Here is a 57671-nt window from a genome sequence, read left to right on the forward strand (position 1 = left end):
ACCAACCTAATTTGCAACACCTCCAAGGGATCTCCCGCGGAGGCTTTTTGCGTTTCCGCTCCAGCACATAGCGACAGCATCGAGGCCAGCTCGCCGCGCAGGTCGATGGTGAGATCACCGTCTGCCGGCGTCAGCACCACCGCCTCGATAAGGGCGCGCAACCGTTCAAACGCCTGCGCCTTCAGCGCTTCGTCCTCGAAGGCCGCGGTGAGGTATTCGACCTTCTCGCGGTACACGCGGCCCAGGTCCGGGGTAAGCAGCCCGGGCTCCGGGCAAACCGTCTCTATGGTCTCCTGTTCGGCGAGTTCCAGTTCGGCGAGCAGGACCTTGCGCCGCTCGGTCCATATCTTCATCTCGTCGACGAACACCGTCGCATCCACGCCTTTGAGGATGGCCGCCTTGGCGCGCGCAAGCTGGTGATCGAGATTGGCCAGCTCGGCTTCCCGCTCAGGGCGGGCGCTGACCGTTTCAGCCGTCAGGCGACCGGTCTCTGCCTCGTATTCGCTGAGGAACGCTGCAACGACATCGTCACGCAACATCTCGCTCGCCAAGCCTGCCAGTACGCGTGCGTCGAGTTCGTCCTGGCGGATCGTCAGCCGGTTGTCGCACCAGGTGGGGCCCTTTTTGGCGGCGCCCTGGCAGCCGAACCGGGTCTTGCCCGACTTGGCATAGCTCGCGCCACAGCTGCCGCAGGTCATCTTGCCGGTCAGCAGATACCGCGGGCGCTGCTGCGCGAAGAACGGCAGGCTGGTCATCTCGGTACGCGGTTTCGCTGTGCGCGCGAGCATAGCCTGGCGGGATTTGACTCGGTCCCACAGTTCGACGGCGACGATGCCGAGCGCCGGGGCCTGGACGTCATCGGATCGCTTGTCTTCGGGATTGATGAAGGCATGACGTTTGCCCGTTTCCGGGTTCTTGCGATACGTCTGCTTGCCGTATGGCCGTCGCCCCACATACAGCGGGTTGTTGAGGATGCCGGTGCCACGTGCGGCATTGCCGGTCAGCGTGTTCGGCGTCCAGGCCGCGGCCTTGACGAGCGGATGTCTGCTGGCTTTGCCGCTACGCGGCGAGGGCACGCCGTCGGCATTAAGGCGCCGTGTGATGGCGATGGGCGACAGGCCGGCCGCATAGTCCTCGAAGATCCGGACCACCACTGCGGCCTCGGTGGGCACGATCTGCTGCAGGCCGCGGATGCGTTCGCCGTTGCCGTCGTGCTCGATGCGCTTTTCATAGCCGTACGCAGAGCCGCCTGGATTCTTTCCCATCGCGTGACGACGCACCAGCGCATCGCGGGTCTTGTCGCTGGTGGCGCGCAACTGCTCGGCGTTGATCGTACCGATCATGCCAATGTGCAGCGGCGTGACCACGCCTTCCTTGCGCGTCGCCAGGACGATGCCGCGAAACTTGAGAAGGTCGAACAATGTCGCGATATCTGCCTGACTGCGCGACAGCCGATCCATTGCGTCTGCGTAGACGATGTCGACGCGACCTGCGGCAACCGCCGCCAGCAGCGCCTTCATACCGGGGCGGTGCATCGTAGCCGCCGACTCCGCGGCGTCTGTGAAGCAGAGAACCTCCTGCCAACCCTGGCGCATCACCTCGCGCCGGCACATCATCAACTGCGTCTCGATCGACTGCACGTCCTGTTTGTCCGTCGAATACCGCGCATATATCGCACACCGCTTCATCTTTCCTCCATTCGTGCTTCCCGCATTCGCAACGAAGGTCGTCATGATGTTCGCCTTCCCGTTTTCGGGGCGACTGGATTCTTCTGGGACCTCTGCCGCCGCGCCAGGTCGCGCGCCAGCAGACGCGCGAGGTCCAGTGCGAGATCGTGGAGCGGGGAGGGGGGCTGCGACGGCATCTACGCGATCTGGGCCACGTGGCGTCGCCCCGACTCCAACCTTCCCACATAGTTGCCGGGGCGGCTTGGGAAGCTGGCATTGGCCGGTCTGCCGCTGTTTTTTATGGTGGATAGCGGCCCGTCCGGTTTCGAGCCACGCCAAGTTGTAAATGGATGTTTATTCAGGTGGCGCTCGAGGCTAGCCGCGACGGCAGTCTAGCGACCACGAATGGATAACTAATAGGGGGAAATCGTTCTTAGAATGCGGAACAACGGCGTTGGTCAGCGAGGTGCGGCACTCCCGATTATGGCCTCCTCGAGTGACCAGCGACGTAGTCGAAGCCTGGGACCCACGTCGTTAAACGCTGCTCGGATGGGACACGCGCAACTACTGTCGCTGGGGCCAGTAAGGGCGCGCTAAACAGCCCATGCAATCATCTGATCGAACCGCGATGCTCAAGGAAAAAAAGGCAGCGTCTCGCTACTCTCAATACCGCTTACTCGTCGATACAACCATAAGATTCGATTCTATCTTCGATACGGTGGCAATCACCGAAAGCACGGCTGTACTTGAGAATTAGTAATGCAGGGAGAGGCCAATAACCAATGACGCCCGACAGCGCCGGGCGGCCGCATCCTGACTATTTCCCGCTTGGGTACGGTGATGTCATTCTCGAGGCTGGCAGCCGTACATAGTATGCTAAAACATCCAAGATTGATCGTTTTCAGAACGACGTTCCTAGGAGCCATTCGCCGCAGGCGCCTAGCCGGATATCCGTGTTCCAGAGCGCGCCGTAGTTCAACGCGTCGACCTTCGCATACCGCCAGCTGTGGACGCTGGTCGCGATGACCGCAGGCTACCCGACGCCGACATGATCCGCGAACGCCGCGAGAAGCGCGCGTTGGACCGTGTCCAGAGCGTCTTCGATATGCGCGCGCGACCAATCGGCACTGGCCTGAAGGACCCAGGCCTCCGGTCCGGTCCGCGCTGGCTTGGCCGAGTTGCGGACGGCGGATCCGATGATTCCGAAATCGGTAAGCCGATCGCGATCGATCGGTGCGGGGCCATCGAATGCTGCCATGACGGTCCAGCACGGATCGGAGACCGCGGAACGGGCTGCATCGGCTAGCGCTACATCGTGGGCGTCAACCAAGGGCGCGACCTGTTCGGCGGGCACCGCGACGATCGCCGCGTCGAACCGTTCGTTACCGATCCGCCATTGGCCGTCATGGGACCCGTCATAAGTCAGGGTGTCGATGACCGTGTTCCAGCGGACGTCGCCGTCGCTCGCCATCGCGCGGATCGGCGCGTTCATCGCCGGCGTCCCAACCCACGCATCCGCGCCGGCGGGCGACCAGCGTGCGACGTGGCCGTCTTGCGCCCAGTGCTCGACCTGCGCGACGAACGCGGGGTCGCGTGCCGTCAGATCTTGCGCGCCGTGATCGAACGCGGCTTCACCCAGCGGGGTGTCGATGCGGCGGGTCGACATGCGGCCACCCGGTCCGCGCCCCTTGTCGAACACGATGACATCGTGACCCTGATGGCGAAGCGCCTGCGCGCAGGACAGGCCCGCCATTCCCGCCCCGATGGTTCCGATCCGCATGACTACCCCCGTGCCGGCGTGCAGCAAACGAACTTGCTGCCGACCGCACAGCTTCAAACGCGGAGTTTGTCGATTGGAGCCGACCACGCGTAGATTTCGTCTCGGGCAGGCGGCTCCAGGATGACGCGTCAGCTACGAACATCTCGGCCGCCGAAGACGACCTGGTTGCGCACGGCAGGGGCGAACAGGCCGTAGAGAAACGGCAGGTTGCCACCGCTCACCGCATCGAGTGCAGCACGGTGCTCGGATGGCAGGGTGAGGCCGAGCGCGGCGACATTGTCGGTTACCTGCTCCGCCCGGCTCACGCCCATCAGCGTCGATGCGACGCCGGGCTGCCCGACCACCCAGGACAGCGCGACGCGCGCGGGCGTCTCGTTAATCTCCGCTGCGACGCGCTTCAGTTCGTCGAGGATCAGCCAGTTGTGCTCGGTGAACAGCGTGTCGCCGAACGGATTGTCGCCATCGAGACGCTTGTCGTTGGCGGGCCGCGCCGCGTCGTCCTGCCCGGCCTGGTTGGGGACGCCGCCCGCGCGCTTCGGACCCGCCTCGACGGTCGCGCGGTCGTATTTTCCGGTGAGAAGACCATAGGCGAGGGGGCTCCACGGCACGAGCCCCATGCCCGCCGATCGCGCGAGCGGCAGATGCTCGGCTTCGACCCCGCGTTCGACGAGCGAATAGAAATATTGCAGGCCGATCGGCGCCGGATCGCCTTGGACACGCGCTAGCGTCGCGAGTTCGGCGACGTACCAGGCCGGGGTATTGGATATGCCCCAGTAGCGGATCTTGCCCGCTGCGACGAGCGCGGTCATCGTCCGTAGCAGTTCCTCGGCGGGAGTGACGCCGTCCCAGACATGCACCCAGTACAGGTCGATGAAGTCCGTCCGGAGACGGCGGAGCGATCCTTCGACGGACGCCAGGATGTGGCGCGCGCCATTGCCGCCCGCGTGATAGCCGCGGCCGGTCGCAAACCCCGATTTCGTCGCGATCACCAGCCGATCGCGCGACGATTGTGCGGCAACGAAACTGCCGACCATCTCTTCCGATCGCCCGCCTGCATAGACGTCGGCGGTGTCGATGAAATTGCCGCCAAGATTGGTGTAGCGATCGAACACGGCGCGACTGCCGCTCTCGTCCAGTCCCCATCGCGGCGTACCGAAGGTCATCGTGCCCAGTGCCAGCGGGCTGACGAGAAGGCCGGAGCGGCCGAGTGGGCGATAGGTGTCGAGGGTCATGGTGGCGTCCTGCGTTGTGTCGTCTGCAGATGGACGCCGGACGGCGCGGGGATTAGATCATCTGCGGCGCATGGGCTGCTGAAGGATGTTCAGGAATGGATCGTGATCTCTGGTCCGGTCTCGCGGTGTTCGAGACGATCGTCGAGGCTGGCAGCTTCGCACGAGCGGCGACGCGGCTTGGATTGTCCGCCTCCGCCTTGAGCCATGCGATGCGGTCGCTGGAGACGAAACTGGGCGTTCGACTGCTCGATCGTACCACCAGGTCGCTGGCGCCGACGCCTGCTGGCGAGGAGCTGCTGGCGCGGCTGAGACCGGCGATCGCTTCGGTCGCGGGCGCGCTGGCCGATCTCGACAATGCCCGCGAACGGCCGGCGGGGCGGATCCGGGTCAGCGCGCACCGGGTTGCGGCGATCTACGCCATCCTGCCGCGGCTGGCCGACTTTGCGCGCGCCTATCCCGACATCGCCGTCGAACTGGTGGTCGACGACGGGTTCGTCGACATCGTCGCGGACCGCTTTGATTGCGGGGTCCGGCATGCTCAGACCCTGCAGGCCGACATGATATCGGTCCGTATCAGCGCGCCGGTGCCGCTCGTCTTCGTCGCCGCACCGGCCTACCTCGCCGATCATCCCGCTCCCGTCGATCCCGACGATATCGCCGCTCATCGTTGTCTGTGTTACCGATACACGTCCTCTGGCGTCGTACACCGCTGGGAATTTAAGCGGGATGGCCGGACGGTGGAACGGTCAGTCCGCGGGGACTTCATCACTAACGATATCGACGTGATGCGCGACGCTGCAGCGGCAGGGCTGGGGGTGACTTGCTTGCCGCTGCCACATGCCGCGCTGCAACTGGCCGACGGGACGCTTGTCGAAGTGCTGGCCGGCTGGGCACCCACGCTGGCCCCGAATCACCTCTACTATCCCAGCCGACGTCAACCGACTGCCGCCTTTCAGGCCTTCGTGACGGCAATGCGCGCGTGATCGCACGCGTGCTTTGACAAGATTGAGGGCGGTGGATGTTCAAGATGAACACTGGGCGCTTCGAGGGGGACGTTGGCATCAACCTTGGAAGGTGCCGGCGCTAATGAATGAGTGTCTGAAGTTAGGAAGCGTGGAAGGGCGCGCATGACCGGTTATGGGTCTGGCCGGACGCCATAGGGAGGGGCGCGTTCGGCCACGCCCGGATGTTCGAGCTGGCAACCCGGATTCCCGATAACGGCCATTCGTTAAGCGCGATCTTTCCCGTTTCTCCCGGCATGCCGTTTCTGAAATGAGGAGTGGGGAACAGATTTCGAGAAAGGGACTTACCCGGGCGGCTCCCGGTGCTGTCGCCCTGAGCGGCCGTTTTGCTATGGGTTCCTAATCGGGAAGGACGACCGAAGCTAAATCGCTATCAATCCGACCTTCGTCAGGTATTTGCCCAACGCAGCATCTTCACTGCCGGAGACAATTGCTCCGACATAGCCGTCCGGACGTACCAGCACTCGATCACCAGTCATGACGCCATAGGCGGCCTGGAAATGTCCGAAATCGTCAGCGAGATCGCCGTGCACGCCGATGGCGTGGACGTGCAATCCCGGCCGCGATGCCGCGGACGCATCGCCGTAGGTGAGCAGCGTCCAGTGCGGGCCCTTGAACAGATCGAACAATCGATGAGGCTGGCCTGCGGCGCCTTGGACCTGCGCATCGGGCGCTCGGTCACCGGCGAGGAGAACGCCATGTCGTTCCGGTGACTCCATCGCCAGGGAGGAGTTGGGATAGCCGATATCAAGTTGATGCGTGTCGCGCCCTCGCCGCATCTCACCACGCTTCATCGCATCGAGCAGGTCGGTCGCGAGACCGAGCATAGCTTGTGCCACGGGGCGGCGCTCCGCCTCGTAGGTGTCGAGCAATGCGTCCGCCGCGCCGCGCGTCACCGCTCCAAGCTTCCAGGCGAGATTGTACGCATCCTGCACGCTGGTGTTGAGGCCCTGCCCACCGGTCGGCGGATGGGTGTGCGCTGCATCGCCGACGAGGAACACGCGGCCGACGCGGTAACGGTCGGCGAGCCGCGCGTTCATGTGGAAGGCGGATGCCTAGGAGACGCTATGGACAAGGAGATCATCGCGACCGGTCCGCTCGCGCAATAACGCGGTCAGTCCCTCGGCCGAGAGGTCGATGTCGCTTTCTAGTGGAATGGGCCCCTGAAGCTGGAACAGGTCGGTCCCGGCCAGCGGACAGGCGGAAATCTGGCGCTGCATGTCGCCTTCGCCGAAGCGATGCCACACGTCGCGTGTGGAAAGGGCGTCGTGAATGACCGCTTGTGGGTCCCTATTTTTTCTACTGCGCTGTTCAGGTCGAGTTATCGAGCGACGCGGCGAGGTGATCCACGATCGCACGCACCTTGGTCGACGGTTTGGGACCTGCCGGGAAAACTGCATATACCTCAGCCGGATCGAGCCGATAAGGTTCGAGCAGCTGAGTAAGCTGGCCGGTGCGTAGTTCCTCACCTGCCATGACCTGAGTGGCCAGCGCGATGCCCATCCCGGCCACCGCCGCGGCCAGAACACCGGGAGCGGAGTTAATCCAAAGCTTCGCGGTGACGTCGACGCAAGTTACGGTCTGATGGCGCGTAAAGCGCCAACTCTCGCGACCGAACAAACCATGCTGGATTATGCAATCGTGCCGCGTGAGTTCAGCCGGGTCGGCGGGTATGCCACGTGTTGAGAGGTAGGACGGTGCCGCGACCACCAGTCGCCCGACATCGCCAAGTCTGCGTGCCCCAAAGGTGGTATCATCTAGTAGCCCGACGCCAAGGCGAATGGCGACATCGACGCCGTCTGTAACAAGGTTCTGGCGCGCGTCGCTCATGACCATCTCTATCCGAAGATCCGGATGCCGGGCCAAGAACGGCGCAAGCGCCGGGATGACAACGCGGGTGCCATAGAACACCGGCATAGCAAGGCGGATCACGCCATGCAGTGTATCCATCCCTCGGGCTGCCTGCTCGGCTTCTTCCATCTCCGCTAGAAGATATCTCGCACGACCGAGATAGAGGCTACCGGCGTCCGTCAGCGAAAGGCTGCGCGTGGTACGTAGTAAGAGCGTCGTGCCCAACCGCGCTTCCAGCGTGCCAATGATGCGCGATACCGAGGGCTGTGAGAGCCTCAACTCACGCGCTGCTCGCGAAAGGCTGCCGCTCTCTGCCACACGGACAAAAACAGTCATCTCCTGCCAGCGATCACTCATTCGATATCCGGATATCTGTTGTTCGAATTCGACGGATACACCGCCCTCAAAGCATAGGCTAATTCTCAGTCGACAGGTCAAGCCGGCCTGTTCCGGACTTGGAGGATCATTTCGAGATGCCGATCAAAATCTACGGCGACCCCGGCTCGGGAAGCCTGCGGCGTGTCACGTCCGCAGCAGCGATCATGAGAATTCCTATCGAGCGCAAGCCGATCGACCTCTTCAAGGGCGAAAGCCATACGCCCGGATTCCTCGCGTTGAACCCACACGGGCTGACCCCGGTGATGGTGGACGGCGATGTCGTCCTTTATGAGGCTTCAGCCATCAACATCTACCTCGCCGAGAAAGCCGGTTCCAAGCTGCTGGGCACTACCCCGGCCGAACGCTATCAGATACTGCAATGGATGTTCTGGTCGGGCGAACAGTGGCGCGTTTTTGCGACCATCATGTTCAACCAGCGCGTCGGCAACAGGCTGATGGGCAAAGCCGAGGAGGCGAGCATAGTCGAACTGGCGATCTCGAATATCCGCGCCGGCGCTTCTGTATTGGATGCACATTTGGCGGAGCGGCAGTTCATCGTCGGCGATCGTCTGACGCTGGCAGACATCGACGTCGCGGCGCCCTTTTCGCAATCAACGCGCACCAAAATACCGTTCGGCGAGTATCCGAATTTCGTCGCGTGGCAGCAGCGGCTGCTGGACACGGTGCCATCTTGGGCAGAGACGAAGCGCGAAGTGGACGAGCGCATCGACGGCGTGCTGGCTGGTGCGAACATCAAATTGTAAGCGTACGACATGGGTTATCGCCACGCCAATCTACCGGCATGAATGGACCGCCGAAGAATGGTGAAAACACGCCCAAAATGACGGGATGTCGATCCTGTCGGAGTCAACCGGGATCGCGAGCGCAATCCCGAGTTGGGAGGGCTTGTGCGAGAGCGAGACCCGCAAGGCGCGCAGTCGCGAGAAGTTGATCCAGCCCGTGCCCGTTGCGGGCCTTGGCGGAGAGGCCTGACATGGTCGTGCTGACGAAGTCCGTTAGACGCCTGGCATCTTGTGGATAGCGGGCCCCGATATAGTCGTGGATCACGGCTTCGGCAGCCAAGCCGAGAGTGCAGGCTGCCTCGCGTGCGTCGCGATCGTTAGAGCGGGTGCCTTCAACCACCATGCATCCGCTGGCTATCGGGTCCGCGGCGTAATGGCGGGCAGCCTCCTCGAGCACCGCTGCGAGACAGGCGTCAACGGGACGGTCGTCCCGCAGCAACTCGGCAAGAGGAATGGCGCTCGTCGCGTTATAGCGATCAAGCACGCGGGCGTAGAGACCGGCCTTGCTGCCGAAGGCGGCGTAAAAGCTGGGCGGATTGATCCCAAGCGCAGTGGTGACGTCCGAGACGCTGACCGCATCATAGCCATGCGCATGGAAGAGCTGCTGCGCGGTACCAATCGCCTTTTCAGGATCGAAGCGCCTAGGCCGACCCCGTACGCGGAGTTTATCTGTAGTCATTGTTACAAAATGCCTTGACGTCGCGGATCAGGATTTTATGTAATAGGTCCTACATTAAACCTCAAGGATGCACGTCATGGCTTCGTTCCAAGGAAAATCCGTTCTCATACTGGGCGGTAGTCGCGGGATCGGCGCAGCCATCGTCCGGCGCTTCGCAGCGGAAGGCGCATCCGTAATCTTTACCTATGCGGGCTCGCGAGAGGCCGCCGAACAACTAGCGGTTGAGACCGGCAGCACTGCGATTCACACCGACAGCGCCGACCGTGACGCGGTGATCGCACGCGTGCGCGACAGTGGGCCGCTCGACGTACTGGTCGTGAACTCCGGGTTCGCCATCTTCGGCGATGCGCTGGAGCAGGACCCGGATGCGATCGACCGGCTGTTCCGGGTGAACGTTCACGCGCCGTATCATGCCTCGGTCGAAGCGGCGCGGCAGATGCCCGATGGTGGGCGGATAATCGTGATTGGCTCGGTGAACGGTGATCGGATGCCGGTGCCCGGCATGGCGTCCTACGCGCTGAGCAAGTCGGCGCTGCAGGGGATGGCGCGTGGGCTTGCACGCGATTTCGGGCCGCGAGGCATCACGATCAACATCGTGCAACCAGGGCCTATCAACACTGATGCCAGCCCCGAAGATGGTCCGATGAAGGATCTTTTGCACAGCTTCATGGCGATCAAGCGTCATGGACGGCCTGAGGAGGTAGCGGGGATGGTTATCTGGCTAGCCGGGCCGGAGGCGGGCTTCGTAACCGGTGCGATGCATACGATCGACGGGGCATTCGGCGCTTGAAGTCAATGACGGCAGTGTCGCGGGCGAGATGGTAGCACTATCGCTCGCGGCGCTACTGTTAGCGAGATCGGCGGATGCTACCAGCGAACGTCCTGTTTAAGATTGCGACGAGAACGGCCTGGACGACCAGCATTGAATCAGCCCGTCGTGCGGCCTCAATGTTGCGTAACAAACGATCCCATTCTAGATGGCGAGTGCTGCGAAAAACGACGGCGTGGTTACACCATCCTCGCGCACACGCCGGCCGATAGCTGGCGAGCGGCTCCATCAATGGCAACGCAGGCTTACCTGCGCAGGGTCGGAGCGCGGACAAATGCGAGAAGACGCTACCATCATTGGCGCGGGCCTTGGCGGCTTGATGCTTGCCGGCGCCCTGCATCGCCGCGGCATCGGGGTCGTAGTCTATGAAGGCGAGCCGTCGTCGGCCGCGCGGGCGCAGGGCGGCCTGCTCGACCCCTTATCAATCCCTCTCCCTCTCCGATGCCATGGAGTAAACTCTACTGGATCGCCGCGGATTGGGCTCCGAACGCCCATTTGAAGACTTCGGAACCCCGCCGCTCGCGTCCCAACGCCGAACATCGGTTCACCTCTATTCTCCTGCAGTGCGATCAGCGCAGCGGAAGCAGCGCCCGCAGGCGGGGGTCACGCAGCCACAGCCCGCCCCAAGCGCCGACGCCCAGCGCCACATTGATGATTTCGGGCAAGATCACCACCTGCGTAACCCGCAGATGCGCGGATAGCGCGCCGCCAACGAACCCCGTGATCATGATAGCGCCAAGAACTCCAGTTCGCGGGACCGCGTAGAATACGCCGCTGACCAAGGCGAGCACGGCGATAGGAAATAGCGTAGCAAAGCCCCAGCCATCTGATGACATGTCAGACGCGAACACCTGCGGTTGTAGCAACCCCACGAGCCCGTCGGCGATCATAATCAGAGCCACTAGCGTGCTCATTACGACACCGGCACGATGCGTAATCGTTCCCTTCTTCATCTTCCGCCCCCTCGCTGCAATAGCGTGGAACATGCGGGCAACCGACAGATGAGGCTAGTCCTACCTGCGACCATAGCGGATGCCGCCAACTTCGATTTCGTCAGCGCGGAGATGAATGAGTGTCTGATGTTGGGAGGCGGGGAAGGGCGCGCGAATGTCCGCTTCTGGGTCTTTGGTTCGATCTCGGACGTGCCACCCGTGTGGGGTCTGCCTTGCCAAGGACCGGGTACGAGACCAACGGTGCGCGCATGACGGAGAAGCTGGCGATGTCCGAAGATTACGCACGCGGGCGGCGAGATGGACTGCGCTTGGCGCTGTCGATCCTGGAGGCAGAGGAGGCTAAGTGGGAGGGGCTGCTTGGTGAGAGCCCATCGTGGCGGACGAATGCGACGCGTGCGATCCGACACAAGGCGTATCAGGTCGCACGCAAGCGAGTGCAGACTGCGTTTAACCGGTTCCTGCCAAAGTCAGAGTCCGCATTGCCGGTCGAGGTTGCATCCATGATTGACCAAGCTGGATTGTAGGATGGTCGCCTTCGCGGGCTCTACCGTTCAACCCAGACTTGAGTTCGAGCAGGGCGTTCAAACGTGACGAACGAACGGCAGGTTTCGTGGACCGGCAAAATGGCCCCGACCGTCCACAGGTGGGTCATCGCTTCGCGTCCCACGCGTATTCAATAGCTGTGCCGCCGCGTTCTTTCCCGCTCGTCCGTGTGACGCGCAAACGGCGACCAAACATATCTGGTCTTGGCCTGATTAGCTGTCCTTCCAACACGGTCTGGCGGAACACGCTAACTCCTCGCAACCCTTGCTCGTGCTTTAGCCACGCCTCCCAGCGCTTCACCGTGATGGGTTTGCCCTCGCGCCGCTCTTCGAAAAGGGGACGCAAAGCCGTTAGCAGGGTTCGACGTCCCTTCGAGCAGCTTCGAATTTCTGCATCGAGGTTGGCGAAATACATCATGCCGCGGCCGTAGGGCACCCGTCGCACGTCCTCTTCGCTAAACGGGGACTCCTCGATCCGATCGTTCGGCCAGACGGCGGCCTTGCTGCCGTAATATGCTTTCGCCCATCGGTTGATCTCGGCAGCACAGTCTGTCCAAGGACGCAGCGCTGTCTCGCAAGGCAGTGTCGCGGAAACGTAGACGGTGAGCCCCTCGCTGAACCAGGGAGCCGCTTGATCGCCGAAGTAACCGACCCAATTGTGGGTCATCTCGTGCGCGATCGTGCCTTTCACCTTCTCCTCACCCTGTCCTGGAAGATAGGTCGGCGAGCCGACGGTGATGAGGCTGGATGCACTTGCGACCGATGCGGTGCCAGTCGCATATGATGGCGCATCGAGGGCCCGGACTAGCAGGAGGTAGTCTGGCTCTCCGAGATATCCGAACGCTTTGGACAATGACGCATAAACACGACGCGACCAGGCCATCATCTCGATCTTGTCGAAAGGCGGCGACCCCAGCGTGTAGGCGTTGAACCCGGCCCCGTGCCGTTGCTGGCCAGCCGCGAGCGGCCCCGCCATCAACCAGCGGTCTAGCAGTGCTTCGGGCGGACCACCGACCGTCACCGCGTCGGAACCGCCGGCTATCACGCCCTGTGAGCCAGATGCCATCTTCGAAACATCCCAGCGCAAGATCGATCGTCGAAGATCGGGAAGGTCGGGCAGCACCAGCAGACTGCCGCTGTTGCCAGCGATACCATGCCCTGCCGCTTTGACGCCGAACGGCGGTCCGCTCTGCGCAAACGGTGCCAGCGGTAGTTGGTAACGGACGAGCACGTCGCCGTTCACGTCGTGAGTACTTGTCCAATGACGCACCAGACTGCCGCCTGGCGGGGCCACGTCGCTCGTCGTGATGTCGACGCGTCCGTGCGCGTCTGTGACTTCCAATTCGGAGATTGCCGAGCCGACAGGCACCAAGCCAGCAAAACGTAGCGGTGCGGAAAGCGTCAATCGCCGGGACGGGCCAGGCAGTAGGATATGTTGCTCGACGGTTATACCGGTTACAGTGCGCGCATCAGCCGTTTCCGGGCGTAGCGTGATCGTCAGAGATGGATGATCTTCTACAAGTGCGGTTTGTCGAGCCATCGACGACGCCGAAACGCACGCCGTCGCTAGAAGCACGCCGATTAACCCACTTTTGAGCTTTCGTGGCAGAACATTCATGCCGTCAGACCTTATCTTCCAACGCCATCGGACAGGCGCCTTCGAAATGCGTAAACGGAACGCTGAATGCCTAGAATGGATCATGCCGGGTATTAATTTGCGTGCTTGGGGTGAGTATAATCACGTTGGCCGGCGCCCGCCCGCCGCAAGCGATATGAACAGACGTCTCCGATCAGGTAGCGGCGAATCGAAGCTGAGCGAACACAATTGGGTCACTAGGCCGAGGCGTCGATCGCGCAAACATGTCCCCGGTATTGGGCCATTCCAGCTACCGTGAAGCGCTGTCTGCCGGTTCTGCATGCCTGAGTGGCAACTTATGAAACGGACAATCCGGAAACGCTTATTGGGAAAGCGGAACCCCGGACGGCCGCTAGCGGGACCAACTCGACCTGCTACCGGCACACTCACCACCCGGATGCTCGCCGATCGCTTGGTAATAGGTAGCGCAGCATAACCGCAAACACCGCCGGCCCGCTATGCCAGGTCCCACCCAACAAGAACGGAAATGGATCGAAAGTCGCTTGCCGATTATCGATATGCAAAATATCGTTTACCGATAGAGTACAGGGTAAGGCGGTGGATGAGGGGCGTCGATCAATAATGCAGAAGGATCGCGTTCTGACAGGCGCAACAATCCTGCTGAGGCTGATGTTTGTCATGAACATCGTCCTGCTGGTAATGTTCACGGTAGCACTCGCGCTCTCCTGGCCATTGGGACACGCCCTTGCGCTCCGCCTCGGTGCGAAATACGGGCCGTCGCTCGATATCGCGGACGCGGTGATGGCGATGCGGCTGATGGTGGTGCTGGGGATCGCCTCCGCGCTTGCGATCCATCCGATCTTCGCCAGCCTGCTCCGGATCGTTGCGACTGTACAGGCAGGCGATCCGTTCGTTGATGCGAACGCCACGTTGCTCGGCCGGATTGGCTGGGCACTGTTGGTCCTCCAATGCCTCGATCTGGTGCTGGGCGCGCTGATGCGCTGGATCTCCGCGCTCAAGCTCGACGCGACTGGCTGGAGCCCATCGCTCGGCGGGTGGATCGCGGTCGTCATGATCTTCGTGCTCGCGCGTGTTTTCCGGATCGGCGCACGGATGCGCGACGATCTGGCGACGACGGTCTGATGCCGGTCGCGGTCAGCCTGGACGACATGCTTTACAAGCGCCGCATGACGCTGACCGAATTGTCCGAGGCGGTCGATATCACGCTCGCCAACTTGTCGATCCTGAAGACGGGCAAGGCCAAGGCAATCCGCTTCACGACGCTGGAAGCGATCTGCCGCGTGCTCGAATGTCAGCCCGGCGACCTGCTGAGGGTGACCGACGAACCGTCGGACGAAACGTTCGCGACGACAGAAACGGGGAAATAGCGAATGGACGCACTGGTTCTCGACGACGTAACGAAGCGGTTCGGGGAGCGGACGGCGGTCGACGCACTGAGCTTCACAGTGAAGCCGGGCGAGATTTTCGGATTCCTGGGCGGCAACGGTGCGGGCAAGACCACGTCGCTGCGGATGGTGCTCGACATCCTGCGGCCGACATCGGGGCGGATCGCGGTGCTGGGCTGTCCGCCGGGGCGCGAGAATGCGGCCGATCTCGGCTTCATGCCCGAGGAGCGCGGACTCTACCGCGGGATGTCGGCGATCGACACCGTCATCTATTTCGGCCGGTTGAAGGGCATGACGACCGCCGCGGCGCGCGCCAAGGGGCACGACCTGCTCGAGCGGTTCGGACTGGCAGGCTCGGCCAAGATGCAGATCGACAAATTGTCGAAGGGCATGGCGCAGAAGGTCCAGCTTGCCGCCACCCTGGTAAACAGCCCGAAACTGCTGCTGCTGGACGAGCCGTTTTCGGGGCTGGACCCGGTCAACCAAGGGCTGCTCGAGGACGAGATACGGGGGGCCGCGCGCGGTGGCGCGACGGTGATCTTCTCGACGCACGTTATGCAGCATGCCGAGCGGCTTTGCGATCGTCTGCTGCTGCTGTCGCAGGGGCGCAAGGTGTTCGAGGGGACGCAGCCCGAAGCGCGCGGGCGGTTGCCCGCACGGCTCGGGATCGTCTCGCGCGATACGCCGATGCGGTGCCCCGGCGTGGATCGCGCGGAGGAGGTCGCAACGGATCCGGACGGTTGGCGGACGTACGACGTGACGCTCGGCGACGGCATCGATCCGGCCGACGTCCTGCAATGCCTGACCGAACAGGGCATCACGCTGCGCCGGTTCGACCAGCACCGGGTTAGTCTGCACGAGGTTTTCCTCCACCTCGTCGGTACCAGTTCAGCCGATACGCAGGGGCAGCCGTCATGATCCACAACATCCTGCTCGTCGCGATGCGCGAGTTCCGGCAGATCACCGGCATGCGCAGTTTCTGGCTGACGCTGCTTATCCTGCCCATCGCGCTCGCGATCGGACCGATCGCCACCAAGCTGATGGGTTCCGACAAGGTTCAACGCGTGATGCTGATCGATCCCGAAGGCCGCGAGGCGATCGCAATCCGCGCGCGGCTCGACAGCGATCGGCAGCGGCGCATCCTCACCGCGCTCTCACGCTATGCGCAACGCTACGATCTCGACCGGGCGGATCCCGCGGCGCTCTGGGCGCAGCACGACCGGCTTTACGACGATGCGGAGGTCACGACGTTCGTGAAGGCGGGTGGCATGCCGGTCGCGCTGGCGACGATGAAGCGTGCGACGACACCTGAAACGCCTGCTTTCGATCCGCCGGAGCCCGACTTCACGATCGTCCCGACCCCGCCGGCGATCGCCAAGGCCGATCCCGCGGCGCTCGACCGGTTGCTCAAGCCGCTGATTCAACCCGGCGAGTTCGGTGACAAGAAGGCCAAGCCGCTCGACTACGCAGTGTACATCCCGCGCGGGTTCGGGGCGAGCACGACCGCCGCGCGCCTCTGGTCGAGCGAACAGCCGGCCGCGAACTTCGTCCAGCCGTTGCAGTCGGTGCTGACGTTGCGGTTGCGCGCCGCCTATCTCCGATCGACCGGGCTCTCCCCCGACCAAGCCGGCGCTGCGACCACGCTGGTACCGGCGATCGCCATCTCGACGCCGGCACCGGGCGGCGGCCGCGAACGGATGCTGGTGCGCTCGATCGTGCCGTTGCTCAGCGCCTACATTCTGCTGATGTCGCTGCTGCTGTCTGGCAACTGGATCCTCCAGGGGCTGGTCGAGGAGCGGTCGAACAAGTTGATCGAGACGGTGCTGGCCTGCATCAGCCCGGACGAACTCCTGTACGGCAAGCTTGCGGGGACGGTCGCGGTGGGGTTGACGATGGTCCTGGTCTGGGTGCTGTGCGCGGCAGGGGCTGCGTTCGTCACGCAGGGCGCGGTCGGCACGTTCCTGCGAATGGCGCTCGCTCCCCTAGCCTCGCCGTGGATCATCCTGGTGATGCTCTACTTCTTCCTGGCAGGCTATCTGATGGTCTCGATGATCCTGCTCGCGATCGGCGCGATGAGCGATTCGATGCGGGATGCACAGAGCTATCTGACGCCGGTGCTTATGATCATCGCGATGCCGTTCACGATCGTCGCGCAGGGGATCCTGTCGAACACGGGCGCTACCGCACTCAAGGTGCTGACCTGGATCCCGCTCTACACGCCGTTCACGATGCTGGCGCGGCTGGGCGGCGGCGTGTCGGTGTGGGAGATCGGCGGCAGCGCGCTGACGCTCGCGCTTTTCATCGCGATAGAGTTCGTCCTGCTCGCGCGCGTGTTTCGCGCCAGCCTGTTGAATGCGGGACAGAAGCCAAATCTTGCCGCGCTCGCTCGGCTGATGCGGCGGGACCCCGCCTAAATGACTTCCACATCCTATAAAATCTTCCATACCGAAGGAGTTGTGATGCCGTTCAACCATTTCTCCCGCCTGTCGCTAGGCGTTGCCACGCTAGCGCTGTCCGCGTCGGCACTGGCCCAGACCGCGCCACCGACGGCGACCAGGTCCACGGCGCCGACCGGCACCCGCTACGGCACGTTCGGGATCGACTTGACCGCCGCTGACAAGGCCGTGAAGCCGGGCGACGATTTCTGGACCTACGCGAACGGCAGCTGGAACAAGCGTACCGAGATCGCTGCGGACCGCACGTCCGCCGGCGGCAGCGTGATCCTCGCCGACCAGGCCGAGCAGCAGGTTCGCACGATCCTCGACGATGCCGCGCGCGATCCCGCTGCGGTCGGTCCCGGTGCGAAGCAATTCGGCGATCTCTACGCCAGCTTCATGGACGAGGCCGCGATCGAGCGCGCCGGTGCCACGCCGCTTAAACCGTATTTTGCCAAGATCGACGCCGCGAACGACAAGCACAAGCTCCAGACCTTGTTCTCGACGGTCGGCTATGCCGCACCGGTCGAGGTCGGCCAGCTTCCAGATCCGGCGGATCCCAAGCGTTATGCGGTCGCCGCGGGGCAGGGCTCTCTGGGCATGGGCGGGCGCGATTATTACCTCGAACAGGGCCCCAAGTACGACACCTTCCGAACCGCCTACCGCGCGTATGTCGAGAAGATGCTGACGCTATCGGGTATAGCCGACGCGTCGGCCAAGGCGGACCGGATCGTTGCGCTGGAGACCGCGATGGCCAAGGTCCAGTGGTCGCCGGTGCAGTCGCGCGACCTGAAGGCGATGCTCAAGCCGATGGATGCGGCTGGCCGCAAGGCGCTGGCGCCCGAGTTCGACTGGCCGCTGCTGATGTCGACCGCGGGATATGGCAATTTCCCGATCGTCTATATGACCAATTCAACCGCGCTGACTGAGCTCGGCAAGCTGTTCGCCGCCACCCCGGTCGCGACGTGGCAGGACTGGATGAAATTCCGTCTCGCATCCGCCAGCGCGGGCATGCTGCCCAAGGCGTTCGACCAGGCGACGTTCGATTTCTATGGCAAGACGCTCGCGGATCAGCCGCAACAGCGTGCACGCTGGAAGCGTGGCATCGCGCTGGTCAACGGCACGATGGGTGAGGCCGTCGGCGAGGTCTATGTGAAGCGCCATTACCCACCGGAGAGCGAGGCGAAGATGGGCGAGCTGATCGCCAACCTGCGCGCCGCATACAAGGAGCGGATCGGCGCGAACGGCTGGATGGACCAGGCGACCAAGACTCAGGCGCTTGCCAAGCTTGCCGCGTTCGATCCGCGGATCGGCCACCCGGTCAAGTATATCGACTATGCCTCGCTCCAGGTCGTGCGCGGCGATCCGCTCGGCAACGGGATGCGGTCGGGCGAGTTCCAGCACCAGCTCGATCTCTCGCGCCTCGGCAAGCCGGTCGATCGCACCTTGTGGGGCATGACGCCGCAGACCGTGAACGCCTATTACGATCCGCTCAACAACCAGATCACCTTCCCCGCCGCGATCCTGCAGCCGCCCTATTTCGATCCGAAGGCCGATGCCGCGGTGAACTACGGCGCGATCGGCGCGATCATCGGTCACGAAATGGGCCACGGCTTCGACGATCAAGGGAGCCAGTTCAGCGCGTCGGGCAAGTTCGAGAATTGGTGGACGCCCGAAGCGCGTGCTGCTTTCACGCAGCGCACGGCTGCGCTGTCGAAACAGTATGACGCCTACGAACCGATCCCCGGCGTGCACGTGAAGGGTGCGCTCACGCTCGGCGAGAATATCGGCGATCTCGGCGGTGTCGAGACGGCGTATTCCGCCTATCAAAAATATCAGGCGGTGCACGGGAAGGCACCGGTGATTGGCGGGCTTACCGGCGACCAGCGGTTCTTCCTCGCCTATGCGCAGGCGTGGCAGGCGAAGTTGCGCGAGGGTGCGGCCCGCGCGCGCCTGCTCACCGATCCGCACTCGCCGCCGTTCTACCGGGTCAACGGCATCGTCCGGAACGTCGACGCTTGGTACACGGCGTTCGGCGTGAAGCCCGGCGATGCGCTGTATCTTACCCCCGCCCACCGGGTCCACATCTGGTGAATCGGAAGGGCGCGCAGCAACCCTGCGTGCCCTTTTTAAGGTCGTTGGCAAGCTTGGAGATCAAAGACGCGGGCGCGGCGTCCTTGTGTTAGTTCACCACAGCATCTTCATGGTTGGTAACCGTCGACTAACGAAATGAACGAATGGTGGAAAGTGTGAGGCGAGCGGTCCCGCCCAACCAAGACTGCAATCCGGATCCCCGACGATAGCCCTTGGTTCAGCGTGACCGGTCGGTCGACCGTCCCACGATGTATGCGTCCGCGGGCAAGGAAAGGATTGTGACTAAGGGCCGATGTCGATCGCCTGCGCTTCCGCCCGGCGTGCCGACGACTTGGCAAAACCCAGTTGCTCGGCGATTGGATCGTTCCATCCGTACGGGTCGGTGCGGAAGGCTATCGCCCCGTCGGCACCGACATAGACATTGTGATAGAGCAGCCGCACAGGAATACGACGCGGCAACGGCACGAAGGTCATCTCGCCCGTCGCCTGCGCAGCCTGCCAGGCGTCAGCGACGCCCTCGTCCTCGGCGAGCATCTGCGCGAAGCCGAGCGCGTCCTCGACGCGGACGCAGCCATGGCTGAGATGGCGCTGGCTGCGCTCGAACAGGGCCGGTGCCGAGGTGTCGTGCAGGTAGATCGCCTGGTTGTTGGCCATGTCGAACTTGACGAGGCCGAGCGCATTGTCGGGCCCCGGCTGCTGGACGATCCAGCCGTCACGCAGCACCATGTTGTGCGCCTGCAGATACGCGTCGTCGACATTCGCCATTTCGCCGTTCTGGATCGATTTCGGCACGGTCCAGGTCGGATTGGCGACCAGCCTGAAGATCGGCGATGCGAGCGCCGGGGTCTCGTGCCCGGGTTCTCCGACTACGACCTTTCGTTCGTCCGACACTGTGCCGTCGCGGTAATAGCGCAACTGTGACGCCGCGGTGTTGACGTCGATCCGCGTGGCCGGTGGCGTGCGTTCGAGCCAGCGCCGGCGCTCCAGCGCAACGCCCAACGCCCGGGCGCGATCGCTGGCGCCCAGGTTGAGCACCTTCAGCGTCTCGGGACCGACGACGCCGTCGGCGGCAATCCCGTAATCGGTTTGCAATCCCTTCAGCGCGTCCGCCAGCGCCTGCGTGTAGAGCGCCGACATTTGGGAAGGCGCGAGCTGCGACGGCTCGGTCTCTAAACCGGAGGGCGCCAGATAGCCGCTTTGCGTCAGCTGATCGGCAATGGCCGCCACCCGCGGGTCTCGATCGCCGACGCGGATCAGGCCACCGGCGATCGGCTGGGCCGGCCCGGCCGCGGCTGCTGCCTGGCTGAAGCGGAGATAGGCGTCGGACAAAGCCCGGTATTCTGCGTCCTGCGGGGCCAGCGACGCCAGCCACTCGGTGAGTTTACCGGTAGCAAGGGCGACGCCGAGGCTGGCTGTAACGTCGATTTTCGGGCGGGGCAGGGTATAGACTTCGTGCAGGGAGGCAGGATCGATGTGTCCTCCTGCCAACGCTTCAGCATAGGAGAGGGCGGCGCGCGACCGCGCTACGTCGGCGACGGCGGAGCTTGAATCCGTTGTTTCCGCGGCGGCGAAGGCCAGGTGATCGAGACCGTGCCGGCCGCGGTCGGCGAGCGCGGACTGGAATGCCGCGATACTCTGCTTGGACCACAAAGCTCGCCATTTCGACTGGGCGTACAACGTCCGAAGCTTGAGGTCCGTCACTTCGGCCTTGTCGATCGCCATCGCTATGGAGTCCGGACGGGCTACGGCGTCGATCGGAACGACCTGAGCGTGAGCCGCTCCGTGGGTAACCAGGATCAGCAGCGGGACCGTGGATCTGTACAATGTCTTCAAGAGCATGCTGGTCTAACGAGCCAGTCGGCAATGTGGACCAGTACGACGGCCGGTCGCAGCAGAAATGTGCCGTTCGGCGTGCTGTCGCTGGTCTGAAATCGATCGCCGTCGCTACTTTTGGAGGCGTCGGCCCGGCCTGTCTCACTCGCAGATCGCGCCGTGGCGCGAGCCATGCGCAACGCCGACAATCACTTTCGAAAGTCAGCGCCTCATCGGCGCGCGCCGCGGCGTCTTCCATCTGACGGTGCACAATCGCGCCGAATATAGCGGGGGTACGCATCGCCAGGCTTTCGAGGGTCGCCCCAATCCTCGCCATCAATGCGGCCCCGTCGGCAACGGTTTGCCTACATGAACAAAGGGCCGAAGCTGGGGAACGAGAAGCCGACCTACAGTGTCCGACGATGGGTCCTCAGGACACCCCCGCTCGCTCTCGCAAATGTGCATCGAAACTGCTTCTTTTCGGAACGGACATTTGCGACAGCCCGATGATCGCTTTTCAGTCAGCCGTCGGCGTGGTCACAGCTGTCGCGAAATTCAGGAGATTCGCGACAGGAGCGGGGGCCTTCATCGGGTCAACCGCAGAGCGGCAGCTCGTTTTGCCTGATCGCCTAACTGCGCCGGTCTGCAAACAGCCAATCCGAGAAACCTCCAAACATGAACGAGTGTCTGAAGTTGGGAAGCGGTGCAGGGGACACGAATGGCCGACTATGGGTCGTTGTCGATATCGCCGGGCCCCCATCATATATAGATGTAAAACGGCAGTAACTCAGGAGAAGCTACACGCCGTTAGATCATTTCCGTCATATTAAAGGGTCTCTCGGCCGTAATGTCGAGTTGCTAAGCTTAGGAGTTAAACGACATTCTTGCGTGCTAATCTATTGTTGGCCAACGCTACACAGAAGTAAATCGCAGCATCTGCGCAACCTTTGTAGAGAGCGCTTCAAGAGTAAAGGGTTTGGTCAGCAATTCCATACCTGGCTCCATATGGCCGTTACCAACTGCGGCATTCTCAGCGAACCCTGTAATGAACAGCACCTTCAGACCAGGCCGCAAAGCGCGGGCGGCGTCGGCGACCTGTCGGCCGTTCATACCATTGGGCAATCCAACATCCGTTATGAGAAGTTCAATCCTGGCCCCGGACTGAAGCACCTTAATTCCCGCCGCGCCATCGGCTGCGCCGATGACGGTGTATCCCAGATCGTCGAGTACCTCGTCGATGAGATGGCGGATCGTCGCCTCGTCATCGACGACAAGCACTGTCTGGGCATTGCCACTCGCAGGCAAACCGATTGTGCTTTCCTCGTGCGTTTCAGCAGCGTCGCCATGATGACGCTGCAGGTAAATGCACACCGTCGTGCCTTGTCCCACTTCAGAGTAAATCCGAACCTGCCCACCCGACTGCCTGGCGAAGCCATAGATCATCGAAAGCCCTAGTCCGGTGCCCTGTCCAATCGGCTTGGTCGTGTAGAAGGGCTCGAACGCGCGATCGATAGTCTCGGGCGTCATGCCAGTGCCGGTGTCCGTCACGCAAATCGAGATGTATTGGCCAGGCGGCAGATCGCGCTCTCGTCCTATACGATCATCAACCCACTTGTTCGCGGTTTCAATCGTCAGTTTCCCCCCTTGCGGCATCGCGTCCCGACCATTGATGCAGAGATTGAGGACAGCGTTTTCGAGCAGCGGCGCGTCTATGTCGGCAGTCCACAATCCGGCAGCGCCAACGATTTCGATGCCGACGGTCGCACCGACTGTCCGGTGCAGCATCTCTTCGAGACCAAGGATCAGCCGGTTGACATCAGTAGGTTTGGGATCAAGCGTCTGACGGCGGGAAAAAGCCAGCAATCGTTGCGTGAGAGACGCCGCACGCCGACCAGCGCCCTGCGCCGCATTGATGAAGCGGTCGAGATCGTCGAGGCGCCCTCGCGCGACACGGAGCTGGAGCAGTTCCAGATTGCCCATCATGCCGGTCAGCAAATTGTTGAAGTCATGAGCCAGCCCGCCGGTCAGTTGACCGACCGCTTCCATCTTCTGCGCCTGACGCAGCTGCTCCTCGGTCTTCCGCAGTGCCTCCGCCTGCTCCTTCTCAGCGGTAATATCGCGACCTGTCGCATAGGTCATGTCACCAGCCGGCACAGCGACCCACGATAGCCAGCGCGTCGAGCCATCTTTATGACGGTAGCGATTGACGATGGCCGGACGACCGCCGTCCGCGGCGAGCTCATAGGCATCGGTTGTCTGGTTGTGATCGTCAGGCACCACGAACTCGTTGACATGATGGCCGACAAGGTCGCCTGAGGTATAGCCTAGCATCGCAGTCCAGGCGGGGTTTACGCGTATCAGAACGCCGGCGAAATCGATCACGAGCATGAGATCAGGAGACGTCTTCCAGATCCGGTCACGCTCCGCTGTCCGTTCGGCTACTTCGTCCTCAAGCGTCTCGTTGAGCCGCTGCAGTTCGAGCTCGGCGCGCTTGCGTTCAGTGATGTCGATCGATGAGCCGACCAAGCCGTTCACGGCGCCGTTGGCGTCCCGAAACGGCGATTTCGTCGAAAGCCAGGTTGCACGGGTGCCGTCGGCAAAGCTGACCTCTTCCTCTACGACTTCCGTCGTCTGCTCGGTCATGACCCGCTCGTCGTTCGCCATGACGATGTCGGCTTGGGCAGCATCGTCGAGAAATTCACGATCGGTGCGCCCGATGATCTGGTCGAGGGGCTTGCCGACCAGATCAGCGGTGCCGCGGTTGGCGGCCAACATCCGCCCCGCACGGTCCTTGGCGTAGACCACGCCTGGTACGGCTTCCATAACGGCCTTCAGAAGGACATTTGCTCCGCGAAGGGCGTCTTCCGCCTCGCGACGATCTGCGATGTCGATGACGGAACCGATATAGCCCAAAAACCTGCCCTGAGGTCCGAACCTTGGAGATGCTGCATCGATCGCCCAACGGTATATGCCATCTGCACGACGCAACCGGTACTCGAGACGGAAAGGCTCCTGCCGGGTATTCGCGTTCAGAAATATCTGGCCTGCCGCAGCCTTGTCGTCCGGATGGGTGACATCAAGCCAGCCAAGGCCAGCAGCCTCCTCAGGTGTCTGCCCTGTAAAGTCGTACCATTGCTGGTTGAGATACGTGCAGTTGCCATCCGGGTCGGTGACCCACATCATGACGGGCGCATGGTCGGCCATATTGCGAAAGCGGGCTTCGCTGTCGACAAGCTCGATGCGTGTGAGGGCAAGCGCCTCCTCGCTGGCGAGAGCGGTCCGCGCGCGCTGATTACGCTCCTGCACGGTACGACGCAGGTCAAGCAGCGACATGACCTGCCGCGCGAGCACCCGCAAGGTATCCTGCTGAAGCGTCGTAAATGGCCTCGGGCGGTAGTCCAGCACGCACAGCGTCCCGATCGGCAACCCGTCTTCGGTCTTCAGCAGCGCGCCAGCGTAGGAGCGGATATGGGGATCGCCGGTCACCAGCGGATTGCACTCGAACCGGGTATCCAGCGTTAGGTCCGGTACGAAGAGGAGATCATCCTCGAGCAGTGCTTTGACGCAGAACGAGCTTTCCAACGGCGTCTCGCGTACGCCGAGACCGACCTCCGCCTTGAAGAATTGATGCCCATCGCCGATCAGATTCACCACTGCGATAGGGGCATCACAAAGGCGCGCTGTCAGCGCCGCCAGTTCATCGAAAGATTGCTCCCGAGGTGTATCCAGCACCTCGTATCGCGCCAACGCCGCAAGCCGTTCCTGTTCGCGCTCGGTGATGGCCTCAACCACGATGCGGCTCTCCGCGCAGGCGAGCTTCGTCGCGGGCGATCATCAGCCGCAGGGCTGAGCGTACGACCTCGCTCGAATTACTGTACAGCCCAGTGGCAACCTGCGCCCTGATGTACGATTCGAGTTCGGTCGTCAGTGCGACGTTGCGGGTGGGGGTAGAGGACATGCCGTTCTGTTCGCCACCATACGGGGGCTGTCAACGTTTGCCAGCTGCCACATCGCCGGCGAACATCATCCTTGTTGGACGTGGCGGCGTCAGCACCGCACAAAGGCAGTTATCACGGCTCGCAGTCCCGCAAGCAGCCGCCTCGGTTCCCAGCGATAACAACGGTCATCTCGGAAAATCAGCCATTGAAAGCCGTTATGGCGCGGGGATGAATGAGCTGCCGAAGTCGGGGGACGGGAAAGGGCACCTGGATGACCGTTTGTGGGTCTGGTCGAAAGCCGTAAGGCAAGGCGCGTTCCGCCCACCACCCGGTCACTCGAGGTAGCAATGCCGCTTCCGGAAGCCGACACTCGTTCATGTTGTTCGATCAACGCTCTAGTCGTTTGACCGGCTGTTGCGCCTTTTCAAAGTCGATCTATCGCTTAGATGCTCGGCGCTGCTATTTCGTATCGAACACTTCCTTTAGGGAAACTATAGCGGAAACAGGCGGCTTTAGGGGGTCGATTTGGACGACCGAGACAACACGGCCAAATAACGCCTTTGAGGCGGCCATTCTTTCTTTTCAGCGATACGCCCGCTTCGCGGGGTGATCGTCGCGGTTGGAATTCTGGTCCTACACCGTCGCCGTGAACGTCCTTCAGATCGTTCTCACGATCATCGCGGCTTCGGTGGCATGGCCGGTGTCGCTAGCCTTGCAGGCTCCCTCATGGGCGGTCCTGGTCAGGCGACTGCATGACGTGGATAGATCTGGCTGGTGGGCGCTACCATTGCCTATCCTTAGCTTCTCGCTCTTACTTCTCTACGCCTTAACCAGCGTTCGTCTCGGAGACGAAGCCGGCACGCAAATCTCCATCGCGGGAGGCCTGAACATCCTCGCGATCGTGATCCTTGGAATCGCACTGCTCATTTGGACTTGCTGTCGTGGCAAACCGGAAGCAAACCGATATGGCCCACCTGTATAAAGGTGCCACTACGGAAGGCATTCGATGCGCCGATGGTCCACAACCGCCACAAGAAACTTCGATGAGTGGTAAGAGGCCGGGACTGTTGAAAGTTGTAGTTTAGATTATTACAGCGAAGAACCAGGTTTGGCAGCGGAACCGTCTTCTCATGCCTGCTAGATTTGAAGCGGCGACCAAGCGTCTGCCGATCTCTTCGACGACCAGGCGAACTCGAGCGGCAACCGGTTCACCTCGCAGCGCTTTCTCGGTCGCGTAGACATTTTACGATAATCGCCATCCAAAAGCGGTCAGGCCGCCTTTAACCATTGCCAAGTGTCTGAGGCCTGTCCGACCGCATGAACGAACGGTTGGGTACGGGCGACTGCCGCCCGAAAGTGGCCAGGCCGCCTGCTTTTCCCATCACGACTTCGCGACCGGATAGCCGGGCTTGAAAATCGGTTATTCGCAAAGATGAACTAGCGTCCGAAGTTGAGAAGAGAGGGAAGGGGCGTAAACGTCCGGTTCTGGGTCTAAGGCGTAAGATATTTTTATAACTCATGAATTTAAAGCCGGAGTTCGCTCCTTTATTTCGATAAAAGAGCGAACCTTCCTGATCAGATGTTAAATTCGGGCACGCAAACCGAAGAAAAATACACGACCGGTGTATGCGTAAAAAGCAGGAACATTGCTGTAGGTTGAAAAGCGCTTAGTGGCCGAGTCCAGTAGGTTCGATCCCTGTGCATAAACGGTAACCTGCGGAAGTATGTCGTATGATACGCTTACTGCCAGCTCGTGGTAGGGCGTCTGTTTGATCGTGAGGCTGTCGATATAGCTGTATTGTGAGGATACGAACTGAGACTGGTATTGGTACGAGACTGAGGCATTGATGCCGTGCTTTTCATAAAAGAGTTTTGCGTTCGCTGAAACGGCACCGCGTCTTCCAGATTGACCGTCGGGCGCCCTTCGCGTTCTGCGCGCGAGCGATTATACGTCGCGTTGGCCTGCACGCCGAGACCATTGTCGAGGAAATACTGCCCGCCGACTTCGATCCCGTAGACCTTGGCGCTGTCACCGTTAACGTAGGTCAGTTCGGTGAACGGGAAGCTCGCGGGGGCACCTGCGACCTGATCGGTCGGCACCAATGTGAATGGCACGGCCTGCGTCGTGACGAAATTGGTCAGGTGCTTGTAGAAAGCGGCGACGCTTAGCGCGAGGCGGTTGCTGGGATAATATTCCAGCGATACGTCCGCTTGGTCCGCCGAAACCGGCTTGAGGTCGGGATTGCCCGCGTCGGTGACGACGGGAGTGTTCGACTGGGCAGCCGAATAATCCTTGGCCGACGAGAGCTGCCCGAAGGTCGGTCGCGATATCGCCTGTGATGCGGCGAGGCGAATCCTCAAACCGTCCGCAAGATCGTACGCGAAGTTGGCGGAGGGCAGGAGCGCGAATAGTCGCCGCCGCCGACGATCGGCTGGATCGGGTTGAAGACGACGTTCGCCGTGCCGACGCCGATGACCTGGTAGCTGCGCACCGATGCGCCATAGCCGAGCGAGTCGACGCTGGAGTTGACGTAACGCAGGCCGAAGTCGCCCCGCCAGCGGGATCCTTCCACGTTGAATTGGAAGTAGGCGTTCCAGGTCCGCTCCTTGATGGCGTAGGACGCGAGCAGATCGGGGACGACTTGCTGGTTCGAATAGCCGGTCGGATAGGGCAGGCCACCGCGATCGTAGAGACGTTCAACGTCGACAAGAAGGGCAAACCGATCAATTGATCGGTTATGCTGACTGGGTCGTCGGAGCTTCATGCTTTGGCGGCGTTTTTGTGTCTCAATCGCGTGGGCCGTCCATCGGAGGCAAAAGCTCCAAACACACTCACCCAAAACGGCTGATCTCCGCCATTGGTGACCCCTACGGGAGGTGTCAGTTAAAAAACAGCATCAATCAAAACAAAGACTTAGTGACGCGCCAATTAGCATTTTGTGAAGCTTTTGTAGCACCGGTCCGTGACGGATAGAAGCGATTTATCGACCGGTTCACCTACGTGTTGAGAGGCACTCGCAATTGCGAGATCGACGATTGAATCGACATGCGGTTCGGACGGTTAGACTGCTCGAAGGTCATTTTTTGGTCGAGACTCGCTTGTCTGGTTTGGAGCTGCTGCCTCATCTTAAATGGACGCCCGTTCAGGAAGCGGGGCAAGGAGAATATCTGGCCATGACTGGCGCAGAGAGCGGGCTCATCGCGATGATGACAGCGGGCCAGACGATCGATGTCGCGCCGGCGCCGACGACGGTGGCGGCATAGGGGCGCACTGGAGACCACTTTTGCGAGGTTATGAAAGGCTTCTCTGTCTTCACGTCTCAGGGACCAAGAGCCGTCTTTGGCTTCCCTACCAGGCTCGGTTGCACAGCATCGTCTTGATGAGCAGCCCGTGGTGAGATGTAACACCCGGGCATGAATGTCGCCTAATAAGTCGCGCGCTAAGTATGGGGCTACTCCAGTACGCAGCCGAGTGACGCGCTTGCTAGGAGGGGGCCTACTTGTGCGGCTCGGCTTCAGTGCGGTCGCGAAGCTTGCAGCCGCCGATATCGAGCGTAAGTTCGCACCCATGTGGCCGATCACCTTGCTCGACGAGATATCCGACATTCAGGTAGCTAACCGCTCGAGGCGCATTGAAAGCGCAAGCCGGACAGCACCGAACTTTACGCCGCTTGAATTCCTCGACGTCCGGGAAAGGGGATTGTCACGAATTCTGGCATGGCTTCTCAACCCGCGTGGGTCGCACGAGCAGGGGGCCGCTTTCCTTGAGGAGTTCACACGGTGGCTCGAGCTCGACGATGAATGGCGCCGCGACCTCGACAATGCGCGGGTGATCCTCGAGGCGCCAACTATCGCGATTACGAGGGTCGGTTACCTCGACGTTCTCGTGCGGCTTAAGGGCCGCATGCTCGCGATCGAGAATAAACCGACGGCGACCGATCAGCCCGAGCAGGTCCGCCGCTATCTCGCGGACCTCTCCTCGCGGCGTCTCGACGCGCACTGTCTCGTCTACCTCTCCGGTACGGGCAGTGCGCCTTCGGATGAAAGCATCGGCGCCGACGAGTTCGGGGCGGCGGTGGCCGTCGGAACGCTGCGCGTGCGCGGCTATGCGGCGATCGCCGACTGGATGGACGTCTGCGCTCCGCGATGCGTTGCTCCGACCGTGTCGGCGATGCTGGCCGGTATCAAGAGTTACGTGCTGAAGGAGTTTTCGGGAGTGACCGACCAGGGAGAGGTGGAGGAGATTGGGAACGCGCTGCTGTCTTCGCGGGAGCGGCTGGAGGCCGGGCTGGCGCTTCTTGAGGCCGAGACCTCAATCAAGGAGAGGTTGCTCGCGACGTTCGTATTGAAGGTTGAGGAACTCGTCCGTGGAAGGCGGGGTTGGCGGGTCCGTCGGTCGGACATCGGGTCATCGAACAACAGCGGCCTAGTCATCGGCCTGACGCCCGACGCGACCGTTGGGTTCGGAATCCAGTTCGACAAGTCCGGACACCGCTTCCTGTTCTACGGAGTGAATAGCGTGGACGGCCGAGCGTTGCCCAGGGGGGCGAAGAGAGTCATACAGGAGCTGGTCGGCGTGAAGACCGGGACCGCCGCCTGGCCGGTTTGGAAGCAAGTCGGACCCAACGACAAGTTCTTTCCGATGCCGAAGGCAACGGGACGGGAGTTCTGGCTAGGACTGAATGACGGGTCGGTCGCGCGCATGCTCGTCAGCTACGTCGAGGAGGTCGAGCGGACACTCAGGGGCGCGAAACTGCTCACGGCTGTAAAGACGCGCGTGCTTATTAAGTGAGAATGCACCCATCGCGATCGTTACAACGTCGAAGCAGGCGATGATAACCTCCCGTCACTGGCGGCGAAGGCGCAGACCGCTCGGTAGCGCTAAAGGTGGTGCCTCGTGGGCGTGATCGCCTGCTACTCGCGATTGACAACAAGGGATCCATGACCTCGCTGCGCGCGCAGATCGAAGAGGACGATGGACTGGCGCATGGCCTATGGAGGCTCACTGGCGGGCCGATATCCTCTCTCTCTTCCTTGACCGGCTCGAGTGTAAGCCACCCGCCGGAGCCCCTCCTGGGCATCGAGACCGGACTTTGAATATCGTCGGCGCGGAGCGAGGGTGGGAGCGCCCCCGCGCGCCGAATGCTACACCGACTTCGCAAAATGGATCGCATTGAGTTCGTCGGCTTGTTCCCCGACGTTCATCCATTCGAGGGTGCAGTGCCACTAACCGCCGCGCGCCTTGCCGATCGAAAGCAGACACTTGAGCCGCTACCGGGCGGCTTCGGCCATAGGGGTCTCACCCGCACTTCCAGCGGGCTGACTATCCATCTATGCTCGGTCGATGCGGAGCGCTGCCACCATCCCTGCTAAAGTCGAGGCAGAGCCCGTGCCGGGCGTCTATCTGGACGGGTTCGCGACCGCGCCGATCGCACCGGAGGCGCGGGCGGCGCTGATCGCGGCGCTGGATATGCCCGCTAACCCTTCCTCTCCCCATTTGCTCGGGGAGCGTGCTGCTGACATCATCGATCGTGCTCAGCGTGATGTCGCAGGGCTGGTCGGCTGCGGCGCGGCGGAGCTGACGTTCACGTCCGGCGCGACAGAGGCGAACAACATCGCGCTGGTGGGCGGGGCCCGGGCGGCGCTGCGCACCACCGGGCGGCGTCGTGTTGTAGTGTCCGCTGTAGAGCACCGGTCAGTGCTGGAGCCGGCCGGCTTCCTCTCCGGTCTAGGTTTCGAGGTGGTGATCGCCCCGGTGGATGCGGGAGGCAGACTCGACTTGCGTGAACTCGGTCGATTGGTGGACGATAGCTGCTGGCTCGTGTCGGTGATGGCCGTTAACAACGAAACGGGGGTAGTGCAGCCCGTCGCCGAAGTCGCCGCGCTTGCCCGAGACAGCGGCGCGTTGGTCCATACGGATGTTGCGCAGGCGCTTGGGAAGATTTCCGTCAACCTTGAAGACTGGGATGTCGATTACGCCAGCCTGTCCGGGCACAAGGTCTACGGCCCCGTCGGCATCGGCGCGCTCTATGTGGCCGCTGGAGCTCCGGCGCCTGAACCGCTGCAACTGGGTGGTGGCCAGCAGGCGGGGCGGCGTCCCGGCACCGAGCCGGTAGCGCTCATCGCGGGATTCGGCGCGGCGGCCTTGGTGGCGAAGCAGCGGCTGGATGAGGACGCCGCCGCCGCCGGACGCCGAACCAAGTTGTTCCTGGACGAAATCACCCGCCGGCAAGTGCGCTGGCGCAGGACTTCGGGCGACACCGCTACTGTCCCGGGCGCTCTGTCTCTAAGAATAGACGGATGCGACGGTGAAGATATTGCGACCCGCCTCCAAAATAGTGTGTTCATCTCTACTGGATCTGCATGCTCGTCTGGCCAGATGACTACTTCTCATGTTCTATCGGCAATGGGCCTTGACCATGAACAGTCGTCTTCGGTCGTTCGGATGATGCTCGGTCGTTACTTGACTGACGACGATGTTTTTCGTGCCGCCGAACTGTTTAGCGCGGCCGTAATTTCGACGTGAGGGGCTTGCTGGACGATCCCTCCAGCGCTACCGTGCGGAATGCGCAAGGGGATCATCGAGAGCGGTACACGCGTTCAGTTCGCGGGACATGAGACGTTCCCGCTTCGCCTCCTTTGGCCCAAGAAGGCATATGACGCGGTTGCCGGCGGCGCACCCATCGGAACATTCGTGGAACAAGAAGCGATAGCTACGTTCGGCGTGGGGCGCAACATGGCCGCATCAATGCGTCACTGGGCGGTTGCTTGCGGGTTCGTCGGTGAGCAGGGTCGCGTCCTTGCGCCGACCTCGCTAGGCGATGCGGTTCTGTCGGACGATGGCTGGGACCCCTTCGTCGAATCGCCTGCGACGGTGTGGCTGGCTCACTGGGCCGTCGCGTCGACGCCCGAGATGACCACGACGCTCTACTATGCGTTCAATGCCCTCACCGCGATCGAGTTCGATCCAGACGGGCTTGCCGGTGAGCTGTTTGGGGTGGCAACAGAGATGGGGTGGCGTGCGACGCGTGGCACCCTGAAGCGTGACGTGGAGGTTATGCTCCGCGGCTACGTGCGGCGGCGCGGGCAGCACGGTGACGATGCAGCCGAACCGCTGCTGGCCGAGCTCGGGTTGATCCGCGAGGCGCGTCTGGGTGGCTGGTATGAGTTCGTCCGCGGACCGAAGCCGACCCTCCATGACGCTGTGTTCGCCTATGCCCTTGATATGTTCTGGAAGCGTCGGGGCGGAGGCACGGTGACGGCTGAGCAGGTGAGCTATGCGCCGGGCTCGCCAGGTCGCGTCTTCAAGCTGGATGAGGACGAGGTCGTCGCGCGGCTGATGGCGATGCCGCATCTGACCGGCGGTGCATGGGGTTGGACCGATACCGCGGGTCTGCGCCAGCTTCAGCGGATCTCCGAAGTTGATCGGCTCACCCTGCTCGCCGAAGCCTACGGCGTGTCGCGCAACGTGAGGGCTGCGGCATGAGCGGCTATGAGGGCCTGGTTTCAATCGATCGGCGCTTCGCGCGGTCGGCACGGATCGATGCCGACCTCGGCGGCACGCCGCCACTGGCAGGTTACGTCATGCAGGCCAGCGTGGAGAAGGCCTTGTTGACTATGGCCTCGGCGCAGGCCGAGAGTCGTCAGGGCGCGTTCACTTGGACGGGCCCCTATGGAGGCGGCAAATCCAGCGCGGCACTCCTCGTGGCCAGTCTGGTCGCCGGTCGCGACGACCAACGCAGGTTGGCGCGTGGGATCGCGGGCGACGTGCTTACACGGCGGTTCGACGACGCGTTTCCGGCGCAGGATGAGCGTTGGACGGTGGTCCCGGTAACGGGCAGCCGCGTCGGACTACGTCAGGCGATCGCCGAGGCGTGCGAGCGGGCCATGGGCTGGCCGGCGCGGCCCACGGCTGAGGCGGCGGCGACTGACGCGGACCTGGTTCGCATACTGACCGCGGAGGCTGAGGCCGGCGCGCCAATACTTCTCGTCCTCGACGAACTCGGCAAACTACTTGAGCACGAGGCTGCTAGTGGCGGCGACGCGCACCTCCTTCAGGATCTCGCCGAGCGCGCCTCTCGCAGCGCCGGCCGCCTCGTGGTGGTCGGCATCCTCCATCAGGCGTTCGACCAGTATGCCGAGCGAGCCGATCGTGATTCCCGCCGCGAGTGGGCCAAGGTCCAGGGACGCTTCCACGACATCCCGTTCCTCGCCGCTGCGGACGAGACCGTCGCGCTTCTCGGAAGGGCCATATCGTCGCAGCCGCCGGCGGCCGCTTTCGGCGTTGCCGAGGAGAGCGCAGTCGCCGTGTCGCGCCGACGTCCCGCAGAGGTGGAGACGTTGGCCAGACTGCTCGCCAAGGCCTGGCCGCTCAATCCCGTGACCGCGCTCCTCCTTGGCCCGGTGTCGCGGCAGCGGTTCGCCCAGAACGAACGCAGCGTATTCGGCTTTCTGTCGTCAGCCGAGCCGGCTGGCTTCCAGGAGTTTCTCGCCGAGGCGGAGGGCGGCGACACATACGATCCGGCGCTGCTGTGGGACTACCTTGCCGCGAACTTCGGCATGGCGCTGGTGAGCGGGCCCGATGGCGCGCGCTTCAGCCTGGCGTTCGAGGCCATCGAGCGTGCCGGCGCACGCGGCGGACCCTTGCACGTTGCGCTGACCAAGTCGGCGGCCGCCATCGAGTTCTTCCGCAACGGATCCGGCCTCTCGCTGGCGGACGACTTCCTGCGGCTCTCGATTCCGGGAGTTGGCGAGACGGAGATCGCGGACGCGGTCAGGGATCTCCTCGAATGGGCTGTCCTTATCCGGCAGCCTCGGCTTGGCGGCTATGCGTTGTTTGCGGGCAGCGACTTCGATTTAGACGAGGCGATATCGCGCACGACCTCGCCGCTAGGGCAGGACGAGCTGGCCGCCGTGCCAGGCCGCATTGGCCTGGGCTCGATATCCGCGAAGCGGCATTATTTCGAGACCGGGACGCTCAGAACCTTCGATGTGGCGATCGCGCTCGTCGGGCCCGACCATCCCGTGGAGTCGATTATCGCCGGCGTTCAGGCCGGCCGCCGACGCGGTGGTGGCTCATTCGTCCTGCTACTGGGGGACGGATCGCTTACCGATGCGCAGCTTGACGGCCGGGCGAAGCGGATCGCGAAGGCGCTCGGCGAGAAGGAAGGGGTCGCCGCCATCGGCGCGAGCCGCCGCTCGTATCGCCTGAGAGCCGACGCGGAGGAGCTGTTCGCTATCGAGCGGGTGTTGCGCGATCATCCGCAACTGGAGGGTGACCGGATCGCGCGTCGCGAGATCTCCGCGCGGATCTCCGCCAGTGAAGACGCGCTGCGGCAGCTGCTGGAGGAGGCTCTGTCGGACGCTGGATGGCGCCTTTCCACGGCGCCTGACACGCTCGTGCGCGACCGCCCCGTGGTGGTCGCCTCCTCGCTTGCGAGGGCTGCATATCCCGACGCGCCGGTTATCCGAAGCGAACTGCTGCAGCGCGACAGGCCGTCGTCTAGCGCGATGGCGGCTCTCCGCGAACTGAGCCGGGCGATGGTGCTCCGGGGCGACCGACCCGACCTCGGCTTCGAGGGCTACCCGGCGGAGCGCGGGTTGTATCTGACGACGCTTAAGCCGCTGGGTTTGCACCGGGCCGGCGACGATGGGATGTACGGCTTCCACTCGCCTAACGGCGAGGGCGATGGCGCCACGCTGCGCGAGGCCTGGCAGGTGCTCGCAGGAGGCGACGGCAGTCTTGCAGACGTGTTCGCGACATGGGCGCTTCCACCGTTCGGGATGAAGGCGGGCGTGATGCCGGTGCTTGCTCTGGCGTTCCTTCTCGCGAATCGGGAGCACGTCGCCCTTTACGTCGATGACGTGTTCCAGTCGGAGATCGACGATCTGGTGGTGGACCGCCTACTGCAGAAGCCGGCGGCCCTGCGGATACGCAAGCTCGATCGCTCGGTTGGCCAGACGGCGTTCCTCGGTGGGCTGGCGGAGGCGCTCGAGCTTCCGGGGGCGTCGCCTGCGCTGCCGGTTGCCCAGGCGCTGTTCCGTCGGTTCGCGAAACTGCCGCAGTATTCGAAACGGACCGCCGCGCTGCCGCCGTCCGCCCTGGCCGTCCGCGAGGCCGTGCTTCGCTCAAACGACCCCGAGACGCTTCTGTTCGAGGCGCTGCCGGCGGCTCTTGGGGGCGGTAGGCCGGAACCCGGCATCGTGGTGGCTGGCTTGGTAGCTTGCGAGGAGGCTTACGCCGTTTTGCTTGCGGAGGTCCGCACCGCGCTCGCTCGGGCCTTGGGCGTGGACGCCGTCGATTTCCATGGCGTCGCCCGGCGCGCCGAATCTATCCGGAACCTCACCAACGACTTCGCCTTCGAGGCATTCTGCACGCGCGCTGCCGCTTTCGACGGTGGCAAGGGCGACCTGGAGGGTCTTGCCAGCTTGCTGGTGCACAAGCCCGCCCACTCATGGTCCGACCGCGACCGCGAGCAGGCGCTTCTCGAGCTTGCAAGGCTGGGCAGGCGATTCCGCGAGGCCGAGGCTCTCGCCTCGGTGCGCGACAGACGGTCGAGCACGGAGGCGATGGCGCTGGTGGTCGGCGTCGACCCGCGCCTGCCGCCGCTGCTGAGCACGTTCGAGCTGACCGAGGAGGAGAAGATCACCGCGACGGCACTTGCGGATGATCTGATCGCCCGGCTTTCACTGAGCGGTCCCGATCGCCATCTGAGGCTCGCCGCGCTGGCCCGCGCGGTGGCGAGCGTCGCCGGAGAGAAGGAGGCGGCATGATCCGCGAAAGGCACATTCTTGGAATTTCCGGTGGTCGGGACAGCGCTGCCTTGGCAGTCCACATGCGTTCGACCCGGCCCGACCTGGAGCTCGAGTACTTCTTCACGGACACCGGTAAGGAGCTACCCGAGGTCTATTCCTTCCTCGACAGGCTTGAGGGGTTTCTGGGAAGGCCGGTTCAGCGGCTGAACCCCGATCGCGGTTTTGACTTCTGGCTCGAGGAATACGGCAATTTCCTGCCCTCGCCGAGGACGCGCTGGTGCACCCGGCAGCTTAAGCTCAAGCCGCTGGAGCAGTGGTTGCGGCCCGATCTCGACGCGGGTGTCGTCGTCCATTCCTACGTTGCGATCCGGGCAGACGAACCCACGAGGGAGGGCTACCAGTCCACCCATCGCAACATGCGCGTCCATCTGCCCCTCCGTGAGGCGGGGATCGACAAGCGCGGGGTGATCGAGATGCTCCAGCAGGCCGACGTGGGTGAGCCTTCCTACTACGAGTGGCGTTCGCGATCGGGCTGCACCTTCTGCTTCTTCCAGCAGAAGATTGAATGGGTGCGGCTCGCGGAGCGCCATCCCGAGGCGTTCGCGGAGGCGGTGGACTACGAGAAGACCGCCCTTCGGGACGGGTCGCCGTTCACCTGGAGCCAGGGCGAGAGCCTGACCGAACTCGTCGAGCCGGACCGGGTGGAGCAGATCAAGACGGACTACGAGAAGCGCCGCGAGCGGCTTCTCAGGCGTCGTCCAGCCAACCCGCTGGCCGATCCGGACGCGCCGATCGACATCAACGACGTCTACGGGATCGACGAGGCCGGTTCGACCTGCGTGACCTGCCACAAGTAAACACCGTTTTCTGGCTAGCAACCGATTGGAAGGATTGCCATCGGTTGCGGCGCGATCCTATGCTGCGACGCGTGCACTGGCAGGGGCCGGGCGGAACGGGGGCGGAATGGGCGACGTGGACGACGGCTTGCCTGACGAGCAGAAGCAAAACCGCATGATCGCCGAGATCGTCGAGTTGCAGCGCGAGTTCTTCTTCGAGAACCGCAACAAGGACAGCGAGCGGCGGCGCCGGCTGCGCGACGTGATCGAGCGGGCAACTCCGCAGTCGAGGCATTGACTATGCTGCTCGAGGAGATCACGCTAAAGGACTTCAGGTGCTTCAATGGCGAGCACCGGATCGAATTCTCGACCGACGAGGAACGCAACGTCACGTTGATCCACGCGGAGAACGGGGTGGGCAAGACCACCCTGCTCAACGCGATGCTGTGGTGTTTCTACGGCGTCACTACCGCCAAGTTCGAGCGGAAGTTCGACCTAGTGAACCATGACGCCGTGACCGAAGGCCGTCGCGAGTGTTTCGTAGAGGTCGTCTTCGAGCATGGCGACAATCGGTACCGGGCACGACGCTATGGCGGACAGGGTGTCCACGGTGATCGCTTGTTCAGCATCATGCGCATCGACGAGGGACACAGTGGCAGCATCGACGCGCCAGAGACCTTCATCAACACGGTGATCCCAAAGACAATGGCGGGCCACTTCTTGTTCGACGGCGAACACGCGGAGGTCTTCCTTGGCGAGGACAACAGGGGCGGTATCAGGCGCGCGGTTCAGGACATCCTCGGATGCAACCTGATTGATACCGCCATCGGGGATCTGGAGGAGGCCGCCACCTACTACCGCCGCCAAATGCCGAAATCGAAGGCCTCGGCGTCAGTTGACGCGCTCGCGCAGGCCATTGAGGACCTCGACGGCCAGATCACGACGGCGAAGGCTGCGCACGAGCAGCTGAAGGGCCAGACCGCGACCGTTGAGCAGCAGATAGCGGACATCGACGGGAAGCTTCGCGATTCGACCGCTGCAAAGGCGCTGCAGGAGAGCCGCGAGCGGACCGAACGAGAGCATACGAGGGCAGTGAAGCGTGCTGCCGATGCTCAGGACGAGGTGGTAAAGTGGCTTGGGGACAATGGTCGCTTCCTTGTATCCACCCGGATAACCGAGACGACACTCGATAACCTCGACACGCAGGAGATTAAGGGGAAGCTCCCGTCGCCGTACAATGAGGAGTTCGTTCAGGACCTGTTGGACCTGAGGATGTGCATCTGCGGAACCGAACTGTGCGATGGCTCGACTGAGCGAGCGCTCGTCGCGAGCTTGCTGACCAAGGCGGCCAACCACGTCCTGCGCAGCCGGCTCTCCGGCGTGAAAGCGGTACTTAACAACATGAAGTCACAGCGCCTGCGGGCGCCTGGCTTGTTGGACGCTGCCAACAAGCGATTAGCGGCGGCGCGCGAGGACATCAGCGCGGCCGAGACGCAACTCGGCGAGATATCCAGCCGGTTGGAGGGGATAGATTTCGGCGAGATTGCCGAGCGTGAGCGCAGGCGTAACGAACTAAAGTCGCAGCTGACCTCGATGAACCAGCGCATCGGGGCGTTCGCCGATAACATTCGACGGTCCGAGGCCCAGAAAACACAGAAGGAGCAGGAGCTTCGAAAGCTGGTCGAGACAGACGACGAGGCCCGCATTTTCGTGCAGCGCAACGCACTGTGCGAGGCCCTCCGCGCGCGGCTCGAGAAGGAACTCGCGGAGGAGGAGGATGAGGCGCGGCGGATGCTTCGGCAGCAGATCAGCAAGGTGCTCGGCTCCACGACGAGGAAGCAGTTCCGCCTCAAGATGACGGACGAATACGCCGTATCGTTGGTGAACGAGGAAGGCACATTGCTGCCGAAGTCCAGCGGCGAGAACCAGCTTCTTGGGCTCGCGTTCACGGCGGCGCTGGTGGAGTTCGCGCGGCTCCGGCAGAACGCGGCGGATCATCGGCTACTGCGGGGGACCGTGGCGCCGCTGGTCCTCGACTCGCCGTTTGGACAACTTGACGATTCGTATCGCCGCACCACCGCCGAGCACATCCCGAGGATGGCGAGGCAGGTCGTTTTGATGGTATCGGGTTCGCAAGCCAAGGGTGGCGCGGTGGACGCGCTCGTCGACCGGGTCGAGAAGGAATACGTGTTGATCCGGACTAACAAGGGCGCTGGCAAGGGTCCGGGCGAGGTGCGGCAGTTCCGGGGCCGCGATTACCAGACTGCCCTGTTCGACCAGCAGGCTGACGGCACGATGATCGTGGAGGTCGCCTGAAATGGCCACGCGCATTCCAAGCCTGCCAAACATCTTCCGTAGCCGGATCTACGAGGAAGTGGTTCAAAAGCTCGCGACAGTTCCCCTGCCTGATAGCGAGCGACGACTCTTCCCGACGATCCGCGAGGTGCTGTGCTTCGCGGCGCTCCTCGGTTTCTCGGAGCAGCGGCGTCTCCCACTCGATCGGTCGCAAGGTGTCGAGGACGTGTCTTACCAGCAGTTCGAACGGGACCAGAATGCCGAGTTCCTCGTATTCCTGATCGCGCTCGCCGAGGGAGGCGGTGCAGACGTGCTCCGGGAAGGCCGTGAGCAAGATTGTGCCACGGTTTTCGAGGAATACGCCAACGGTGGCCTTGCGATAATCAAGGACCATCTCCTCCGCGCCGGCGGCGAGTATCCGGATCGGGCGCTGATGGGCCTTCTGCGGGAGCGTGGATACTTGGTTCCGACGCAGGCAGAGCCCGACCTCGCCAAGATCTCGTTCTGAGATGCTCAGGGATGTGCCCGCGAAGGGCGTCTACAAGTCCGACCGCGACAACATCCTCGAGGATTTTTACTTCCCCACGCTATCGGTGGCGACGTCGTATGACCGCGCGGTGGGGTTCTTCTCCGGCTCGACGATAACCTACGCTGCCCAGGCGCTGTCGACGTTCATCGCCAACGGCGGAAACATGCGGCTAATCCTCGGCGCGTTCGCTGATCAGCGCGACATCGAGGCGGTGCGCCGCGGCGAGGCGGTGCGTGGGCTCGCCGACCAGCTGGGCGATGAGTTCCTCCGCGCGATTGACGAGACGACCGGGGACCTCTTCGACGAGCGCTTCCGGACGCTTGCATGGCTGGTGGGCGCCGGACGCCTGGAAATCCGCGTGGCCTTGCGTCCTCGGGGGATGTACCACGACAAGATCGGGATCATCGCTGACGCCACCGGCGACGCATTTGTGTTCGCCGGGTCGGCGAACGAGAGCGCGAGCGCGCTGCTGCCGACTCACAATTACGAATCCATCGACGTCTTCCCGACCTGGCGGCCCGAGCTGTCGGAGTATTTCTCCGAGCACATTGATGCCTTCGAGCGTCTCTGGGAGAACCGCAGCCGGGGAACGGCAGTCATGGATGTGCCGACAGCGTTCAACGAGAGGTTGCTCGAGGTGGCCGCGCGGATGGAGGCGCCGCCGGACCCTGCTCGCGAGGCGGCGATCTCTCGACGGCTGAGGGAACGGGAGGATGAGGTCGAGGGCCAGGCCGAGCGCCATGCAGGCCCCAGCCTGCCCGCCAGTATCGGCGGAGTCCCGTTTACAATACGACAGCACCAGCGCGACGCGCTGAACGCCTGGAGTGAGAAGGGCGGATTTGTCGGGATATTCGACCTAGCGACCGGTGCCGGCAAGACGATCACGGCGTGCTACGCCATCGTCCAGATGGCGGGCGGCATACCCGGCTTAACCGTCGTGATCGCGGTGCCGTATCAGAATCTCGCGGATCAGTGGTGCGACATCCTCGCGTTGTTCGGCATCGATCCGGTGCGCTGCTATGTGTCCAAGGCCGATTGGGCGGACCGCCTCGACCAGGTCATCCACGAGGTGGAGATGGCGGCGCGTCCTTTCGCGGCTGTGGTCGTCGTCAACCGCACGCTCAAGTCGCCCGAGTTCCAGTCGGCGATCAGGCGGGTGCCGGCCGACCGCTTCCTCTGGATCGGCGACGAGTGCCATCACCACGCATCCGAGTCATACTCGGGGTTCCTGCCCGGCAATGCCAAGTACCGCATCGGCCTGTCCGCAACGCCGCAGCATTATCTCGACGCGGAACGCAACACGCGCCTCGCGGCATACTACGGCGAGACGGTTTTCACCTACTCGCTGCGCCAGGCGATCGAGGACGGCGTGCTCACGCCCTACGACTACTTCCCTCACATCGTGGAGCTGACGCCGGACGAAGCCGATCAGTTCGTCGATCTCTCGAATGAGATCGCGCGCGGCTTCGCTCGCGAGGGGGCGGGGTCTTCCAAGCCAAGCCTTGGCCTAACCGCTCTCCTGATGCGGCGGGCGCGCGTCATAGCATCGGCGGCTAACAAGATCCCGGCGCTGGCCGCGACTCTTCAGGGAAAGCGTCCCAAGCCGCACACGCTGTTCTACTGCGGCGACGGCACGGTTGAGGGCGATCCCGACGCTGATGGCGAGGAACAGTTTTCCGGTCGTCAGATCGAGGTCGTGAGTAAACAGCTCGATCGGCTTAACTGGCGATTGTCGCGATTCACGTCGCGCGAGCCGAGGCGCGAGCGTGAGGGCATCCTCGCGAACTTCCGGATCGGTCTGATCGACGCGATGGTCGCGATCAAGTGCCTTGACGAGGGTATCGACGTGCCGGCCTGCAGCACTGCCTACATCCTGGCCAGTTCGCGCGACCCCCGGCAGTTCATCCAGCGTCGCGGGCGTATACTCCGGCGCTCTCCCGGCAAGGACCACGCGTCCATCCATGACTTCGTGACGATCCTCCCAGGCGGTTATCACGATCAGGCGGGTCACGCGCGCAAGCTGATCCAGTCGGAACTACGCCGCGTCGCCGAGTTCAACGCGCTGGCGCGGAACAGGTCCCATGCCTACGATACACTCAGACCGGTGCTGACCGCCTACGATCTTGAGCATGTGCTGTAGAGACAGCACTGCGCTATCGAGGTCTGCGGTTGCCGGCGGCTTATATAACGGAGGAATGCATGCCGACCTGGACGGACGTTGGAATCACGTATGAGCCTTACGGACCAGGCACGGAGACCTTCGTGACCTCGCGCGATGCCTTCCCCGCGGCCGGGCTGCGCAAGTCGTCTCCCGGCAGGGGCTCCGCTCGGCAGGACCATTTCATGCACACGCTGCACACGCTCGCCGAGGATACGGGTTCCGACACCATTCCCGTCTTTGTCAGGTTCGAAGGCAAGCGTCGCCGGATGGACCGCGGGTGCATCGGTCATGCTGTCGCGGCTGGCCTGATCGAGCCCCCGGTCGATGGGGCGGGCGGCTTTGTTGAATTCGTTACGTTGCGTCGCGTTTCCGGTCGATTGGCAACATGACGGACAGGCAAGAGACGAGATCTGCATGGTCTCCCGCCGACGGCAACTCCTTCGAACACGCTAAGGCAGCATTCGAGCAGAACTTCGCGCAGTTCCGCCACCTCAACGAGCAGATGAACCGCATTCCGGCCTTTGCGGTGACGCTGACTGGCGGCTTCTGGTATGTCGCCGTTGTTTCGAATTATGGCCACTCGCTGGGGCCGGTTCGCGAGCACCTCGCCCGCTTCGCCCTCATGCTTTTCGCCGGCCTGTGCGACTTTACGCTCGTTTGCATCGCGATCCGGGTGCGAGACGTGATGGCCGACTATCTGGACCGGGTCCGTCGTTTTGAGGGGGAGTGGTGGTCGGAGCGCACGCCGTCGCTGCCCGTCTTCAGGGACTACTCGATGATCTCGATGTATTCGATCCTGATCATCGCCGGCGCCCTCCTTTCGTGGGTAGGCGCTTTCGTGCTCTTCTGGCCGGCGGACCATATCTCCTACTGGTGGGGAATCCTTTCACTGGTCTGCGCGTTGGTTATATCGGTATTCATGGCCTATCTGCTGCCCCGATGGCTCACGCGCTAAGCTCCTCCGCCGGACACAAGCCGTTGGCGAACGCCAACGATCGCACGGTCGCGTTCTACGACGCCGATCCGGAATCGTATTCGCGCGGCACGCTGGATAACGACCTTTCGGATCTCTATCCGGGGTTACTCAAACATGTTCGGCCGGGTGGACTGGTGCTGGACGCCGGAAGCGGCTCCGGCCGCGACATCCGCGAGTTCCTGTCGCGAGGCTACCGCGTCGAGGCGTTTGACGCATCGGTTGGTATGGCCGGGCTGGCGTCGCGGCTCACAGGTGTCGATGTCAAGGTCGCGCGCTTCGAGGAATGGTCCTCACCGGCAGGGTGCTACGATGGCATCTGGTGCTTCGCGTCGCTTCTGCACGTCGCGCACGAGGATTTGCCTGGCGTCGTCAGCAAGCTCGCGAAGGCGCTCCGTCCGGATGCGCCGCTGTTCGCAAGTTTTAAGCGGGGCGACGGCGAGACGGTCGACGAGCGTGGGCGGCATTATACTAATCTGACCGTCGACACGGCGCGGCGGTTATTCGCGTCAGTGCCCGGACTAGCTGTCGAGAGGGTCTGGCAGGACGATGGTCCGACCGGGCTGGGAGGACGCACCAGCTGGGTCTATGTTCTGGCGGTTAGGACTGGCTGACGCAGGATGGTTCTCGCTCGGCTCGAATGTCGCCTTTATGCCGCGCAAGAAGTCCGAGAAGTGCACCGTGAGCATCTCGATCGTGCTGCCGTCGAATGCTCGATCCATGCCTCAGCACGTGCCTCCCGTTTCGTCCCGTGCGGGGCGAAGAATGCAAGCGCAACAGGAAGCCGATCGACGCTGATCGTCTAATGCTGTCCGTCAACCGGGTGCAGCCGCACGGGGTCCTTCGCATTGCCGCCCGCAACGATCGTAGCCCTCCGGCATTTTTACAACTCTCTACACTCACAAGCTCAGCTGCGTGTGGAAGTTGCGGACTCGCGTTTACGGCGTGGGTGCGGGTCCAAGCCACGTTGCCATTCGGTTCCATGCGAGCTCCGCCAGCCTTTTGGACCTTAGGGCGATGAACTCGGCATCCCAGGTTCCGGAGAACGTCGACGCGCTCTTAGCGAGCGGCAGGGTGTTGTTATCCAGCGCGATGGCCTCGGCTTTCTTGCCAAGGGTAATGCCGACCTTCTTAGCCTCTTCTATTCCAGCCTGCGCGACGGCCTTCGATTCGGCGGCGAAGATGCCGAGGAGGATCTTCTTGCGCTGCCACGAATGATCTGCGGCCTCGTTATTCTCCACCTTCGGCAGAGGCAGCAGGTTGCCGAGTTGGTGGACTAGCCGGCTGTCGTCGTAGATCGCGGCTGGCCAGTTGGCGTGTTCCTTTGAGTCTGGGGCGACGTGCTCGATCGACTCAGTGGCGGTGGCGAACCATTCCTGCGATGTCAGCAGGTCGATGTTGCCGCGCCCGTCCCCCGTTATGAGGCCCGTCGTTCCTTCCGTGACCGAGTTGTGCATCGCGACCAGCAGCAGGAAGCGGGCCACAAGCACGCCGTCGGTGTAGATTGGCCGCTGCGCGACTGCCGCGACCCATAGGTCACGGGTGTTGAGACGCGCTCGCTTCAGCATCGCCCAGAACGCCGTCTGCATCTGCGCGAGGGTCGGCATAACATTGGCCTCTCCACCGGCACCTCGACGCGCAAGCGGATGTGCCACGTCCTGTCCGCCCGACATGAGCGTGCGGTAGCGCCCGTCGATGTTGGCGGTGCCGCCCTTTGCGGCGCGCCACATCATCGAGAAGGCCGTCATGGCCTTGATCGCGCCTTCGTATTGCAGGGTGCTGGCCGAGTTCGCCACACCGTCGGCCGCGTCATAGAAGCGAGCGATTGGCCCTACGGTGATGTCGTGCCGCAGCGCCCGCATCGCCTCGAAACAGAATGCTGCCTCCTTGTCGTGCAACGGCTTCCCGCCTGGCGACGCGTTGGCGGGCTTCCCACTGTCCGCCTGCCATCCGTAGCGCAGGAAGTTCGCCATCGTGGCGAGCGCTGAGGTGAACGCCCGCTTCGCCGGCAGATCGGGAAGGTTGTCGTAGGTCGAGCGCAGGTACGTGCGTTGCGCTGCCAGGCGTGCCTCGAGCCGCTCGCCCCGGTCGAGGAGGCGGAACGGGATAAGGAGGGAGCTCGTCGCGCGCTGCCGGTCGTCCGCTTTCGTCCACCTATCAAGGTAGGCGTTGATCTCCTTCAGGTGGGCGGCAGAGGGCGAATTGGGGTATTCGAGCATGCCTTCGGTCTCAATGACCTTGGGCCGGAAGGTCTCGAACGCGGTCAGGGGCGTTCCGGTCGTGTTAAGCGCTTCGAAGATGTCGAACGCATAGTCCTCCTGCGCAGTGGTGACGACGGTGATTGCCATGCGTGTGTTCAGGTAGCGCCCGAACGCCATCAGCCTCAGCAACCGCGCAGCCGGCTCGCTGACGCCGGCCGACAACCGTTGCGTGAGGGCAGTCGGGAACTTTGCGATCCAGAACTCCCCGTTCTGAACCTCGTCCGAGACGAGCTGAACCGGGTCGATCAGCGTCCGGCCCTCGAACATCCCGCCAGCGATGCTTTCTAGCGCTTCCTTCACGTGCCCAACTACGGTCGCGAGTGCTTGATGTCCCGATCCGTCCTCTGCGTTGGCGGGCGGTGCGTATTCGAAGGGGCCCTGGGCTTTGGCGGGATCGGTGTGGGCGATGTAGGCCCAGATCAGCCGTGCGATCGGGGATTCGTAGCGGGCGTTGTTCTGGCTACGGGCCCACTGGTCTTGCTCGGCCCGGATTACGCGCGGGTAGTTCTGCCAGATCGTCGCGGCAGGACGCCCCACGAACTGGAAGGTCTTCACAAGGTCGTAAAGGTAGTCCTCGAGGATCTGATCGAACCCGTCAGCTGCGTCCGGGCCGTCGAGCTCGCCAGCCATTCGCCGGATCGTGTCGTGCAGCAGGATGTTTACCACGATGAGCGTGCAAAGCCGCTGCTGGCCGTCGATGACCGTCATCACCGTCTCGGGGAGATGTTGGTCCATTGGCTCCTGGATGCCCAGCAGCGACTTGTCGGTCACCGTGATGATGGTGCCGAGGAAGCGCAGGGAGGATGGTGCTGTAGGAAGGCGCGACAGACCGGTGATCGCGTCCTCGAACAGCCTGCTGACCTCCTCGTCGCGCCAGGCGTATGTGCGCTGGTAGGACGGGATGAAGCAACCTTGGTCGTTCGCGCCTAGAAAGTCGGAGAGGCTCTGCGGTTCCGCATCGAATATCTTGTTGATCTCAGTGTTGGCCATCGTTTTCGGCACCGCCCTGTTCGTTGGTTCAGTGTTGGTGTCGTCTGACCATGCTCGCATGTCCAGCCCTGTCCGGAGACCAGAATGGTCGCCTGGCGTCGCTGCGGACTGAGTTCTCGACGGCCTTCTCGAGTTTTCAGAAACTGATAGGAAACGGGATTGGACCCTGAACGAATCCCGTCCATCTGGACGATGCTACGCTCAGTGGCTCACTGGCCGGCACCAGCCCCAGTCGGATCGATCAGTCAAACCTGACGAGCCTTCGCTGCGGATCAATCCGTACACCACGTTGCCAAAGGACATTCGATCGCGCCATAAGCGCTCAAAATATGATCCTTAATGGGGTTCGAATTTGATCGAACAACTGAAATTGGCTCGACGATCAGCAGGTTGGTCGCAGCGGACTTTAGCGGCCCGGATCGGAGTCGATGCGCAGACCATCAAACGGCTGGAGAACGGCGTCGGATCGATGCCGACTTTGATCACCGTCATGGCCGCGCTTGATTTTCGTATGACCGGGCTTGGACCTGGAAAGACGCTTGCCGAGCAACTGCATCGCCGGAGACGCAAGCGTTACATGTCGCTGGATGAAGCAGGCTTGCGAGCAGGCCTGTCGCGGGCCACTGTAGCCAGCCTTGAGCGGGGCGGCGGCACGGTTGCCAGCTTCTTGCGTCTTCTGGCAGTGATCGCGCCCGGCGCTCGGCGTCGTGCGGTAGAGCGATCCTATTGGGGCCAGGGCGACAAGGATGACCGGGACAGTCGGTTTACGCCGCCGGACTTCATGGCGCACATCTACTCGGCGTTTGGCAAGATCGCCCTCGATCCATGTGGCCACCACCTCAGTCCTGTCGTCGCGGAGCGTCGCATTCTCCTCAACGAAGGTGGCGATGGGCTCGTCGATGAGTGGTCAGGCACGACCGTTTTCGTCAATCCGCCATTCTCAGAACTGCTGAAGTGGTTGCGGCGAGCCTATCTCGAGTGGCAATCCGGCAGAGTGAAAACCGTTATATGCCTTGTTCCGGTCCGGACTGACTCGGCATGGTTTCACGATACGCTGAGTCCAGACGCCGACATTTATCTCCTTCGAGGACGCGTCCGATTCATCGATCCAAGAGGCAAGGGCCAGCACACGCCGTTCTCGCTAATGATACTGACACTAGGTGCATCTGCCAAACAAAAATCTCGTCTTGCGACCAAGATGCCAGGATTTTGGATGGTTCGCAGTGACGCTACTGCTGAAGCGGTAGAGGACCGGTGCCCCAACAACTGACGATCGGCTTTCACTATTGGCGTCCTGATTGTAGATGTCTTCTAAATCGACTCAAGGGAGAAATGGATGCTTGGGCAAAAAGTCCCGCATTGATTGGCTGTTTCTTGTTCTGCGTAAGCGACCCCATCATCCACACTCAGTCGAGCCAGCACAAAGGCGTCCATATGCGCGAAATTCTCGAGGCCATGAACGCCAGCGGCATGTTCGGGCCTATCAAGGAGTCCTCGCTCGACATGCTCTCGCCAAAGAAGCGCAACGCGGTCTGCGAAAATCTTATTCGGACGGCCGTGAAGTTTTGGCATCGGAAGGCCAAGACGTTCGAGTTCGAGATGCGGGGCGAAGTCTGCACGGCCATAGCGCGGGACGCATGGGATGATGGCACGGAACTGTCCGCGGGGTCATGATCGGCGACTGTGACATCTTCGTATAAGGGTTCTACGAAAACGATAGCCTCACCTACCTAGGGCCGAAGGGCAAGCGGACCCTGGCGGAGAAATTCATATAGTGCACACTCCGCTAGGAGGTCATCGGCCTTGGCGGCATCGTCGTCATCAGGTCTTCTACAATGGAGCGTTCGAACGGATCGAGGTCGGAGTCCAGATCCTGAGCCGCCAGGAAAAGAAGATCGACTGCCTCTCTGAGCGTCGTTGGACCATCTCCTGCATATTTCAACCGTTTGGTGGTTTCCGGAGGCACTCCGTATTCGTCGAGTGCGAAAAGACTGGAGTTCATAAAGAGGCTCGCTGCCCTGGATGCGAATGTCGAATAGTCGCCAACCGTCTCTCGTCCGTTCCGCGTCAGAACCTCGGCCTGAATGTTACTGATCGCCAGCAGGCTTCGAGGGAATGTGTAGGAGACGTAGCGCCGCATAAATTTGAGGGCCTGTTCGACGGATTCGCTCACAGACTGATAGAAGGCACGGTTTGCGACCCTGTGGTCTATGTATGATCTGAACGTCTTCGCAAGCCGCAGTCGATCCAGTTCGGCCTTCAACCCCATTCCGGACGTGACGCCGTAGCGGCTCAGGGCGTAACCATCGAAATGATCATGGATCATCTCGCACACCTTCAGCAGTTGGAAGGGCTTAGGCATGCCCGACCACACGAGGGCGTCCTCTAGATTGAGTAGGTCGCGCACGATATGCGTGTGAACGGCATATTGTCGATCGAGGGGTACATGCCGATTCAATCGAAGGGTCTCCATCGAAAGGGGGCTTTCCCTTTCGATGTCCAGGACGCGCTGTCTTGAGATCGGCGCGAGGTCCTCTTCATCCAGTTCCAGCAGTAGGGCGGCAGGTGTGTTCTCGTTCTGCAGGCCGACACCAATCTCCACGGACATCGTCTCATCCGGCGGTGCGGCTTCTAGGACGAAGACCTTGCCGATGAAATACTTGCGCATGCGGCCGGCTCGGCCTGCGATGTTGCGGAAGGTGAAGGCGTCAAAGCCCGTGTTCTCGACCCGCCGATCGTAGATGATGACATTCTCCGCGACGGTGTTGATGCCCTCGATGAGGGTGGTCGTGCAGATTATTATCTTGATCTCGCCGGAGTCGAAGGCGCGAATGATGTATTGTTGGATCGCCCGTGGCACGTTGCCATGGTGTATCCCGATTCCATGCTCCAGCGCTTTCGTGAGGATCCATTCCTCTGGATACTCGCGTCGTAGCCATTCGACTGCGGCGCGCGTGGATGCGACCTTTCCGAAATTGCCATGCTCAAGCAGATACTCCGCCAAGGATGTCGCGCGGGGGGGGGACTGGCAATAAACTAGCGTGGGGGAGGTGAGTTGGCCGCAGAGCTCGGCCAGCTTTTCCTTGCGCGCATCCCCTTTCTCGGGGAGGTCGAACTGGACGATGTCGAGTGCCACCGTCGAGAATTCCGACGGGACGAACACCGGATTGTAACGCGCTGCGATGCCCGTCACTCCGCTGACATGTGGCCCTATGAGGTAGAATTTCGCACCTTGACCAGCGAGGCGCGCGAAGACCAGATTAAGGTCGACAGAACGCTCAGGCTCCTTCTCGTCGATCTCCAGCTTATAGAATTCGTCGATGACAAAGAACTCTACCTTGTCCAGATCCTTGCGTGCGAGTGCCCTTTCCTGCGTAAGGACGAATATGACCGGTCTGCTGAAATCAGTCTGCTGCGTCGGGTGTGTGACGACCTCGTGAGTCGGGGCGAAGCGGCGACCCAGACGGCGTCGGGTCTCATCGATCAGGGCGATGGTAGGGACGATTATGGCGACTACATTGTAGAGATCGGAAGCGATGACCGCGTCCACCACCATGCTCTTGCCCACGCTGGTCGTGGCGCTCAGCACTACGTTTCTGCCGGCGACGAGATCGCGAAAGATCTGCAATTGCAGCGTGTGGAAAAAGTAGTCTTCCTCGTCCGGAATCGGCGCCCGGTGTGCTTCCATGAGGTAGTGATCGTCCAATGACCGGGCATTGTCCGGATCGGCATAGGGTATCAGGCCGACGGAACGGATCAGACCGTCAAGCAGCGGGTGGAAGTCGTCCCGCAACAGGTCCTTTGCGGCAAGCATGCGGATCACGAGTTCCCGCGCGGCCGGTTGGGTGGCGACGTCGTTGGCGAGCGCGCTGATGGTTTGAAGCGCGTCGAAGGCCATTTCCGGAGGAAGTGTCCGCGAGGATAGTGCCGATCTTATCTCCGCTTCGGTCACTGATCAGCCTTTAGGATCGTTTCAAACAGGCCGGAAAGCGTGTCAGCGCATTCGACCGGTATCAGGAAGATGTGAATTTTGAATTCGCGCAGATCGGTGTCCAGTTCGGCCCGGATGGCGGCGGACACCTCGTTGGCCTCTTCTCTGAGGCCGTCGAGATAGTCGCGCGTGAAGCCTTCCGCGAGCACGCCACTGTCGTACGCGATGAGCAGTGGAATGTGCAGAACGGACAGCAGGTCGTCTATCTTGCCGTTGGCGGCCATCGAACGGCCAAGGTTGTGCTCGCTGAGATGAGCCGGATGCCGTAGCTGCAGAATTATCTTTCGTTCGCGACGCAGGATCTCGCGGCCAAGCCCAGACCTGAGTGCTTCTGCCACCGCCGCGGGCATACTCTCCCGATCCGTTACGGTCGTCAGTCGGCTTTGGCCAAGCCAGAGCTGATCGCCAGCATCGTCCAGCACCACATGGGCGCTGCCGAAAACAAGGCGACCGCCGTTCATGTGGAAGATCTTGCAGGCGATTGGTTCCGAACGATGATGGTGCCTCAGCAGCGCGTGCAGCATGAGCTCGGCAAGCAGTTCCCTTGCATGTAGACCGCCATGCGCTTCGCAAGCCTCAACTGCGCGTGTCAGCAGGCTTCGTGCGTTGAGTTGGTCTAGGTTGGCGAGGACCGTAGGCGGGAGCACAACTTCGGGAATCCAGTCGAGCAGGTGGTCGACGAGTTCGCGGCATCTCCATTCGCCGCCGTCGAATTCAACATCCCAGCCGGAAACCGTTCGATTGTCCGATGTGCCGGCTTCGCAGTGGAAGTTGGAGAAGAACTCCTCGGACCGGACCCGGTAGACCTTGATAGTTCGTCGGGTCTCCGCGGCGAACGATGCAATTTGGTTCCTCCACCATCCGGTGGCGGTGGCGCGGGAGATGCACTTCTTCTCAGGAGCGTGAACCCGCGAGGCGTCACCTGCGTCGATGACCATTCCAAGCAGGTCGGCGTAGCTGGTCTCTATTTCGGTGACGTGGGGCCTCTCTCCATGATTGCCGGCGAGTTTGAGGAGTCGCAGCCGGTTATGACCCGCGAGCTTCTCCATATCGGGTTCGACCTGCCAGAGCAGTTGCTTCGCCCAGTCGGCGAGCGTTTGTCCCTTCGGCGACTTGAACTTGGGAAACTTCTTCTCGAATGGGCCGGTTGCTGCTGCCATGAGGGACGCGAGGCTGGATCGCTCGCCCCTCGGGATCTTGAAATGGACCAGAGGGGATCTGGGCTCACGGACGGTGACGAGGCGGAAGCTGGGAACGGCGTCATGGGCATCGCAGGAGAGTGAACGCTCGGCGATTGACGTGCCTTCCCGACTGTCGGTGCGCTGCAGAAGCTCCTGCATGCTCCATTTGGAGTCACCGTCGGTCGTCTTGACCTGCACATACTCTTGGGCTTCCACCGCGTCCACCATCCGTCGGATGGTAACATCGTCCGCGGTCTCGCATTCGATCTGCACGATCGTCGGCTCGACCAGCATGTCGATGACGAGGCTGGCTGCGACGTGGTCCTGGAACTTCTGCCCCCGCCTTCCCGCGACACCGCCCGCATCCGAAGCTGTTTCGGGATCTATAAGGCTGATGAACGGCATGGCGGTCTTAGTTCTACCTTATGACGTTTCGCGATGCCTCAACCTGCCGGTGCTTTGAGTTAAACGTCAAGAAGCCTATGCATTCGGACGGTTTATGCGGCGAGGGTAAGACACGAATGGCAAGAAAACCTGTAAGCCTCAGTAATGGAAGGTCTTGGCCGTCCCGTGGAGCGGCGATTGACCACTTCCGTGAACTGCGCGACCGCTATCCGGTTGGTGCAACCGTGTCGGATCCGGCAGATCATGATGACCTGATGGCGCTGCTCCGGCGTTACGACATGTGCGGCCTTGACGGTCCAAGCAAGATCGGCGTGGGGGTGAACCGGTTCGAGACCCGGTTGAACATCACCAACGGGGGTAGAAATGTTGGCTTCTGGGTTGTTCGGCTGGACGGTAGCCAAACGGACTTCAGCTTTATCCGAGCAGTGAACGAAGCTCCCAAAGGGATCCTTGATGAGTTCGTCGATGCCTGTCGAACAGTCGTTCAGGCTGAGTTGCAGAGCGCGCGCATCGCATATTTCGCGATGCACGCGGATCGATCCGGAAACGTGGTGTGCGCAGCCTCCGGCGACCGCATTTCCGAGCGCGATTGCGGACTGGAATATGCTGGGCGGGGATTTTCTGAAATAGTCGGCGATTTCACGGTTGCTCAAGGTTGGCAAGACGGCATCCCGGAAGGCGTTCTGAGCGCACCAGCCGACGCACAGACGACGACGTTGTTTGCAAGCCCGTCGTATGCGGCCGCGTTTCGTGAGTTTCATCGAACCACTGCCCGTGTCCGCGTCGTTTCCAAGAAGATCGTTAGGCAGCGGCACAACGAACTGCAGACCGGGGAGGAGGCGATGTATCTCGAACTCTAAAGCGGTTGCGTCTGCACCCGATCCGAATAGATCATCAGCATCGCAGAGTAGCGTCGCGTGCAATCTCTGTGTGGATTTTTGGACTAATACGTGGACGCGGTCACGGCGATCGCCGAGGTTTAAGTGCGCCGATCTCGCGAAGGATCAGGCCTGCTGCTCCGCGTTCTCGGCGCGCCATCCGTCAAACGTCGCGCGCGCAACGTTCGTCAGCATTCCGGCGAAGGAGTCGGGGTTGGCAGCGTAAAGCGCATGCCGCATTTCGGTGAAAGCGTTGAACTTCTCGCCGCGCCCGCTGGCGAGAAACCATGTCTTGTATTGGCGCACGACGCCTATCGTCGACCGCATGTAGAAGTTGAACTTTCCGCGGCTGATTCCGGGGTGTCGCTTGACGATGTCAGCAGTAAAGCCGTCGATTTTTTTGGCCTCAAAGTCGACCCCCGGGAAGAAGTGGCGTGCGATGCGCAGCAGCCGGAACGCGTTCAGCGGGGCGTATTGCCTCCGCTCGATGTCGACGCCGGCTGCTTGATCGGGCGCAACCTCGCCGTCCGCGATCTCCACTGCCTCCACCTCGATCTCGGCTTCGGGTTCCGGCTCAGCTTCGGCCTTCTCGATCTCAAGCTCGGTTTCCAAGCGAACCTGGCGAAACTCGCGGTCCGCGAGCTCGAACAGCGCTGCCAGGGTATTGATGCGCCGCTTCAACGCGGCAGGGATCGATTTCTTGTATTTGATCTTGTGGTCGAGCGTACTCCACGAATCCTGAACGACCGTGCGGATTTGAAGCTCGAAACGGTATGGGGCGAACTGCACATAGTCGGGCATCGCCGCACGGACTGGGTCGAGGCGAAGGTCGAGGTGCAGCCCTTTGTAGCCGAACGCGTTCTCCGTGCCCTCAATCTCGGCGGTCTTGTCGGTCACGTCGATCACATCGAAGTGATCGCGGACGAGCTGGCCCATCGGCTCGACCTCGTCTTCGTATACGCAGACGAGGCGCAGCCCGACCAAGTCCGTGATGTGGCCCTTAATCTCGTATGGTGTGGCGCTCTCCTCGAGCTCGCCCTGATATTTCCGCATGAACTTCTTTATCGATTCTTCGCGGTCCTTGATCCGGCCGCTCACCGCTGCGACGTTCAGTCCGGCGTGCGCGATTATCGAGTCGAGCAAGACGAGGAACTTGTCCTTCGCCTGATCGAGGCGCTGGGCGTTGTCATTGTAGTATTCACGGAAAACAACCTTCTCGGCCTCGAAGTCGAGTGATGGCATGTGGAAATCTCCCCTGCAGCATCAGGGCCTGCGGCCCAATGGGACGCAAGCGGTTTCTTTTTTGAGGCACAGGATAAAACAACGATTCCTCGCCGTGTTTTGCCGGAAGAGGGAAGCTATCAGACGGTTCATCAGTGCCGCTTAACATGATGGGGTTATCCGATTTCCGCCTTCCGGACCGGTGGCGAAGCTTGAAAGACCAATTCGGGGCACCTTCCTAAAGGTCTGCATCGAACCGATTCATAGGCAGCTTCTGTTAGGAGCGGACGTTCGCGGTAACTGATCTGAACAACCGGGGTTGGTTGACTGCCGGCGGAAGCGGACGCGACGTCGTGGCACAAAACTGCCACTCCCGTGGGCCAGCCGCAATGTCAGCGTTCGCCCAACGCGGTCAAAGCCAGTTCGACCAAATGAAAGCGGTGAATGCCTCTGTAGGGGATTTATTGGTCGAGCTCCTTGCTGCCGGAGCATTCCCAACGGCATCGGTCCATGGCATCTGCGGACTATGGACTACCGCTTGACCGACCTCGACGCGTTGCTTCTCAGCGTCAGAAATCCGCTATCGCGAAGCTATGCCGACGAAGCCATCAAGGCCTATCGGGCGGGCAGCCTCAAAGCCGCAATTGTGGCAATCTGGGTGGCGGTGACGTACGACATCATCTCGAAGATCCGAGAGCTCGCCGATGGGGGCGATCAGGCGGCCACTAGTTTCATTAACCTTTTTGACCAGAACGTCGCGGCCAACAATGTCCAAAAGTTGCTGCAGATCGAGAATATGCTGCTCGAGGCGGCTGAGTCGCAGTTCGACTTCATCGACCCGATCTCGAGACGGCATTTCGAACGGTTGAAGGAGGATCGCAACCTCTGCGCGCATCCGGCCTTCACATCCGACGGGGAACTGTTCACCCCCGAGCCCGAGCTGGTCCGATTGTATCTCGTCGAGGCGGTGCGCAACCTGTTGTCGCAGCGGCCCGTGCAGGGCAGGACCGTGCTGACACTGTTCGACCGGGATTTCCGCGGTACGGCCTTCCCACTCGAGAGTGATGCGATTCCGGGATATGTCGAGAGCCGCTACCTTGCGAACACGAAGCGATCAGTCCTGGCATCCTTCGCGACCGTGCTCGCGAAGGCACTATTCAAGGCGCCGCCAGCCGGCTGGGAGCCTAGATTGTGGCTGATCCCTTGGGCGTTACAGGCGGTAAAGACGCACGACCGTGGGATTTGGGCGGCAACGGTCGTGCCGCAGCTCATTCGGCTAATCGACGATTGTGAGGACGTCTACCTCGCCAACGCATATGCAGTGCTCCGCCTTTTTCCGGAGATTCTTGCAGGCTTGCGGCCGGCCGCCGCTGATCGATTGCGCGCAATCGTGACAAACAGCGAGCCGGAAGCGACCGATGTCCGTATCTTTGAAGCCGGCGAAATAGCCGGGTTTCGCGACACTGCGGCGGCGAAATTCGCGGCGAGCGCCCGCCATATTCAGGTCGCCGCCTTACAGCGCCTTCCCTCGCAAACCTATTGGGACACGGCGATGGCACGGTTCCGGGAATCAGGGACCTATCGCGGCGCGGAGAACAATTTTGGCGGGTTCATCACTCCGTTCGAACCGATCGCCACCCTCGTCAATATGCGCGATGTGTTCGAAGTCGTGCGCACGAACGACCAGGTTAGCTACGCGTCCGGCATACCCGAGATGCTGGCGGCTTTCGTGGGTGCCATCGCGGGCAGGTATCCGTTGACGCTCGAGCATCTGCAGGAAACGCTCGTTCTCCTTGAGCAACAGGGCAGACGCCAATATTTCGAGAAGATGCTCGACGTCTTTCGCGCAGCCGGCGTAGAGCCCCCTGCGGTCGACGATGAAGAAAAATGACCTAGGGTGAAACGAGACGCCGGATCATGGCCGGGCCGCGTCAAGCGCATCACGGCAGCATCGAATCGCGGATGTCGACGTGATTCTTTCGGGCGCCGAGGCGCCGAAATCAGCAAGGTTCAACCAGCTGATCTCGAAGAGGCAGGCCCCGACCGCTTCGCCATCTCCGCCTCGGCGACGAGGATTTCGAGCGGCTAAGCTATGCCTTGCCAAAAGCTCGGCGCCGCACGGCGTCACGCGGTGCTGAGACGGCGCGGCACTGATAATCACCGGGGCCGATGCCGGTCGCGACGTGCTGCTGACAATCTCGGGACATGGCGTCAGGGTCATACAGTGCAAGCGACTCGAGAGCCAAATGGCGCTTCCCGCGGTGTTTCGTGAAATGGCGAAGCTAGTCCGTTTCACGCAAGTGAATAGCGACATATCGCTCGCCAGCAGGCTGACATGCATCTTGGCAGTCGCGAGAGGTCCGGCAAGGCCGGTGTTCGACTATTTCGCCCGGCACGCCGAGGTCGAGCCGTCCAAGGACGTTGTGATCCGGGCGGCGGCGCGCGAAGTGCACGAGTCCTATGCCACGCTGAGCTACCTTACCGAACAGGACGCCGAACGGCTCGTGCTCGATGCCTGACGAGGTTCGATATCCATCTGCTCGGACCGGTCGATCTCGACGAGTGGCTCGGCCGCGAGCCTGGGGTCGCTGCGCGCTTCTTCAAGCATCGTCTGGTGGTCGACAATAAAGTGGTCACTGACGCCTTCGAGTCGCACGCACCGCCACGGTTGCCCACGAAGCCCAATCGGCTAAGTGGTTGTGACGGGAGGGCGCATGCCAAAGAAATACAGCCACACGGATTGCTTTGAGTTCTTTGACGTCGTGCCGCGCAACACCCGGTGGAGCTGGTCGGGACGAAGCGAAGACGGCACGAGCGTCGCCGTCACCTTATGGCAAGACCGGTTCGAGGAGAAGGGCCGCGTCTACAGAAGCTGGAAGACCGATCGACCGGGCGAATGGAAGTCCCGTCCCGGGTTCGTAGAGCTCATAGATAATCTCGCCGTCGCCAGGGACAATGCCGACGGCGCGGTGCACGTGATCCTCGCACAGGCTCACGACAGAGACGCGGTCCCGCGCTCGATCGCGCGATGCTTCCCGCAACCGAACCTGAAGATGCGGATCGTCGAGCTTAATGAGGATGAGGGAACGTTCGTGCTCGAACGGATCGATCTGCCAATGATCCATAACCAGGAAAACTGTGACAGCGCGACGGGGCTTATGAACACGCGCGACGGCACATAGTTGATCCGCATCTGGCCAACTGGGCTTGTAGGTGGCCGGATGAGGCGATGACCGGTTGGCTGCCAACCGGCGGGTCGAGGTGCTCAGACGCCATTTCTCAGAATTGACGCGTAAGACCACATACAATGTTTCCAAAAATAAGGCTGTCAAAGTTCTCGCCTCAAAACGGCTCGAGCACCTGAAGCCTCTATCCGAACAGGTTGATCCAGGATTTCACGATCCACCTCGAATAGACTGAAGTAATAAGCAATGAACAGGTGGGGGCAGGGCATCTCGTCAGGGCGTGCTGTCACGAAGAAAATTGGCCTCTGCGTCAGCGCGGCGCGGTTTGTTAGTTTTCTAGACGAAAACACGATAGCCGTCACGATGAGTTCGTGACTATAATGCCTATGGATGCCACTAATGTAGTGGCACTAATTCGCGAACTTTTGGGAGATTATAAGATGTTCCCGAAATTGGCGAATGCTAATAAACTCGGAGCGATGTGATAAATATCAAAGGATGTGGCTAAAGTAAAACTAGTGTTTTAAATATAATAGACTTGTTTAATTTGCTTAAGAAATAATATCTAAAACTCTAGGCGTGTAAGACTTGTAGGATCTGGCTCGAATTGGAAGAAGCCGGCCTTCTGCCACTCCTCAAGGCCAAACCATCCTTTGTAAAGCGTGTGGAAGGCGTGGCATGCGTCTTCTTCCACATAGTGGATAAACTCGATTGGTGTCGCGGGCGGTAGAAAACCGCCATCTTGGATGTGATTCCAAATCGCGGTCTGCACGTGAAAGTTCTCAGGCATGACGTCTGATTCTGCGTCAAGCCAGCGGTCGCGAAGCGTGTATCGCCGCTCAGAGCGCATCGCCATCGCAAAGACATAAGATCCGGATCCCGCCTCCGAGAGCCCCAGAAGCATTTTGGCTTTGAACCGTGCTCGGAATTGATCGGCCTCAATTAAGGAAGATGTCTCCTTGATGAAGTCCGGCACGTGTACCGACATCGCC

48 protein-coding genes (1 of these 48 running past the window's edge) are annotated in these 57671 nt (G+C 61.9%); 29 read left to right on the forward strand and 19 right to left on the reverse strand.

Annotated features, from left to right (window positions below; translation table 11 throughout):
- The 3 genes from O6X71_RS00005 to O6X71_RS00015 form a co-directional block, all read right to left on the reverse strand.
- The coding region (locus tag O6X71_RS00005) for a recombinase family protein (RefSeq protein ID WP_353463804.1) at nucleotides 1-1733 on the reverse strand (1733 nt) is incomplete at its 3' end.
- Nucleotides 1734-2700: 967 nt separating this feature from the next.
- On the reverse strand, nucleotides 2701-3447 hold the full coding sequence (locus O6X71_RS00010; protein ID WP_353463806.1) for an NAD(P)/FAD-dependent oxidoreductase: 747 nt from the start codon (nucleotides 3445-3447) through the stop codon (nucleotides 2701-2703).
- Nucleotides 3448-3575: 128 nt separating this feature from the next.
- Entirely contained in the window at nucleotides 3576-4679 is a 1104-nt protein-coding gene (locus O6X71_RS00015; protein WP_353463808.1) for an aldo/keto reductase, read from the reverse strand.
- 95 nt (nucleotides 4680-4774) lie between these two features.
- Here O6X71_RS00015 and O6X71_RS00020 point away from each other — a divergent pair, with 95 nt between their 5' ends.
- Nucleotides 4775-5662, forward strand: coding sequence for a LysR family transcriptional regulator (locus O6X71_RS00020; protein ID WP_353463810.1), 888 nt, complete (start codon nucleotides 4775-4777; stop codon nucleotides 5660-5662).
- A gap of 401 nt (nucleotides 5663-6063) precedes the next feature.
- Here the strand turns inward: O6X71_RS00020 and O6X71_RS00025 are convergent, their stop codons facing one another.
- The 3 genes from O6X71_RS00025 to O6X71_RS00035 form a co-directional block, all read right to left on the reverse strand.
- Nucleotides 6064-6741, reverse strand: coding sequence for an FAD-dependent monooxygenase (locus O6X71_RS00025; RefSeq protein WP_353463812.1), 678 nt, complete (start codon nucleotides 6739-6741; stop codon nucleotides 6064-6066).
- A gap of 15 nt (nucleotides 6742-6756) precedes the next feature.
- On the reverse strand, nucleotides 6757-6948 hold the full coding sequence (locus O6X71_RS00030) for a hypothetical protein (RefSeq protein WP_353463814.1): 192 nt from the start codon (nucleotides 6946-6948) through the stop codon (nucleotides 6757-6759).
- A gap of 64 nt (nucleotides 6949-7012) precedes the next feature.
- Nucleotides 7013-7909, reverse strand: a complete 897-nt coding sequence (locus O6X71_RS00035; protein ID WP_353463816.1) for a LysR family transcriptional regulator — start codon at nucleotides 7907-7909, stop codon at nucleotides 7013-7015.
- A gap of 116 nt (nucleotides 7910-8025) precedes the next feature.
- Between O6X71_RS00035 and O6X71_RS00040 the strand changes: the two genes are divergently transcribed.
- Complete coding sequence (locus O6X71_RS00040; RefSeq protein WP_353463818.1) at nucleotides 8026-8694, forward strand: glutathione S-transferase family protein; 669 nt, start codon at nucleotides 8026-8028, stop codon at nucleotides 8692-8694.
- Between the two features lie 103 nt (nucleotides 8695-8797).
- Here O6X71_RS00040 and O6X71_RS00045 read toward each other — a convergent pair whose 3' ends face one another.
- A complete protein-coding gene (locus O6X71_RS00045; protein ID WP_353463820.1) occupies nucleotides 8798-9412 on the reverse strand; it encodes a TetR/AcrR family transcriptional regulator in 615 nt (204 codons plus the stop codon).
- Between the two features lie 76 nt (nucleotides 9413-9488).
- Here O6X71_RS00045 and bdcA point away from each other — a divergent pair, with 76 nt between their 5' ends.
- Nucleotides 9489-10202 carry an SDR family oxidoreductase gene (gene bdcA, locus O6X71_RS00050; protein ID WP_353463822.1) on the forward strand — a complete coding sequence of 238 codons (714 nt, stop codon included), beginning with the start codon at nucleotides 9489-9491 and terminating at the stop codon, nucleotides 10200-10202.
- Nucleotides 10203-10515: 313 nt separating this feature from the next.
- Nucleotides 10516-10740, forward strand: coding sequence for an FAD-dependent oxidoreductase (locus tag O6X71_RS00055; protein ID WP_353463825.1), 225 nt, complete (start codon nucleotides 10516-10518; stop codon nucleotides 10738-10740).
- A gap of 70 nt (nucleotides 10741-10810) precedes the next feature.
- On the opposite strand, the gene O6X71_RS00060 is transcribed toward O6X71_RS00055, so the two are convergent.
- A complete protein-coding gene (locus O6X71_RS00060; RefSeq protein ID WP_353463827.1) occupies nucleotides 10811-11194 on the reverse strand; it encodes a DoxX family protein in 384 nt (127 codons plus the stop codon).
- Nucleotides 11195-11442: 248 nt separating this feature from the next.
- On the opposite strand from O6X71_RS00060, the gene O6X71_RS00065 reads away from it, so the two are divergent.
- Nucleotides 11443-11718, forward strand: a complete 276-nt coding sequence (locus O6X71_RS00065) for a hypothetical protein (RefSeq protein WP_353463828.1) — start codon at nucleotides 11443-11445, stop codon at nucleotides 11716-11718.
- A 124-nt stretch (nucleotides 11719-11842) separates the two neighbouring features.
- On the opposite strand, the gene O6X71_RS00070 is transcribed toward O6X71_RS00065, so the two are convergent.
- A complete protein-coding gene (locus O6X71_RS00070; protein WP_353463830.1) occupies nucleotides 11843-13354 on the reverse strand; it encodes a hypothetical protein in 1512 nt (503 codons plus the stop codon).
- 648 nt (nucleotides 13355-14002) lie between these two features.
- On the opposite strand from O6X71_RS00070, the gene O6X71_RS00075 reads away from it, so the two are divergent.
- Genes O6X71_RS00075 through O6X71_RS00095 form a run of 5 tightly spaced genes read left to right on the forward strand, consistent with a single transcriptional unit; the run spans nucleotide 14003 to nucleotide 19268 of the window.
- The gene (locus O6X71_RS00075; protein WP_353463831.1) at nucleotides 14003-14476 is read left to right on the forward strand and encodes a DUF2975 domain-containing protein; all 474 of its coding nucleotides are present in this window, start codon (nucleotides 14003-14005) and stop codon (nucleotides 14474-14476) included.
- Nucleotides 14476-14721: a helix-turn-helix domain-containing protein gene (locus O6X71_RS00080; RefSeq protein ID WP_056059434.1), complete on the forward strand. Its 246-nt coding sequence runs from the start codon at nucleotides 14476-14478 to the stop codon at nucleotides 14719-14721. Before O6X71_RS00075 ends, O6X71_RS00080 begins: the two co-directional genes overlap by 1 nt.
- Nucleotides 14722-14724: 3 nt before the next feature.
- Nucleotides 14725-15657 (forward strand): ABC transporter ATP-binding protein, encoded by a 933-nt coding sequence (locus O6X71_RS00085; RefSeq protein ID WP_353463832.1) that lies wholly within the window; start codon nucleotides 14725-14727, stop codon nucleotides 15655-15657.
- Nucleotides 15654-17153 (forward strand): ABC transporter permease, encoded by a 1500-nt coding sequence (locus O6X71_RS00090; RefSeq protein WP_353463835.1) that lies wholly within the window; start codon nucleotides 15654-15656, stop codon nucleotides 17151-17153. Before O6X71_RS00085 ends, O6X71_RS00090 begins: the two co-directional genes overlap by 4 nt.
- A gap of 45 nt (nucleotides 17154-17198) precedes the next feature.
- Nucleotides 17199-19268: a M13 family metallopeptidase gene (locus O6X71_RS00095; protein ID WP_353463837.1), complete on the forward strand. Its 2070-nt coding sequence runs from the start codon at nucleotides 17199-17201 to the stop codon at nucleotides 19266-19268.
- Nucleotides 19269-19550: 282 nt separating this feature from the next.
- Here O6X71_RS00095 and O6X71_RS00100 read toward each other — a convergent pair whose 3' ends face one another.
- The 3 genes from O6X71_RS00100 to O6X71_RS00110 all read right to left on the reverse strand — a co-directional run bounded on the left by O6X71_RS00100 (nucleotide 19551) and on the right by O6X71_RS00110 (nucleotide 25038).
- Nucleotides 19551-20990: a L,D-transpeptidase family protein gene (locus tag O6X71_RS00100; RefSeq protein ID WP_353463838.1), complete on the reverse strand. Its 1440-nt coding sequence runs from the start codon at nucleotides 20988-20990 to the stop codon at nucleotides 19551-19553.
- 1002 nt (nucleotides 20991-21992) lie between these two features.
- Nucleotides 21993-24872: a PAS domain S-box protein gene (locus tag O6X71_RS00105; protein WP_353463840.1), complete on the reverse strand. Its 2880-nt coding sequence runs from the start codon at nucleotides 24870-24872 to the stop codon at nucleotides 21993-21995.
- The gene (locus O6X71_RS00110) at nucleotides 24865-25038 is read right to left on the reverse strand and encodes a type II toxin-antitoxin system ParD family antitoxin (protein ID WP_353463842.1); all 174 of its coding nucleotides are present in this window, start codon (nucleotides 25036-25038) and stop codon (nucleotides 24865-24867) included. The genes O6X71_RS00105 and O6X71_RS00110 overlap by 8 nt, the downstream gene beginning before the upstream one ends.
- A 599-nt stretch (nucleotides 25039-25637) precedes the next feature.
- Here O6X71_RS00110 and O6X71_RS00115 point away from each other — a divergent pair.
- Complete coding sequence (locus O6X71_RS00115; RefSeq protein ID WP_353463843.1) at nucleotides 25638-26000, forward strand: DUF805 domain-containing protein; 363 nt, start codon at nucleotides 25638-25640, stop codon at nucleotides 25998-26000.
- Between the two features lie 758 nt (nucleotides 26001-26758).
- Here the strand turns inward: O6X71_RS00115 and O6X71_RS00120 are convergent.
- Both O6X71_RS00120 and O6X71_RS00125 read right to left on the reverse strand, forming a co-directional pair.
- The gene (locus tag O6X71_RS00120) at nucleotides 26759-27418 is read right to left on the reverse strand and encodes a TonB-dependent receptor domain-containing protein (RefSeq protein ID WP_353465020.1); all 660 of its coding nucleotides are present in this window, start codon (nucleotides 27416-27418) and stop codon (nucleotides 26759-26761) included.
- The gene (locus tag O6X71_RS00125; protein ID WP_353463845.1) at nucleotides 27376-27783 is read right to left on the reverse strand and encodes a hypothetical protein; all 408 of its coding nucleotides are present in this window, start codon (nucleotides 27781-27783) and stop codon (nucleotides 27376-27378) included. Before O6X71_RS00125 ends, O6X71_RS00120 begins: the two co-directional genes overlap by 43 nt.
- Before the next feature lie 737 nt (nucleotides 27784-28520).
- On the opposite strand from O6X71_RS00125, the gene O6X71_RS00130 reads away from it, so the two are divergent.
- The 12 genes from O6X71_RS00130 to O6X71_RS00185 all read left to right on the forward strand — a co-directional run bounded on the left by O6X71_RS00130 (nucleotide 28521) and on the right by O6X71_RS00185 (nucleotide 43181).
- Nucleotides 28521-29810 (forward strand): PD-(D/E)XK nuclease family protein, encoded by a 1290-nt coding sequence (locus O6X71_RS00130; protein ID WP_353463847.1) that lies wholly within the window; start codon nucleotides 28521-28523, stop codon nucleotides 29808-29810.
- 552 nt (nucleotides 29811-30362) lie between these two features.
- Nucleotides 30363-31544, forward strand: coding sequence for a cysteine desulfurase family protein (locus O6X71_RS00135; protein WP_353463849.1), 1182 nt, complete (start codon nucleotides 30363-30365; stop codon nucleotides 31542-31544).
- Nucleotides 31545-31583: 39 nt separating this feature from the next.
- The gene (locus O6X71_RS00140; RefSeq protein WP_353463851.1) at nucleotides 31584-32504 is read left to right on the forward strand and encodes a DUF4007 family protein; all 921 of its coding nucleotides are present in this window, start codon (nucleotides 31584-31586) and stop codon (nucleotides 32502-32504) included.
- Nucleotides 32501-35791 (forward strand): hypothetical protein, encoded by a 3291-nt coding sequence (locus tag O6X71_RS00145; RefSeq protein ID WP_353463853.1) that lies wholly within the window; start codon nucleotides 32501-32503, stop codon nucleotides 35789-35791. The genes O6X71_RS00140 and O6X71_RS00145 overlap by 4 nt, the downstream gene beginning before the upstream one ends.
- Entirely contained in the window at nucleotides 35788-36630 is an 843-nt protein-coding gene (locus O6X71_RS00150; RefSeq protein WP_353463854.1) for a phosphoadenosine phosphosulfate reductase family protein, read from the forward strand. Before O6X71_RS00145 ends, O6X71_RS00150 begins: the two co-directional genes overlap by 4 nt.
- Before the next feature lie 106 nt (nucleotides 36631-36736).
- The gene (locus O6X71_RS00155) at nucleotides 36737-36907 is read left to right on the forward strand and encodes a hypothetical protein (RefSeq protein ID WP_353463856.1); all 171 of its coding nucleotides are present in this window, start codon (nucleotides 36737-36739) and stop codon (nucleotides 36905-36907) included.
- Nucleotides 36908-36909: 2 nt separating this feature from the next.
- Nucleotides 36910-38925 carry an AAA family ATPase gene (locus tag O6X71_RS00160; protein WP_353463858.1) on the forward strand — a complete coding sequence of 672 codons (2016 nt, stop codon included), beginning with the start codon at nucleotides 36910-36912 and terminating at the stop codon, nucleotides 38923-38925.
- A 1-nt stretch (nucleotide 38926) separates the two neighbouring features.
- Nucleotides 38927-39412, forward strand: coding sequence for a DNA phosphorothioation-associated protein 4 (locus O6X71_RS00165; protein WP_353463860.1), 486 nt, complete (start codon nucleotides 38927-38929; stop codon nucleotides 39410-39412).
- A gap of 1 nt (nucleotide 39413) precedes the next feature.
- Complete coding sequence (locus tag O6X71_RS00170; protein ID WP_353463861.1) at nucleotides 39414-41573, forward strand: DEAD/DEAH box helicase family protein; 2160 nt, start codon at nucleotides 39414-39416, stop codon at nucleotides 41571-41573.
- A gap of 59 nt (nucleotides 41574-41632) precedes the next feature.
- Nucleotides 41633-41983: a hypothetical protein gene (locus O6X71_RS00175; RefSeq protein WP_353463863.1), complete on the forward strand. Its 351-nt coding sequence runs from the start codon at nucleotides 41633-41635 to the stop codon at nucleotides 41981-41983.
- Nucleotides 41980-42549 carry a hypothetical protein gene (locus O6X71_RS00180; RefSeq protein WP_353463864.1) on the forward strand — a complete coding sequence of 190 codons (570 nt, stop codon included), beginning with the start codon at nucleotides 41980-41982 and terminating at the stop codon, nucleotides 42547-42549. The genes O6X71_RS00175 and O6X71_RS00180 overlap by 4 nt, the downstream gene beginning before the upstream one ends.
- Nucleotides 42534-43181, forward strand: a complete 648-nt coding sequence (locus O6X71_RS00185; protein ID WP_353463866.1) for a class I SAM-dependent methyltransferase — start codon at nucleotides 42534-42536, stop codon at nucleotides 43179-43181. The genes O6X71_RS00180 and O6X71_RS00185 overlap by 16 nt, the downstream gene beginning before the upstream one ends.
- A gap of 324 nt (nucleotides 43182-43505) precedes the next feature.
- On the opposite strand, the gene O6X71_RS00190 is transcribed toward O6X71_RS00185, so the two are convergent.
- The gene (locus O6X71_RS00190; RefSeq protein WP_353463868.1) at nucleotides 43506-45818 is read right to left on the reverse strand and encodes a DUF262 domain-containing protein; all 2313 of its coding nucleotides are present in this window, start codon (nucleotides 45816-45818) and stop codon (nucleotides 43506-43508) included.
- A 352-nt stretch (nucleotides 45819-46170) separates the two neighbouring features.
- On the opposite strand from O6X71_RS00190, the gene O6X71_RS00195 reads away from it, so the two are divergent.
- The gene (locus O6X71_RS00195) at nucleotides 46171-47088 is read left to right on the forward strand and encodes a DNA N-6-adenine-methyltransferase (protein WP_353463870.1); all 918 of its coding nucleotides are present in this window, start codon (nucleotides 46171-46173) and stop codon (nucleotides 47086-47088) included.
- A gap of 164 nt (nucleotides 47089-47252) precedes the next feature.
- Nucleotides 47253-47492, forward strand: coding sequence for a hypothetical protein (locus O6X71_RS00200; protein WP_353463872.1), 240 nt, complete (start codon nucleotides 47253-47255; stop codon nucleotides 47490-47492).
- 112 nt (nucleotides 47493-47604) lie between these two features.
- Here O6X71_RS00200 and O6X71_RS00205 read toward each other — a convergent pair whose 3' ends face one another.
- Nucleotides 47605-49770: a DEAD/DEAH box helicase gene (locus O6X71_RS00205; RefSeq protein WP_353463874.1), complete on the reverse strand. Its 2166-nt coding sequence runs from the start codon at nucleotides 49768-49770 to the stop codon at nucleotides 47605-47607.
- Nucleotides 49767-51395 (reverse strand): HamA C-terminal domain-containing protein, encoded by a 1629-nt coding sequence (locus O6X71_RS00210; protein ID WP_353463876.1) that lies wholly within the window; start codon nucleotides 51393-51395, stop codon nucleotides 49767-49769. The genes O6X71_RS00205 and O6X71_RS00210 overlap by 4 nt, the downstream gene beginning before the upstream one ends.
- A gap of 20 nt (nucleotides 51396-51415) precedes the next feature.
- Between O6X71_RS00210 and O6X71_RS00215 the strand changes: the two genes are divergently transcribed.
- Complete coding sequence (locus tag O6X71_RS00215) at nucleotides 51416-52255, forward strand: DUF3223 domain-containing protein (protein WP_353463878.1); 840 nt, start codon at nucleotides 51416-51418, stop codon at nucleotides 52253-52255.
- 144 nt (nucleotides 52256-52399) lie between these two features.
- Here the strand turns inward: O6X71_RS00215 and O6X71_RS00220 are convergent, their stop codons facing one another.
- Nucleotides 52400-53515 (reverse strand): GTP pyrophosphokinase, encoded by a 1116-nt coding sequence (locus tag O6X71_RS00220; protein ID WP_353463880.1) that lies wholly within the window; start codon nucleotides 53513-53515, stop codon nucleotides 52400-52402.
- A 517-nt stretch (nucleotides 53516-54032) separates the two neighbouring features.
- Between O6X71_RS00220 and O6X71_RS00225 the strand changes: the two genes are divergently transcribed.
- The 3 genes from O6X71_RS00225 (at nucleotide 54033) to O6X71_RS00235 (ending at nucleotide 56676) form a co-directional block, all read left to right on the forward strand.
- Nucleotides 54033-55385, forward strand: a complete 1353-nt coding sequence (locus O6X71_RS00225) for a hypothetical protein (RefSeq protein ID WP_353463882.1) — start codon at nucleotides 54033-54035, stop codon at nucleotides 55383-55385.
- Nucleotides 55386-55866: 481 nt separating this feature from the next.
- Complete coding sequence (locus O6X71_RS00230) at nucleotides 55867-56013, forward strand: hypothetical protein (RefSeq protein ID WP_353463884.1); 147 nt, start codon at nucleotides 55867-55869, stop codon at nucleotides 56011-56013.
- 195 nt (nucleotides 56014-56208) lie between these two features.
- Nucleotides 56209-56676, forward strand: a complete 468-nt coding sequence (locus O6X71_RS00235) for a hypothetical protein (RefSeq protein WP_353463886.1) — start codon at nucleotides 56209-56211, stop codon at nucleotides 56674-56676.
- A gap of 568 nt (nucleotides 56677-57244) precedes the next feature.
- On the opposite strand, the gene O6X71_RS00240 is transcribed toward O6X71_RS00235, so the two are convergent.
- On the reverse strand, nucleotides 57245-57671 hold the 3' end of the coding sequence (locus O6X71_RS00240) for a hypothetical protein (protein WP_353463889.1). 731 nt of this gene lie beyond the right edge of the window; the window shows 427 of its 1158 coding nt (coding positions 732-1158); its start codon lies beyond the right edge, outside the window; the stop codon is at nucleotides 57245-57247.

The sequence above is a fragment of the Sphingomonas faeni genome (assembly GCF_040407505.1).
Taxonomy (GTDB): Bacteria; Pseudomonadota; Alphaproteobacteria; order Sphingomonadales; family Sphingomonadaceae; genus Sphingomonas; species Sphingomonas faeni_E.

Bases quoted from the DNA above. Each gene is read 5' to 3' on its own strand.
- O6X71_RS00010 (WP_353463806.1), bottom strand. From the start codon at position 3,447: ATGCGGATCGGAACCATCGGGGCGGGAATGGCGGGCCTGTCCTGCGCG.
- O6X71_RS00015 (WP_353463808.1), bottom strand. From the start codon at position 4,679: ATGACCCTCGACACCTATCGCCCACTCGGCCGCTCCGGCCTTCTCGTC.
- O6X71_RS00020 (WP_353463810.1), top strand. From the start codon at position 4,775: ATGGATCGTGATCTCTGGTCCGGTCTCGCGGTGTTCGAGACGATCGTC.
- O6X71_RS00025 (WP_353463812.1), bottom strand. From the start codon at position 6,741: ATGAACGCGCGGCTCGCCGACCGTTACCGCGTCGGCCGCGTGTTCCTC.
- O6X71_RS00035 (WP_353463816.1), bottom strand. From the start codon at position 7,909: ATGAGTGATCGCTGGCAGGAGATGACTGTTTTTGTCCGTGTGGCAGAG.
- O6X71_RS00040 (WP_353463818.1), top strand. From the start codon at position 8,026: ATGCCGATCAAAATCTACGGCGACCCCGGCTCGGGAAGCCTGCGGCGT.
- O6X71_RS00045 (WP_353463820.1), bottom strand. From the start codon at position 9,412: ATGACTACAGATAAACTCCGCGTACGGGGTCGGCCTAGGCGCTTCGAT.
- bdcA (WP_353463822.1), top strand. From the start codon at position 9,489: ATGGCTTCGTTCCAAGGAAAATCCGTTCTCATACTGGGCGGTAGTCGC.
- O6X71_RS00055 (WP_353463825.1), top strand. From the start codon at position 10,516: ATGCGAGAAGACGCTACCATCATTGGCGCGGGCCTTGGCGGCTTGATG.
- O6X71_RS00060 (WP_353463827.1), bottom strand. From the start codon at position 11,194: ATGAAGAAGGGAACGATTACGCATCGTGCCGGTGTCGTAATGAGCACG.
- O6X71_RS00065 (WP_353463828.1), top strand. From the start codon at position 11,443: ATGACGGAGAAGCTGGCGATGTCCGAAGATTACGCACGCGGGCGGCGA.
- O6X71_RS00070 (WP_353463830.1), bottom strand. From the start codon at position 13,354: ATGAATGTTCTGCCACGAAAGCTCAAAAGTGGGTTAATCGGCGTGCTT.
- O6X71_RS00075 (WP_353463831.1), top strand. From the start codon at position 14,003: ATGTTTGTCATGAACATCGTCCTGCTGGTAATGTTCACGGTAGCACTC.
- O6X71_RS00080 (WP_056059434.1), top strand. From the start codon at position 14,476: ATGCCGGTCGCGGTCAGCCTGGACGACATGCTTTACAAGCGCCGCATG.
- O6X71_RS00085 (WP_353463832.1), top strand. From the start codon at position 14,725: ATGGACGCACTGGTTCTCGACGACGTAACGAAGCGGTTCGGGGAGCGG.
- O6X71_RS00090 (WP_353463835.1), top strand. From the start codon at position 15,654: ATGATCCACAACATCCTGCTCGTCGCGATGCGCGAGTTCCGGCAGATC.
- O6X71_RS00095 (WP_353463837.1), top strand. From the start codon at position 17,199: ATGCCGTTCAACCATTTCTCCCGCCTGTCGCTAGGCGTTGCCACGCTA.
- O6X71_RS00100 (WP_353463838.1), bottom strand. From the start codon at position 20,990: ATGGCGATCGACAAGGCCGAAGTGACGGACCTCAAGCTTCGGACGTTG.
- O6X71_RS00110 (WP_353463842.1), bottom strand. From the start codon at position 25,038: ATGTCCTCTACCCCCACCCGCAACGTCGCACTGACGACCGAACTCGAA.
- O6X71_RS00125 (WP_353463845.1), bottom strand. From the start codon at position 27,783: ATGAAGCTCCGACGACCCAGTCAGCATAACCGATCAATTGATCGGTTT.
- O6X71_RS00135 (WP_353463849.1), top strand. From the start codon at position 30,363: ATGCGGAGCGCTGCCACCATCCCTGCTAAAGTCGAGGCAGAGCCCGTG.
- O6X71_RS00140 (WP_353463851.1), top strand. From the start codon at position 31,584: ATGCGCAAGGGGATCATCGAGAGCGGTACACGCGTTCAGTTCGCGGGA.
- O6X71_RS00145 (WP_353463853.1), top strand. From the start codon at position 32,501: ATGAGCGGCTATGAGGGCCTGGTTTCAATCGATCGGCGCTTCGCGCGG.
- O6X71_RS00150 (WP_353463854.1), top strand. From the start codon at position 35,788: ATGATCCGCGAAAGGCACATTCTTGGAATTTCCGGTGGTCGGGACAGC.
- O6X71_RS00155 (WP_353463856.1), top strand. From the start codon at position 36,737: ATGGGCGACGTGGACGACGGCTTGCCTGACGAGCAGAAGCAAAACCGC.
- O6X71_RS00160 (WP_353463858.1), top strand. From the start codon at position 36,910: ATGCTGCTCGAGGAGATCACGCTAAAGGACTTCAGGTGCTTCAATGGC.
- O6X71_RS00165 (WP_353463860.1), top strand. From the start codon at position 38,927: ATGGCCACGCGCATTCCAAGCCTGCCAAACATCTTCCGTAGCCGGATC.
- O6X71_RS00170 (WP_353463861.1), top strand. From the start codon at position 39,414: ATGCTCAGGGATGTGCCCGCGAAGGGCGTCTACAAGTCCGACCGCGAC.
- O6X71_RS00175 (WP_353463863.1), top strand. From the start codon at position 41,633: ATGCCGACCTGGACGGACGTTGGAATCACGTATGAGCCTTACGGACCA.
- O6X71_RS00180 (WP_353463864.1), top strand. From the start codon at position 41,980: ATGACGGACAGGCAAGAGACGAGATCTGCATGGTCTCCCGCCGACGGC.
- O6X71_RS00185 (WP_353463866.1), top strand. From the start codon at position 42,534: ATGGCTCACGCGCTAAGCTCCTCCGCCGGACACAAGCCGTTGGCGAAC.
- O6X71_RS00190 (WP_353463868.1), bottom strand. From the start codon at position 45,818: ATGGCCAACACTGAGATCAACAAGATATTCGATGCGGAACCGCAGAGC.
- O6X71_RS00200 (WP_353463872.1), top strand. From the start codon at position 47,253: ATGCGCGAAATTCTCGAGGCCATGAACGCCAGCGGCATGTTCGGGCCT.
- O6X71_RS00210 (WP_353463876.1), bottom strand. From the start codon at position 51,395: ATGCCGTTCATCAGCCTTATAGATCCCGAAACAGCTTCGGATGCGGGC.
- O6X71_RS00215 (WP_353463878.1), top strand. From the start codon at position 51,416: ATGACGTTTCGCGATGCCTCAACCTGCCGGTGCTTTGAGTTAAACGTC.
- O6X71_RS00220 (WP_353463880.1), bottom strand. From the start codon at position 53,515: ATGCCATCACTCGACTTCGAGGCCGAGAAGGTTGTTTTCCGTGAATAC.
- O6X71_RS00235 (WP_353463886.1), top strand. From the start codon at position 56,209: ATGCCAAAGAAATACAGCCACACGGATTGCTTTGAGTTCTTTGACGTC.